Here is a 57,671-nt window from a genome sequence, read left to right as displayed (position 1 = left end):
GCGCGTTAGCGGAATTTGCGGAAGAAGGCCCGGATATCGGGAATCAGCAGATCCGGCGCATCCATCGCCGCAAAATGGGTGCCGCGGTCAAATTCCGTCCATTGCACGATATTCGCGTTATCGCGTTCGGCAAAACGCTTGATCGATTTGAAATCATCGCCGAAGACGGCCACGCCCGTCGGCGTCGTATTCGGTCCCTGCGGCTCGCCATGGTTATGCGCATTCTCATAATACAAGCGCGCGGACGATTCCGCCGTATTCGTCAGCCAATACAGCGTGACATTGGTCAGGAAGGCGCCGCGGTCGATAAAATCCACATGGTCGCCGAAGCCGCAAAATAAGTCCGCGATCCAAGCAAGCTGCCCTGACGGCGAATCCGTAAGCCCATAGGAGAGCGTTTGCGGCCGCGTGGATTGGATGGAATTAAAGCCCGCGCGTTCTAGGAAGTTGGCCAGGAATTGCAGCTTCTGCCCGTCTTCCGCCGACAGGTCCGCCATCTCCGCCGGATCGCCGGAAGGGAAAGAAAACAACTGCAGCACATGGATGGCCCGAAGACCTTCCGGCTTCCGCATGCCGAGTTCCCTGGACACCAGCGCGCCGCAATCGCTGCCATGCGCGCCGTATTCCGTATAACCCAAACGTTTCATCAAGACATCCCAAGCGCCGGCGATGCGAGCGATATCCCAACCCGCCTCCAGCTCCGGACCTGAGAACCCGAATCCGGGCACGGAAGGAATGACGAGGTGGAAGGCTTGAGCCGGGTCGCCGCCGTAACGGCGCGGATCGCTGAGCGGACCGATCAGTTCCAGGAACTCGACGATCGAGCTGGGCCATCCATGGGTAAGCAGCAGCGGGAAGGCGTCAGGTTCAGGCGAACGCACATGCAGGAAATGAATGTCGGCGCCGTCGATCGTCGTCGCGAATTGCGGGTACTCGTTCAGGCGGGCTTCGAATGCGCGCCAATCGTATTCGTTCTGCCAATAGGCCGCCAATTCCTGCACATAGTCGAGCGAAACCCCGTATTTCCAGCCGGCTCCGTCCAATGCCTGCGGCCAGCGGGTCCGAGACAACCGCGACCGAAGATCATCGAGCTCGGCCTGCGGTACGGAGATGCGGAACGGACGAATGTCTGTGCTTGCCTCGGATGCGATCGGTTTTGCGTTTGTCATGGGAATTTCCTCCTTGGAATGGGTACGTTTGTGTTGCTTACATACCCAGAATAAACCATGCACCCTGACAGCATTATGTCAGGGTGCATGGGGGAGGAAAGATTTTTCCGGCTAATATAAACCTTACGTGTCATAACTGACCAGATATGGCTGCAGCGCCGTCTGATAGTAGCCGATGCTGTACTCGACCAGCCGCCCCTCGACGTCATGCGTGCGGCGCAGCCGTACGAGCAAAGGCGTCCCCGCGGATAGACCGAGCAGCCTGGCCGTCTCGGCCGAGGCCGTGCCGACCGAGAACGCATCGCGGAAGTTGTCCAGCGCGATCCCCTGCTCCTCCAGCAAATCGTACAACGACTCGAAGGGCAATTCGCCCGCCGCCTGCTCCATCTTGGACAATACGGCATCTGCCAAGTAGTGCAGGATGTGAATATACGGACGGTCGTTCAGCACGTACAGCCGCTCGATGCGGATCGCCTCCGGCCCCAGCAGGCCGTGCAGCTCCGTTCCCGGCTCCAGCCGCTCGCGGGCCGTCGCGAGCAGCCGCTTCTCCAAACGATGCCCCTCCTCCACCAGCAGCTCGGTGAATCGCTTGCCTTTGGATAGGCGGGTGATCGACATGTTGGTGAGGACGATGGTGCCGATGCCGCTTTTCTTCTCGACGTAGCCTTCCTCCGCCAGCTCGCGGATCGCGTTGCGCACCGTCATCTTGCTGACGTTGAACTCCTTCTCCAGCTGCGGCTCCGGGGGGATATGGCCGCCCAGCGGATAGACCCCGTGCAGAATGCGGTCCTTGACGATCTTCTTGACCTGCAGATACAGCGGGCCTTTCTTGCGCGTGATGGTCATTCCTGCTCCCCTTTCTCCGGTCCCCGTCTCACCGCTCCACGTCGCCGGCCGCGCGGGACATCGCCTTCGCGACCTCGGCTTCCGACGCCATCGGCGTATCGCCGTGCACCGTGTGCGCCAGCACCGCCGCGGCCGTCGCATAATCGACCGCGTATTGCGGCGCGTCGCCGCGCAGGACGGTATGGATGATGCCGCTTGCATACGCATCGCCAGCGCCGACCCGATCGTATACCGAGAAGGTCGACGGCTGTGCGAACCAAAAAGCCCCTTCCGTATACAAATAGCCGGTCAGCGTATGGGTATTGTCGCCATTCACCTGCCGATGCGTGCCGGCGATCGTGCCGATCCCGTACTGCTTCGCCGCTTGCGGGATAAGCTCGCGCAGCTGCGCCAGCCGGTCCGTGCCGCCGCTCGGCATGCCGAGCGTCAGCAGCGCGTCCTTCTCGTTCATGAAGACGATATCCGCCAGTTCCAGCATCTCGCGATAGTGCGGCGCCGCCAGCGCATAACCGCCGTCGCCCCATAACGAAGGACGGTAGTTGCAGTCGAAGATTACCGTGCCGCGGCGGCTCTTGACCGCGCGGGCCAGCTGCTGGATCTGCGTGCGCGCCAGCTCGTTCATCGCCAGCGCGATGCCGCAGAAATGCACCGCGTCCACCGAATCGGCGATCCGCTCCCAGTCTTCCGGGGCGCGGGGCACGGTGTTGAAGCTGCTGCCGAGCCGGTCCGTGTAGGTCACCTTGCCGGGACGGATCCCGAAGCCGCGCTCCAGGAAATACATCCCGATATACCGGCCGCTCCGGTTCACGAACGTCGTCTGGATACCCAGCTTGCGCAGGTATGCGAGCGCGGCGTCGCCGAGCGGATTGTCCGGCAGCGTGCTGGCCAGATACGTTTCATGGCCGAAACGCGCGAGCGCCGAGGCGACGTTGACCCCCGTCCCCGAGAAGGAATACGCGAGGCTGCTGCTTTGGGACAACGTCGAGAAGCCAGGCGTCTCCAGGCGCATCATCACTTCGCCGAACGCGGCGATCCTAGACATGGCGATCGACCAGCGCTTTCAGCTCGCCGAGCAGCGTCCGTACATCCTCCACGCGCGTATCGCCGCTCGCCGAATCCACGATCGACGAATAGACATGCGGGATCACCTGCGGAACGCCCGCATCCAGCGCGATCTCGAGAATCCGGCCGAAGTTGTCCAGGTCGATGCCGCCGGTCGGCTCCAGCGCGAAGCCCTCCTCGCCGCAAGCCTTGGCAACGGCGCGGTATTCTTCCTCCAGCTTCAGTCCCTGCATCGGGAAGTATTTCAGCGCGTGACCGCCCATGTCCCGCACGAGCGCGATCGCGGCTTTGACCGGGACGACGGCTTTATCCTCGGCGGCCGCGCTGAACACGCCCGTCGAGACGTTCACGTAACCCGGTCGGCCGCAAGGCGACACGAGCGCGTTGATCCAGCTCTCGCGGCTGCCCAGATTCGCGCCGGTGGCGCCGACGGCCGGGAAGATCTGGTTGATGTGATTGCCCGCGTACGACTTGGCGATCTCGGCCACGACCGCGCCTTGGCGGTTGTCTCCCGCGCCGAGACCGATCGAGACCGCGTCCTCGATGGCCGCGCCGTATTGCTCCATGGCTGCCGCCGCCGTCCGGGCATCGGGATACGCCTTGGACAGCACGCCGATCACGACATGGCCTTCCGCCGCTTCGTAGATCGCGCGCGCATTGTCGATGCTGCCCGCCAGCACGTTAAGCGCTGCTCTGTGCTTGTACAGCCGGTTATAGATGCCTGCCATTAGCGTTCACCTCCGATAATGTCTTGGATCCGCGCGATGATCACGCGCAGATCGTCGCCTTGAAACGAACGCGGATCGAGGTCGAAGTACCCCTGCGCCAAACCGTAGTCCCGCGTATAGACCGCAATATCGCCGCCGCGAAGCCTGTCGTTCAAGGCCCGCGCCGACAAGCCTGCCGCTGCTTCGTCGATCTTGACGCGTCCGCGGTAGATCGCCCGTCCGGCCTCGTCCTGCACGAGGGAGACGCTCACGCCGGGCAGCGCGTTCAGCGCGTCGAGCGCCGCCAGCGCCGCGCGCTCTTCCCCGCTCTTGTCCGCTTTCGCGAAATACTCGTCCAGCGCCTGCAGCAGCCCGAAGATCGACTCCTTGCCCACCTTCATGCTGCGGCCGATGCCATGCAGCTGCGTCTTCACCCAGTCGACATAAGCGGCTTTGCCTGCCACGATGCCGGAGGTCGGGCCCTCGATCGCCTTCGAACCGCTGAAGATGACCAGGTCCGAGCACGCCGTATACTTGCGCAGATCCTCCTCGGCCGCGGCGTCGACGATGAGCGGCACGCCGCGGCGCCGCGCTACTTCCCAGGCATCCTCGACCTTGATCATGTTCTTCTGGACGCAATGATGCGACTGCACGAACAGGATCGCCGCCGTGCGCGCGTTGATCGCCAGCTCGAGATGCTCCTTGCGCCCTTCGTTGGCGTAGCCGACCTCGACGAGCTTGCCGCCGCCCAGCGCGACCATCGTCTCCACCGGAGCGCCGTATTGGACGTTATGTCCTTTGAACAGGATAATCTCGTTCTGCTCGGGCAGCTCTTGATGAAGCTTGAGACTCGCCCGCTCGTCGCCGCGCGTGACGACGGCCGCCACGGTCATGGCGATCCCGCTGGAGGCGGAGTTGACGATAACCGCGTCCTCGGCATGCAGCAGCTTCGCCGCGTACGCGCCGGATTTGTCTACCAGATCGGCCATCTCCACGTAGCTTTGGCCGCCCGTCTTCATCGCCGCCATGACGCCTTCGGTCGGCGCCGAGACGCCGAGGATGCTCATCCGGCCGCTGGCGTTGACGACGCGCTTCAATCCGTATTTAGCATGCAAAGTATGATCCATCGATTACCGCTCCCTTGGCTTGAATATAAGTATCCGCCGTTCGCGTTTCCCCTTCGGAATCGATCAGCTTCCTGCTGCCCCGCACGATATCGAACAGCGTCAGATCGGCCGGTCCGCCGACCTTCAGCCCGCCGAGCTCCGGCCGTCCGAGCCATCCCGCCGCATGGACCGTCACGGCGTCCACGACCTCCCGCAGGCCGTAGCCGAGACAGAGAAACTTGCTCATCACGTCGGCCAGGCTATAGACCGGCCCGTGCAGCCGATTGCTCTCGTAGATGTCCGTGCTGATGGTGTGCAGCGGCAGACCCGCCGCACGGGCCTGCTCCGCCACTCGGAACGAGAAGCTAGCCGACCCGTGGCCGACGTCCAGATGCACGCCGCGCGCGATCGCCTCCGTCAGCGCGGACAGCGGCCGGCCTTGCCCGTCGAATAGATTATTGGCTTTGCCGTTCAGATAATGGGTGACGATATCGCCGCGCGCCAGCAGCCCGATCACCTCGTCGATCGCCGGCGGCCCCGAACCGATATGGACCATCAGGGGCAGTCCCGTCGTCCCGGAGAGCCGGCGCGCGCGCCTCAGCGGCTCGATCCCCTGCTCCTTCACCACGCTGCGGCTGATCCGCGCCTTGAGTCCGACGATGAATGCCGGATACGTTCGCACCGCCTCCCGTACGGCCTTCTCATCGATCCATGCCGGATTCGACAATTCGTCGACCCGCTCCAGGCCGATCCGCGAGACGTTCAGGAAGGCCAGCAGACGAGTGAGCGACCGGCTCCCTGCCGCCTGCAGTTCCCCGATGCGGTCCGCGCCGCAGCTGCCGGCGTCGACGATCGTCGTCACGCCCTGCTTTACGCCGATCTCGTCGATCGCGTCCCCGTAGGGCTTGAGCTCGCGAAAGGCATGCACGTGCATGTCGATCCAGCCGCCGGATACATAGCCGCCTTCGGCGACGACCTCGCCTTCGCCCGTCCCCGGGGGGACGATCGCGGCAACCCTGCCGCCGGCGATGACGATGTCCGCCTCTCGTCCGTCCAACCGTTTCATATTGCGCAATACGATTCCCATGCCGTTGACGGGTCATTCCTTTCTCTGACAGCGCATGTTACGTTGTCCGCTGTTTTTCAATAGCTTAACATATCCTAGCAATTAATTGAACATAACGTTATAATGTTTATACAAATAACAAATTCGCCCCTCGCAACGCGGGCTGACCCGCATCGTCGGATGCAAGCTCCAAGGGCATAAGGAAAGCGCATTCTTGCCCGCATTGGCCGCACTTGCGCCATTGCATCGGCGGAACGGCAATGGGCTCGATACGCCAAGAAGCACTATTTCCGGGAGGTCATCGTGAAATTATCCGTTAAGCCGTCCAGCATGACATCGGGCATCCGCTTCACTTGGAACCGCTTTAAGTCGAAATTGCTCCTGACCTATACGCTGTCTTACATCCTCATATTTTTGGTTCCGCTTTCAGGCGTCACCTTCGTCATCTACCGCAACGCGACGGCCAATCTGCGCGCCGAGATCGAGCAGTCGAACGTCAACCAGCTGAACCAGGTGAGGCTGTCCATCGACACGCAGATGACCAACCTGCTGGAGACCGCCAACAACATCTCGTTCGACGAGCATCTCACCAAGTACATGGTCTCGCATCCGTACTACGGCCGCGACGCCATCGCCTCCCTGGCGCGGTACAAGACCAACAACACGATACTGGAGGAGCTGTTCCTCTACTACCGCGGCGACGACCGGATCTATTCCAATCTGGGAATGACCGATCTCGACCTCGTCTTCGACAAGCTGTTCCGCTTCGAGCACTGGCGGCCGGAGGAGATCAAGCAGGCGCTCAACGATACGGCGTTCAACACCGTCCGGCCGGCCGAAAACGCCATCGTGCGGTCGCGCGGCGAATCCATGCTGGCGATGCTCGTCCCGATCAAGACCAACGATCCCTACCCGTACGGCACCGTGCTCTATCTGATCAAAGAAGCCCAGCTGACCGGCGTCATGGATTCGATCCTGAACGACTTCTCCGGCAGCAGCTATATCTTCTCGGGCACGGGCGAAGTGCTGACGGCCAACTACAGGGGCGACGCCCTGCGCGGACGCGACCTGACGTCGCTGACCGCGCTCGAGCCCGGCATCCACGGCATGGAGCTGGGCGGCGAGCGCTACTCGGTCGTCACGGTCAAGTCCAAGGTCAACGGCTGGACGTACGCCACGGCGATTCCCAGCTACCAGTTCTTCGAGCGGGTCGGCCAGATTCGCACGATCATCCTGCTCGTCTTCGCCTTCACGGCGCTGACGGGCATCGTCGCGGCGATGCTGCTCGCCAGAAGGCAGTACCATCCGATCCGCGACCTGCTGGAGTTCGCTTCGCTGCAAAGCGGCGCCAAGGAAACGCCGAAGAGCCGGAACGAATGGGACTGGATCAAGCAGACGATCCGCGAATACCACGCCCGCATCGACATGCAGGAGCCGTTCGTTCGCAACCAATGCCTCATGCTGCTGTTCAAGCACGGCAAGCCGGACGATCCCGAGATCGAGCGGATGATCGTCCGGTCCGGCCTGGAGCTGCCGGAGCAAGCCCGCTGCTTCGCGGTCATCCTGAGCTTGGACGAACAGAGCGGCGGCGGGCAGTCGTGGGAGGACCAGCAGGCGCTGCGCGCTTGGCTGAGCCGGTTGGAGCTGCCCGAGCTTCGGGCTCGGATCTACGGCGTCGAGTTGTCCGTCACCCATCAGCTTGCTCTCATGGTGACGCTGCTGCCATCGGAGGAGACGGGCGAGGCGAGCCGCGTCGGCCTGATCGTCGACGAGCTGGACGGGCGGTTGGCGGAGCGCCTGCCCAAGCGGCCCAATCTCGGCGTCGGCACCTTGTACGACGACTTGTCCGGGTTGAACCAATCCTTCCTCGAGGCGGCCTCGGCGCTGGAGCAGCGGATGCTGACGGACAGCGGCCGGATCGCTTATTTCGAGGAACTGACGGCGTTATCGGCATCTGCCGTCTCCGGAGAGAGCTTTTGGATTCCCAAGAAGTGGCTGCTCAAGCTGGAGCAGAGCCTCAAGCAGGGCAACGAAGCCACCGCGCTGCAACTGATCGCGAGCATGATGGCGAAGATCAAGGGCGAGACGCTGTCGGTCGGCTTGCTGCGGTGCCTGTGCTTCGACATGCTCAATTCCCTGCTGCGGACCGCCGCCGAGCTCGGCATGGACGAGGTGCGCGGCGATATCTCGTCGCTGCACGCCTTCGAGACGCTCGAGGGACTGGAGAACAGGCTGAGCTCGCTCGCGATGCGGATATGCGGCGCGGCCGCGAATCATCCCGAGACGGCCCAGCCGGCGCTCATGGACGAGATCGTCGCCTACATCGAACAGAACTACGCCGACTACACGCTTAGTTTGGAGCATATCGCCCTCAAATACGATACCTCCACCTCCTATCTCAGCCGCAGCTTCAAAGAGAAGATCGGCTGCAACTTCACGGAGTATATCTGGCAATGCCGGCTCAAGGAAGTGATCCGCCTGCTCCTCCATACCCACGCGCCGCTCAAGGAGATCATCGAGCGCGTCGGTTATCTGGATGCGCCGAACTTCATTCGCAAATTCAAGAAGGAAACCGGCTATACCCCCGGCCAATACCGCAAGCAGCATGGCGCGGGCGCCTCTCTCCCCGAGGCGAAGTAACGCGCCCCCCATGAACGAACGGAGCTGTCCCCGTTATGCGACGGCAGGACGGCTCCCGTTCATTCGCTTCGCTTCAATCCCCGCGATTGCCTAACCTTGTACTGCCCTGAAGCCGTCTAAGCGTCCGCGTTCAAAATATGCGCCAGCAGCTCGTCCAGCGGAACCGTCGCAAGCGCGATCGCCGTATCCGTAACGCCGTAATAGATATGCAGCAGACCGTCCTTCACGACATTGCCGGTCGGGAAGATCACGTTCGGGATCTGGTAGCCGAACTTCTCGTAATACGTCTCCGGCTCCATGATGAAATCGCGCGTCCGGGCGATCACCTTCTCGGGGTTGTCCAAGTCGAGCAGCAGCGCTCCGACCCGGTAGACGATCCGGTCGTCGACGCCGTGATAGAGCACGAGCCAGCCCTTGTCCGTCTTGACCGGCGGCGTCGAACCGCCGATCTTGCGGGATTCCCAGGCCATGTTCTCGGCTTTGGCCAACAGCTTCGGCTTCTCCCAGCGGAGCAGGTCGTCGGAGTACGTGATCCACATGGCCGCTTTCTCCGTCCCGTACGCTTCGCCGACGTATTCCTCCGGCCGCCGCAGCAGGACGTACTTGCCGTTGATTTTCTCCGGGAACAGGATATTGTCGCGGTCGTTGATATCCAACTCGGTCGTATCCGCGACGAACTCCCAATCGACGAGGTTGTCCGACTTGACGATGGAGGAACGGGTCAGCCAATGTCCTTCCCGTTCGCCCCAGCCGTCCGGGTACTTGGGGAACGAGCGCTCCGGCACGCCCGTGTTCGTCGGATAGTAATTCATCGCGCATGGCCGCAGCGCGTAGTTCATGTAGAACGTGCCGTCGATCTTGACGACGCGCGGATCCTGCACGCTGCCATACGGGAAGCCCAGCTCGTCGGGCGTCAGGACCGGTTCGTCCTTCACGTGGGTGAAGCGCACGCCGTCCTCGCTCTCCAGCAGGCCGAGATAGTTCTTGCAGGGGGTGAGCGAACCGGCGGTCCGCTCGATCATATAGAATTTATCCCCGTCGAGGATGACGGCCGGATTGAAGACCGTCGCCTTGCGCCATTCGAATTCGCCGGGTACCACGATCGGGTTGGCGGGGTGTCTCGTGATTTTCATGGAAATGCTTCCTCCTGTGCGGACGCAGCTTCTGCGCCTATGATTTTATGGCCTTCATCGGTCCGGAACGGGAGAACGGCACCGTTCGCCGGCTTCCGGCGGAAAGAAAAACTCTCCGGGCAGCTTGAACCCTCGGAGAGTTTTCGGGCGAGGATAAGGGGGATAAGGACTGGGATCAGTTGCCCTTCCAGCGGTCGTAGGCGGTTTGGTAGATTTCGGCCATGCGGTCGCCGCCCATCTTCTTGATCGTGCCGACGTAGCCGTCCCAGCCGGTCAGCGGCTCGGCGCCGGTCACGAATTTGGCTTCCATCTGACGCACGTACGTATTGAGATCGGACGTCATGGACGTCACCTCCGCCTGCTCCTCCGGCGTCAGGAACAGCACCGGGAACGGGATGCGGGCGCCGCGGTCGAGCAGCTTGGTCTTGGTCTCGTTGGCAACCCAGGCGTCGACGTCGCCAAGCAAGCCCTTGTCGATCTCCGGCAGGTTGATCGTCGGCGCGGGAATACCGTAGTTCGGCGTGATCCTGGAGCGGTATTCCTCGCGGTCGCCGCCGTCCGGCACGGGCAGGTATTCCTTCACGAAGTCGGCTTTGTCCGTGTACTTCCACAGGATGCCTTCCGGGCCTTTGTTGAACATGGTCGCGCCTTCGACGGAGTACGCGTAGTCCACCCAGCGCATGGAAGCTTCGGGGGAAGGATTCGTATTCGAGATGGCGAAAGCTCCGGTATTGATGCCCTTGTTCTTGGCAATCGCCGGCTTATCCACGGAGTCGCTCTTCACCGGGATGAACATCGGGTCGTCGGTGTTGGGCTCCTCGCCCATCATCTGGAAGGCCGTCCAGGCCGAGAACAAGCCGAGCTGGTTGCTGCGCGCCTTGGCCTCGCGCTGCTCGCTCGTTTGCGAGAAGCTCTCGTGATCCAGCAGACCGTCGTTCCAGAGACGGTTCAGGTACGTCAGGTAATCCTTGTAGCCCGCTTCGACCGGGGTATAGTGAACCTTGTCGCTGTCGTCCACGTAGATCTCTTCTTCGTAGATGCCGAAGGCGCCGAGCAGCCAAGTGCGGATATCCCGCAGGCTGTTGCCGGGCGAAGCGGAGGAGAGCGGAATCTCGTCGGGCTTGCCGTTCTTGTTCGGATCCTCGTCCTTGACCCGCTTCAGGTAGGCGTACAGCTCCTCGGTGGTTTCCGGCAGCTTGTCGACCTTGAGCGCTTTCAGGAACTCGCCGTTATACCACAGCGGGTTGCGGTACCAAGGCTGGTTGAACTCGATGACGGGCAGCGCGTAGATATGGCCGTCCGGCGCGGTGATCGATTTGCGGATCTCGGGGTTGTCGTCGAGAATCTTCTTGACGTTGGGCGCGTACCCCTCGATCAGGTCCTCCAAGGGGACGAGAATGCCTTGTTCGCCGTAATTCATCTGCTCCGCCGGCGTCAACCCGGCCGCGTAGAAAATATCGGGATACGTTCCGCTGACGAACACGAGGCTTTTCTTCGTTTCGAAGGCGTCCTTCGGCGCGTTTTGGAACTCCATATGGATGCCCGTCAGCTTCTCCATCTCTTGAAACAGCGGCATCTTGTCCCAATTCTGGATGCCCACGTCAGGTCCCATCACGGTGAGCGTCAGCGGCTCGTTGACCACGGGGAAGCCTTCCTTGTTCACGTTGTCCGCGGCGGCGCCCGGCTTGCCTTCCGTCTCTTTGTCCGCCGAGCTGCAGCCGGACAGTACGCCGGCCAGCATCGCGCCCGCCAGCAGAAGATTCAACCCTCTTCTTCTTGTTTTCATTCCGTGCTCCTCCTTTTGATCACATGCCTTTTATAATAAACGAAGATGACGGGTTCCCTATCAACGAATCTCGAATTGTCAGGCTGCATGCGGCGTGTCATCCGTGTCGGGGAAGGGCCGGGTCTTCGGATATTCATGCTCGTAATCGCCTGCGCGCTTAGCCCTTCACCGATCCGATCATGACGCCCTGCACGAAATAACGCTGCAGGAACGGATAGACGGCGATGATCGGCAGCGTGGACACGATGATGACGGCGTATTTCACGAGCGAGGCGATTTCGGCCTTGGAGGCGGCCAGGCTGGCCGCCTCGCCGCTCAGCACCGCGCCGTTCGTCTCCGCGCCCATCTGCTGGAGCACGAGGATCTGCCGAAGCACCATCTGCAGCGGAAACTTGGACTCTTCGTTCAGATAGATCAGGGCGGTGAAGTAGCTGTTCCAGTGCCCCACGCCGTAGAACAACGCCATGACCGCGATGATCGGGGCCGACAGCGGCAGCACGATGCGGACGAACAGCCGCATATTGGTGCAGCCGTCGATATGCGCCGCCTCCTGCAGCTCCTTCGGGATCGTGGACTGGAAGAACGTCCGGGCCACGATGATGTTCCACACGGAAGCGGAGACCGGCAGGATCAGCGCCCACATCGAATTGATCAGGCCGAGATTCTTCACGACCAGGTATGTCGGCACGAGGCCGCCGCTGAAAAACATCGTGATCAGGATCACGATCATGAAGAACCGGCGGCCGAAGAAGTCGCTCCGGCTGAGCGCGTACGCGGCCGGCAGCGTCACCGCCAAGTTGATCAAGGTTCCGATGATCGTATAGACGATCGTATTGCGGTAGCCCGTCCAAATCTTGGCGTTCCCGAACACGAGCTTGTAGCCTTCGAGCGTCAAGCCTTTCGGGAGCAGCCACATCTCGCCGGAGTTCACGTACTTGGGCGTGCTGATCGAGGCGCTGAGCATGTAGACCAGCGGGTAGAGCACGACGATCAGCGCCGCGGTCAGGAAGAGGTAGATCAGGACAAGAAAGAGCTTGTCCCCTTTGGATTCTTTGATTGCCGATACCATCGAGGCGACCTCCTAGCTACCAGAGACTGTTGTCGCTGGTTTTTTTGGCGATGCGATTGACCGTCAAGAGCAGGATTGCGTTGACCACGGAGTTGAACAAGCCGACTGCCGTGGAGAAGCTGAGCTGATTGCTCAGCAGGCCCGACCTGTAGACGAAGGTCGAGATGACGTCGGACGACTCGATGTTCAGCGAGTTCTGCAGCAGCAGCACCTTCTCGTAGCCGACGCCGAGGATGTTGCCCACGTTCAGGATCAGCAGGATCGAGATCGTCGGGATGATCGTCGGGATATTGATATGCAGCACCCGCTTGAGGCGGCTCGCGCCGTCGACGATCGCCGCTTCGTGCAGCTGCGGATCGACGGCCGACAAGGCGGCCAAGTAGATGATCGTGCCCCAGCCCGCGCTCTGCCATACGCCGGAGAGCACGTAGACCGTCTTGAACCAGCGCGGGTCCTCCAGAAAATGCGCTGGCTGGAGGCCGATCCATTCGATGATGCGGATCAGAATGCCCGAGGACGGGCTCAGGAACGTGATGATCATGCCCGCCATGACGACGATGGAGATAAAATGCGGCGCGTACGTAACCGTTTGCACGCTTCGCTTGAACAGGCCGTTCTTGACTTCGTTGAACGCCAGCGCCAGAATGATCGGCAGCGGAAACCCGATCGCCAATTCATATAAGCTCAGGCTGAATGTGTTCCACAGCAGATCCCAGAAATAATAGGAATTGAAGAACCGTTCGAAATGGTCGAACCCGACCCATTTGCTCCCGGCGATGCCTTTGGAAGGCAGGAAGTTTTTGAAGGCGATCTGAACCCCGTACATCGGCACGTATTGAAATACGATAAAATACAGCATGCACGGCGCGATAAACAGGTACAGCTCCCAATTGCGCAGGATTCTTCTTCGCCCGGAGGCCTTCCCGGTTCCAGGCTGCGTCCGAAGCGTCAGCTCTTGACTTGCTTTCAAAACGTACCGTCTCCTCCCCTTGGCTCAGCTTCCTCCCTCTTGCGAGGGCGGCTGATGATTCTTCAAGCAAGCGCATTCATATTCGGCTTGCCCGTTCATAGGTCACATTGTACGGACTTTCGCGGACGGCCGTATATATGTCGATTATGAATTGTCATGCCAAAAAAGCCCGTCATGCCAGGCATGGCAAGGCTTTCGGCATAGGAGCCGCGGTCCCCGAATCGTCGCTTGTCCGGGCAGAATGTGTCGTATTTTACCTGCCTTCCAGGTTCAAATCATACCTATTGCGCTTTGCCGCGGGTTGCGCGTACGCCGACTCGAAAAAAAACCAGCCGAAGCGCTCCCGCGCCCCGGCTGGCCAATCCATGATCCGCTTATTCTTCTTCAAACAACCGTTCGCCTTTGTGCAGCCGCCAGGCGATCTTGGCCGTATGCGGAAGCTCGCGCGCGGTCGGCGCGTGCGCCGCCAAATACCTGGTGCAGGCGAGCAGCATCGTTTCCTTGGCCCTCTCCGCGAAATCGCCCTCCGCCGCTTGCCAATGGTCGTATTCGGTCACCGCGGCTTCGTACATCTGGAACGTATGGAATTCCGCATCCTCCCGCAGCAGCGCATGGCCGAGCGTGTTCAGCAGCGCGCCCGGCTCGCCGCCGCCGCGAACGTAGTCCATTACCCATTGCGCGGCCGGCCCGACCTGCTGGCGCTGGTCGAGCAGATCAAGCAGCTCTTGCCGGCTCGCCGGAGCGGCGGAACCGGACGGCTTCGGCCGCGCGGCTGCCGGCACGTTCAGGAAGCGGTCGAGATAGACGCTGACGGCGCCGTGAAATATCGCCCGGTGCAGCAGCGGCTCATCCGATTGCAGCAGCCTCTCGTGCACGGCGTGCGCGTACGTGAACGTATGGAGCACCGCGATCCAATCGCCGAAATCGTTTTGCGTATGGAAACGAACGATCCGTTCCGCGGCGGCAAGCGCGACGAACTGCGCCAGCTGCGCCGGAGCCGTTCCCGCGATGAGCAGGTCGCGCAGCAGGGCGATCGTCCGCTCCGGCGCATCGCTCAGCAGCTGCTGCAGCAATTGCGCTTCCATCTCGGCTGACAGCCGCGAATGCGCGGACCCCGCCGGGCGCTTCGCCTGCTGCGCATGCTGCTCCAGCTCGCGGATGGCTTGTTTGACCGGCTCCGCGAGGTTCAGCGGCGCCTGCCACTGGTGCAGCTCCTCGCTACGGGTCGGCCGCGCCATCATCGGCACGAGCGACGTCAAGATCCGTTCCTTTTGCGAGTCCTCCGCCCATGCCAGCGCCTCGAACGCTTTGCTGTGGAAGTCGAACGTATGCCCGCCGTCCAGGTACATATGATCGGTCGCGGCGGCAAGCATCATCTCCGACAGCCGCTTCGTGTCGATGCCTTTCATGATGGCGGTGAGCAGCACCTTCTCGGCCCCCTGCGTATCCCGCACCTCGATGCAGCTTCGGTACCACGCGCTCAACCGTTCGAACGGCACGTCAGCCGACGGCAGCGCCGACAGCAGGTGCCGGGTGCCCCTGCCCGCGCTTCCCCGAGCGACATGGACGAGTCCTTGGTAGAGGGCGAGGATTTTGCCGTTTTTGTCCAGCTTGCCGACGCTTCGCGCCATGGCGGTAAGAATGGTAAGCCCGGCGTTCCAGCCCGTTCCGTACGTCGTGCCGAATTCGATGCCGATACGGGCGACGTGCTGCTCCGGCACGCCCGCCTCGATCAGTCCGACGACCGCTTTCGCGATGACGATGCCGATATTCTGCTCGAGCCCTTCTTGCAGTTTGAGTTTGTACTTGTTCGCGCCTTCCGCTCTTCTGGAGACCGGATTCACCCACACTTCGCCGCCGTCGACCCGCACTTCATGCGACGGAACATCGTCCGCCCACGGGTCGAACGTGCCGCCGCTGCAGATATCAAACCGCGCATGATGCCAATGGCAGGTCAACATCCCGTCGCACAAGCTTCCCATATGAAGCGGAAAGCCTAAGTGCGGGCAGCGGTTGTCCACCGCGTATACTTGGCTTTCATGGTAAAAAACGGCGATGCCGCCTCGTACTACTTTGGCGCCCTCTTGTTTAAGCGCTTCCAAATTACCTGCCGAAATCCAATTTACACTGACGCTCATCGATTCAGCCTCCTTGGTTTTAGCTGCAATCCTTGCGGCAATCATCGTATCCGGTCGAAGCTCTGTGCCTGCCGTATCTCGTTCCATTATAGCTTATTGTTCTTGGGTGGGCCTCATTGCAATCGTTTTATCTGGATGGATCATTTATTTGATCTATCATAATCATAGAAACGCCCGCATTGATCTCCGGCCGAAGAACCCCTAGTATGAGTTTTACCGACATCATTAGGAGGCGATCAACAAAGTCACCCATTAGCCAATATCAGGAAAAGGATTGTAAGTTAGCCCCCCGATGCGGCCGGCGCGCCTGGAGATTTGATTTATTTCGATTCTTTAGTACAATGGTTTTATGACAACCGAAAAAATATTGCACGATGAGCACAGGGCCAGGATATTCAAGGCTTTGGCGGATGAAACGAGATTGGAAATGATAAGGAATCTTTACGCCAAGCAAAACGAGATGAATTGCGGAGAAGTGGGAGACATTCAAGGAATTTCCAAATCGAATACCTCGTATCATTTGCGTACGTTAAGGGAGGCGAAATTGATCAAGGTACGAAAAGACGCGCAAACGAGGTATATGAGCATCGATATAGAGACCTTTCAAACGTACTTACCCGGCTTTCTGGATACGTTGTAAAATTTTTTTGTTCTATAATTCAATATTCGTTGAACTATTGAACTGAAGCAAAGGGTGATGCCTAGGGGTTAAATTGAAAGCTTCTTTTTTTGTTCAGTAGTTCAATATTCGTTGAACTACAAAACTAACAGACAGAGGATGAGTCATTTGGGTAAGCTTACCGCTTTATTATTCATGATCATGTTTTTTATCGGCACGGATACGTTTCTGATCTCGCCGCTAATCCCTACGCTTCAGGAATTGTTCGATATCCCGACCGAAATTTCCGGTTGGATGGTGGGAGCCTATGCTTTGGGTTATGCCATATTCGCCTTGATCGCCGGACCGCTCTCCGATGGATGGGATCGCAAAAAAGTCATGTTTTACGGCATGCTTTGTTTTTCGGTCTCGACCGTTTTATGCGGCTTTGCCACAGGCTTTTGGTCGATGTTGGGATTCCGCTTTTTGGCTGGCATCAGCGCGGCCTTTACATCGCCTCAAGTCTGGGCTTCCATTCCGGTTTTGTTTCCGGCGGCCAAGAACGCCAAAGTACTCGGTATCGTCATGGCAGGCTTAGCTTCCGCCCAAGCGTTCGGGATTCCGATTGGCGGTCTGCTCGCTTCGACGCTTTGGTCATATCCTTTTTATGTCATCGGCGCATGTTCCTTGGCGGTATCGATTTTTATCTATTTCGCTTTGCCTTCGATGAAGCCGAACCACGACCAACGAACCAGGCTGCCGATCTTTAAAAGATATCTCCCGTTGTTGACCAGCAGAATCGCAAGAAGATCTTTCCTCGGTCATTTCTTGTTTAATTGCGGGTTCATGGCTGCCTTTGCGTTCATCGGAAAATCGATGACGGACCGCTTTGCGCTTTCGGTCGATCAGGTCGGGTACGTCATGTTTTTTCTGGGTTTAGGCAATCTGGTAGGAAGCTTTGCCGGTGCTTACGTGATTCAAAAGCTCAATCGTTTCAACACGTTGGCAGGAGGCTTTCTTCTCGCCGCCGCATGTTTTATCGTTTTGCCTTTCATGCCCTCGGTTGCAGCCTTCGATGGCGTATACTTCTTCGTTTTCATGAACATGGGGATTGCATTCCCGTTGATCATGGGGCTTCTGACTTCGCTGAATCCGTCGATTCGCGGCACGATCTCAAGCTTGGGCAATTCGATCATGTATGCGGCGACAACGCTCGGCTCTTGGCTGGCAGGCTTGATTTATGCGAACTTTAACGGTTTTGCCGGTGTCGCCGTATTTGCGGCGCTCTGCTTCGCCGGCGCGTTGTTCTATTTTGTATCAAGCGGGATTTTGACCAGTCAAACGGAAACCGGGAAAAAGCTTGCATCATAAAAACCTAACAATTATCAGAGGTGATATCATTGTCGACTTATTTACTCATTCACGGCGCGTGGCACGGATCTTGGTGTTGGGAGAACATGGTTCCCTTGCTGGAGAACGCCGGTCATCGCGTCATTGCGATTGATTTGCCTGGCCATGGAGAAGACCCAACCCCGGTATCGGACGTAACGCTCGACGCCTATACAAGTCGTGTGGTAGCTGCCATCGATGAACTTGATGAAGAGGTAATTCTGGTCGGACACAGCATGGGCGGGATCGTTGTATCCCAAACAGCCGAGTACCGTCCGAAACGCATTCGATCGCTCGTTTATTTAACCGCATTTCTATTGCAGAATGGCCAAAACATGCTCGTGGTTCCGCCTAACCCTGCTATGCGGGTCTCTGACGATGGCCGTACGATTACCGTTCCCGCGGACAAAGCGAAGGATATATTCTACAATCGTTGCCTGGATGAGGATGCAACCCGGGCAGCATCGCGGTTAAAGGTGCAATCGTTGCGTCCATTCGCGACGCCGCTTAGCCTAACGGAACAAAATTTCGGTCAAGTCCCGCGTTACTATATTGAAGGCGTTCGAGATCATGCCATACCCATCGAGTCGCAGAGGCTCATGCAAGCTGCATCTCCCTGCAAGGAAGTATTCTCGCTGGATACGGACCACTCGCCGTTTTATTCGACTCCCGAACAATTAGGTACCATCTTGATTAACATCGGGGGAAAATGAGCAGCTAAATGCCGTGGCCGCTTTTCTCGCAAGAGAGCGGCCACGGCAATTAGGTTTTATCGGGATTGGCCGTCCATGGCTTCCTCCGCGTTTCATTCTAACGTCTGGTTCCGGTTTCCATGAAATTGACTTGGACTTCTACATTCACGTTCATCGTCGGATAGCTGCGCATCCAGTCTGCTTCCTGCCAATTTTTATTTCGGCTTCTGGCGAAGTCACCTAAGCCCAGCGGATCGATCGCATGTTTTTGAAACGTTTTGACGAGTTCCGATTCTGCTTGGAAGAGCTGTTTTTCGAATCGTTTGTTCAGATTGCGAAGCTCCTCGTCCGATATCAGGTAGCCGTCCGCTTCTCTTATTTTGCAGTTCATCGACAGGCTGATCGCGACAGCGTCATTCTTCATCCGATACTTCACGGAGGACCCGACATTTTCAACGGCCATGTACGCTCCATCGTCAAGCCTCATATCAAAGATCCCTTGATTCATGTCCTGCAGCAGCAGTTTCATGAGCTTCGATTGGTTAAAATCCAGCGATGCCACGTACTTGTCGTTGCGGAATAATGCAGTGCCGGCAACTACGAGACGGCCATGCTGGATTTGAAGAAGAGGCAAGTAGGGGTCGAGCCCTTCTCCTACGAGGGAATACTCGAATTCATGCAGATTTTGACTGGGAAGAGCGCCATTTCGCGTGTTCGAATCAAGCAGATGGTAGATAAATATCCCTTTTTCTTCCTTCTTGCTAAAGTTCTGCTCCAGTAGGGTTTTGCCCTTTCCGTCCACTACCGCCAAGGACATCAAGCGCGAATAAACCGCGTTGCGCAGCAGGACGTCCAACTCCTTCGCGATCCCGCTCGAGGCTTTGTCGCTGCCGAACATTACGACCGAAAGCTTCCCGGTTTGTAAGGGCTTGTCCATTTGCGAACTCATGAATTCCCGGATCCCGGAACTTGTATGTCCTGTTTTCGAGTACATTTCATCCGATACGGTCTCGGGTTTTCCCGCTTGAAATTTGGGAACCGCCAATGTGATCTCGATCTGATCTTTGGATACTTCGTCATACGAGGCAACAATAAACAGGTGAACTCGATCCAGAATTTGTTGTTGTACGCATGCCGTCAATAACAGGATAATCGTCAACATCATGCAAACGGTCCGTTTCACTTCGTCTTCCTCGCCTTCGCTCTGAACATATCGAATAGGAAGAGCGCGGGGATGTAGCCAAAAATAACGCTGATCCCCGACATCCTGATCCAATATTGAACGACGTCGACGCCGATTCGATTCGGAATCGAACAGATTGCAATGAAAACCAAACCTAACAAGATCGGAAGAACGGTCACTTGTCTGATCGGGAACGTAAACTTCATGATCCGGCTGGAGGCCCAGATGCATAAACCAATGACGGGGAACAGTCGCAGCACCGTGGCGGATGCGCCGATAAATTCGAATCGTTCGACGAAAGGAAACTGGATGAAGCCATATTTGGTCAATCCAGGCCATATATCATGCGATAATTGTCCGGATTTGAAGCTTATTGCCCCGAAGATAACTTCCGTAACATAAAGCACGGTTATGGATAACGTCCCCCAATGCGCCCATTTTTGCGATTTTCTCGGCGTTTTAATAAACGGGTAGCAAAATAGGAGCATTTCTATGCCCGTGTACGAGACGGTCAATTCCTTTGCGGCTTTGAAAATATCTTTCGGCGAATGACTCATGGCAGGCAATAAGTTGTTGAAGTGAAAAAACGGGATCATGGCAAAAATCGTTGCAAAAAGAATGGTATTGAGCAGACTGAACATGCTGATGCCAACGATGACGCGAAAACTTCCCGCAATCATATAGTAGGCGATGAGCAGCAAGCTCAGTGCCAGCGACCACGTTTCCAGATCCGGAAACACCCAAACTTGGATGACTTCAATAAACAACCGGACTTGATAGACGCTTACGAACAGAAAATAGACCGAAAAGAGGAGGTTAAGCAGCAGGCCGATCCATTTACCGAACAACAGGATATGGATGTTTATCAGGTCCGTCCGATGACGGTTAAGAATGCGGTACATCATCGCAATGACGATATGGATGCCGAGCGAGCAAAGCAGGACGGCCATCCATGCGTCCTGTCCGGCAAGATGGATCGGCTTGACGGACACGAACAGAAAGTCGATTCCGAACAGCATGGCGTGGATGATGACGAACGTGAGATACGGAGAGACGGTATGGCGTTCTTGAATCTGCGAAGTCAACGTCAATCCCCCCGAACCCGTTATTCGTCAATGTCTTTTTTCAATGTCGACTTTCGTTTATCGTACCTGTCCGGATCCTTGGTTCTAAAGAACGCCGGCCGATGATGAAAAATGGAATACGGCGGACGGATCATCGTATCGGTTAAACTCTTCGGGCGTAATGGATAAAACGGAACCAGATACGGCATGCCGAGAGAAGTAAGGCGCAGCAGATGCGTAACCACGATGATGGCGCACAGGAAAATCCCGAGCAATCCCCACATCTGAGCAAAGAGGATAAACGGAAACCGAAGGATGCGTATGGTATTGCTCATCCGAAAAACAGGCGTCGTAAACGAAGCCATCGCCGACAAGGCCACGATGATGAGCAGGAAGTTGCTGGTCAGCGCAGCTTGAACCGCCGCGGTCCCGAGGACGATGCCTCCGACGATCCCGATCGTTTGCCCGATCTTGGACGGCAATCTCGCTCCCGCTTCCCGCAGCAGCTCGATGGCAAGCTCCATGATGAGGACCTCGACGACGGGAGGGAAAGGGACGTTGATTCGGGAGGCAATGATCGTGGGCAAAAACGTATTCGAGATCCCGTGACCGTGATACGTCAGGACGGCTACGTACATGGCCGAAGCTAATATCGAGAACATCACGGACGTTATGCGAATCATGCGAATAACCGATCCGATGATCCACGGCAAAAAATAATCCTCGTACGAGGTGAAGAAATGCTCGAACGTAACCGGACCGATAAGCGCATTCGGAGATCCGTCAACCAAGATGCAGATTTGACCGAGCGTCAAGCTCCACGTAATGCGATCCGTTCGTTCCGTTCCAAGCAACTGCGGAAAGATCGAGTTCGAGTTGTCCTCGATGATTTGTTGAATGATGGTAATATCCGTCACGGTATCGAACTGCATGTCCCCGACGCGTTGCAGGCAGGTTTGAATATATTGCTCGTTCGCGATCCCCTCGAGGTAACAAATCGCCACTCTCGACTTGGAGAGATCCCCGACTTGGAGTTCTTTTATCCGCAACGAGGCGACCGGGAGCCGCATGCGAATCAGATTCAAGTTCGTGTCCAACGACTCGACGAGCGCTTCTTTCGGACCTTCGACATTGAATTCGATTTCGGGTTTCGATACGACGCGCCCCTTCGACAAAGCGGCGTTCATCAGGATGGTTGCGGGGTTAGAAGGCTGCCCAATCGCCACGTACCCGCGCAGTAATTTGTTTCGAATCGCATTCCAGTCGGATGATCGTTCTTTTTCCGCGATCGGCATCGATTCAAATAGTTCATCGAATGAAAGTCCGGCGTTCTTGCTTACATAATCAAGAATTTGTTCGTTGAGAATATATAAATCCGTAATGGATTTGAAAAAACAAATCGAATAAGGCTTACCATGAATCGATTGATGAAGAAAAACGAAATCCGAGGATTCCCTGAATTCCTCCCACTCCTTGGGGATTGCAGGCATGTAAAATACTTCCTTTTCCTGTAACTTTGTGTATCATTATTCACTGTCAGCCGCTTCTTATACGTTCGCGATTCGGCTTGAAGCTGCTTCGTATATCCCATGACGGCCCCTCTCCTTATTCGAACGCGTACGGGAAATCGAAAGAAGGCAGCGGGTCGTTCGGCGGTGCCGCTCAACCCGCTGCCTTCGCGTCTTTAATCAGAGCCGCAGGACGGTTATTCGTTCTTCATTGAAAACGTCGCCGTTATCGCGAAAGCCGAAGCTTTCATAAAGCCTTTTGGCGGGCGCATTGTCGGCCTTGTAGGAGATCCAGCAGTACGTGGCGGGCCCTGCCGGAAAATGGCGGATGAATGCCAGGACTTCGACCATGGCTTCCCGGCCGTAGCCTCGATTCTGGTAACGCCGGTCAATCATCAGCCGCAGGATGCAATAGCCGTCGTCCGCGATGGACGGTACCTCGTATCCGGTGATGCGATGCGTGATCATCACGAACCCGACCGGTTGTTCATCCGCGTAGATGATAAACGGAAACGGGTGTCCCCCATTGGTCGCAAGGACATAACACGAGGCCACGCTCGATAGATTGGACGCCACGAAGCGGCGCTGCTCCTCGGAAACTTCCAGGTTAAACAAGGCACGCCGGTTGTCCAGCGTGATTTTTCCGAGCGTAATCATACGGTATTGCTCCCTTCCTCGTCGGTCTCCGATATCGGTGCGCGCAGCGGCCGCTTCGCTTACCTAACATACGATTTATCCCAAAAAAGGTATAGACTGACGTTGATTTTTTTTATACACGATTATGTATCCGTGGTTATTTTTGGATCGCCATTTCGGACATGACGAATGAACCGGCGCTTGAGCGTGCCGGTTTTATTTTTTTGTATAGGAGCGGGTGAACGCGAATTGAAGAGCCAATTTGCTGCCATGGACGGCCTTGCCGAAAGTGATTATAATGAGAGTCTAGTAAACTACGATCGCGGAATGGGGAATATAGATGTTACAAAAAGCAACGTTTGCGGGCGGCTGTTTCTGGTGCATGGTCAGTCCGTTCGAGGAACAGCCGGGCATTCACGGCATCCTGTCCGGCTATATGGGCGGCAGCGTGGAGAATCCTACGTACGAGCAAGTGCTTACGGGAGAAACCCGACATCTGGAAGTGGTGCAGATCACGTTTGATCCGGCGGTTTTCCCTTATGAAAAGCTGCTTGAACTATACTGGCCGCAGATCGATCCGACGGACGCCACCGGGCAGGGCAACGATCGCAAAAGCCAATATCGCGCGGCGATTTTATACCATAACGAAGAACAACGTTTGCTGGCGCTGAAGTCCAAAGAAGAGCTTGAACGGAGCGGACGGTTCGATAAACCGATCGTCACGGAGGTCGAAGCGGCTTCCGTCTTTTATCCGGCCGAAGACTATCACCAGGACTATCACCGGAAAAATCCGGCGCACTACGAAGAATCCAGAGAATCCTCCGGCCGCAACGCCATTATCGAGAAATACTGGCAATAAGCGAGCGCGGCATCGAGCGCGCGGTTCATCATGAAGAAAGGCGGCCAACGGAATCGTTGGCCGCCTTTCTTATGCTCTCGGATCGAATCATAGGACAAGCGGAAACGGAGCAAGGCCGGCAAACGATCGATCTGACCGGTTAAAGTTCGAATTTCACGCCGGTCAGTTGTTCGCTTAACGTCCACAGGCGCTCGGCGTCCTCGGCGTTCACTGCCCGTTCGAATACGCCGGGCGTGAACGGCGCGGACGTGATTTCCGCGATGTCCCCGTTCTCGCAATAAACGCCGCCCTTCCCGTCAAGCTGAGGATGGACCGCGCACCAGACGAGAATGGCCGCGCCTTCTTCGATCGTCTTGAATTCATCGCTGTACGCTAACAAGACGCGTTCCCCCTGCTCATTCAACGTACTGAACGCATTCAACTCGTCATCGGTCATATAGCGGCTCAAATTCGTGATGATCGTGCCCGGATGAACGGCAAAGGTCCGTACGCCGTGCGTTTTTCCGCGTTTGTCCATGGCCACGGCAAACAGCGAATTCGCCGTCTTCGATTGCGCGTACGCAGCCCACCTATCATAATCGCGCGCGTGGAAGTTGGGGTCTTCAAAATCAAAGCCGCCGAGCTGGTGCGCGAACGACGATACGGATACGATTCTCGCGCCTTCCGCCTTCTCGAGCGCCGGCCATAGCCGCGCGGTTAGCTGAAAATGGCCCAAATGATTCGTCGCAAGCTGGGATTCAAATCCCCGCGAATCGCGAACCAGCGGAGTCGCCATGATGCCTGCGGAATTGATCAGGATATGCAAAGGCCGGCCGGTAGCGAGGAAACGTTCGGCAAACGCATCGATGGACGCGGGATCCATGAGCTCCAATCGTTCCAGCTCCACGCCCGGAACCGCGTTTAAGGCTGCCTGCGCTTTCTCGGGCGTGCGGGCGGGCACGATAACCGTTGCTCCGGCAGAGGAAAGCGCCTTGACCGCTTCCAGGCCAAGCCCGGCATAGCCGCCCGTAACGATAGCGATCTTGCCGGTCAGGTCCTGGCCGCCCAAGGCTTCCTTGGCGGTCGTTCTAGGCCCGAAGCCCGTTCGAAGCGGAGTTTGAAGCGCGATATGATTCTGAGTCGTCATGTGGTAACCTCCAGGGATGATTGTGCAATAGCACATAACGACTATACATTAGTAAGTACCGCTAAACAACTCAGTATCTTAAAACAATTTAAATTCTTAACATCCATGCAATGCCAGGGAAACGATGAAACGAATCGTAAGCATGCTGCTGCTTAAAATCACCATTCGGATCATTCGTTCATCCGATCGGGCTTACTGCTGCTCGTATCTCGCGCGCGCAACCTCACGCCGGCTGCTCGGCTTCTTCTTCCTCGCTATCCGCCTTCGACTCCTCGCCCTGCCACAGCAGCTGCATTTCCGTGCTGGTCGCGAGCAGCTCGGACAGCGAGCCCTCGGCTTCGACCCGTCCGTCCTTCATCACGAGAATGTGGTCGGCCCGCGCCAGCGCCGCTCGGCGATGGGACACCGCGATGCAGGTCACGTCCCGTTCCCGGAACAGCCGCTCCCACAGCACCTTCTCCGTCTCGACGTCCAGCGCGCTGGACAGATCGTCGAAGAGGAAGACGTCCGACTGCGTCATGAGCATCCGGGCCGTGGCGGCACGCTGAATCTGTCCGCCGGAGAGCATGACGCCGCGGGGACCGACGAACGTCTCGAGCCCGTTATCCAACGTTCGAAGATCCTGCTCCATGACGGCCAAGCGAATGACGCGGTCCATCGCGTCCGGCGGAACCGCGCTGCCTTGCGTAATGTTCTCCCCGAGCGTGTCGCTGAACAGCCGCGGGACTTGGGGCGTATAGGACGTGCGCGGCGGCTGGAAGTAGGCAGCCGGATCTTCGATCAACCGCCCGTTCCACTGGATCGTCCCTTCCGATTTCGGCAGAAGCCCGAGGAGCGTGCGGACGAGCGTCGATTTGCCCGAACCGATCCGGCCGGTCACGACCAGGAACTTGCCGCGCTCCAGCCGGAAGCCGACGTCCCGGATCCCGTTCTCCGAGTTCGGGTACGCATAGGATAAGCCCCGCACCTCCAAGCTTTGCAATCTCTCGTCCGCGCTCGCGGTCGGAGCCTCGGTCTCCGGGGGATCGCCGTACAGGTGGATCTCGCTATGTTCCGCGATGCGGTCTTCCTCGCCCGGACGAAACAGAACCCGCATCCGATCGAGCGCAACGCGCAGCCGTTTGTGCTGGAAGACCATATAGCCGAACAGGGAAACGCTGAACGCGAACGTGCTCAGGTAGGACGTGAAGAGCGCGATATCGCCGACGGTGAAGCGCCCCGCCTTCATCTCCGCGGCGCACATCAGGAGGATGACGCCCATGCAGATGCTGAGCACATGCTGGTTGAGCGATCGCATCCACTGCCTGAACAGGTTATCGCGCAGGGCCGCCTTCCGGCGGCTCTCGTTCAGCTGGAGGAACCGGTTCAGCACGTGGTCCTCCGCCCGCCCGAGCTTCACGGCCTGCACCGCGCCGAACGTCTCCGCGATGAAGCCGGTGATCCGGCCGGTCGCTTCCCGGTTCATCCGGGAATACCGTCTCGCCCGGTTGCCGGAAAGGTTGTTAAACAGCGTGACGACGACGAGCGGGAGAATGGCCACGATCGTGATCTGCCAATTGATGCGGGCCATGATCGCGATGCAGGCGACCGCGTAGATTACGCGGCCCCAGAAATCGACCCAGGACTCCACGTATTCGACCACTTCGTCCACGTCCTCCCGGAAACGGGTCATCGCTTCCCCGGGCGAGGCCGGCAAATTGCGTCCGGGCCAGCGCATGATCCCCGCCAGCATATTGCGGCGCAGAACGGCTTGGAGGTGATAGATGTACGTCACCCATTTGAAAAAAGCGATAAAAAACAGGCCGACTCTGGAGAACCGGATCAACGCGACGACGATCAGCGGCACCGCGAGCCATACGTAATCGTGCGACTGGGTCGTCGCCCGGTCGAAGAACCATTTCATGCCGAGCCCGATGCCGACGGGCATGGCGTGGAAGCCGCCCCATAGCAGGGCATTGACGAGATATAACAGGGGGTTGTAACGAAACAGTTTCCCCATGAATTGCGTGACGGTCATGCTAATTCCTCCTGTCGGTCGGCTCGCAGCAGCCGCGCGTATTCCGATGACGGATCTTGCGCCAGCGCGGCTCGCGGGCCGAACTCGATGATGCGTCCCTGACGCAGCACCATGATTTTGTCGACTTGGTCCAGCGTGGCCAGGCGGTGGGCGATCACGATCCCCGTGCACCGCTCCAGCAGTTGATCGACGGCCGTCTGCAGGGTCGCCTCCGTCGCGGCGTCCAGCCGCGAGGAAGGTTCGTCGAGGATAACGAGGCTCGGCTGGGTCAGGAACACCCGCGTCAGCGCGAACAGCTGCGCTTCCCCCGCGGAGAGCGACGCGCCTCCGGCGGAGAGGCGCGCATCCAGCCCTTCGGGCATCGCCTCGATCCACGGGCGCAGTCCGAGCCGTTCGGTCGTCTCGAGGATCGTTTCGTCCGAGAGCCGCGGATTGAACAGCGTCAGATTATCGCGGAGCGTGCCGTCGAACAGCTGCACGTCCTGCGTGACCATGCCGACCCTGCGATACAGCGACTCCAGGCGCAGGGAACGGATATCCGCCCCGCCTACCCGAATGGCGCCGCTGTCCAAATTATACAGGCGGAGCAGCAGCCGGCTGATGCTCGACTTGCCGCTGCCGGTCCTCCCGATCAGGCCCAGCCGTTCACCCGGCTTCAGCTTGAAGCTGATGTCGTGCAGAATGCGCTGATCCTCGTTGTAACCGAAGTTCACCCGCTCGAACGACACGGACAGCGGACCTTGCGGCAGCTCGTCGCCGTCGCCGTCCGCGATCTCGCTTCGCAGCGAGAGCAGCTCCCGCGCGCGGCGCATGCCGGACTTGGCCTTCTGAAATTCCTGCAATTGATCGCCGAGCTGTTCGATCGGGTCGTTCAGCATCTGGGTGTATTGAAAAAAGAGAAATAGCATGCCGAGCGTGATGTTTCCTTGCAGATACATGCGGACGCTGAGCAGCAGCACGATCGTGACGGTGACCGTGAACATCGCGACCGTGACGTTCCAAGGCATGACCCGGAGCATCCAAGCCTTGCGGCCGGACAGGAATACCGATCGCATCGCCCGATGGTACCGATTCATCAGGCGCGGCACCCCGCCGTTCGCCTGCACGTCTTCGATGCCCGCGATCCGCTCCTCGATCAGGCCGAAGAGGGAGGCGTTCGCTTGGCGCTCCGATTGGGAGGCCTTTACGCCCAGGTCGCGGATTCGGAACATGACGCCGATGGACAGGCAGGTGAAGGCCGTCATCGTCGCGGCGATCGTCCAGTCGTAGACGAACATATAGCCGAGAATGCCCGCGAGCAGGACGAAGCTGCCCACGATCTTGGCGATGAACATCGCGAAGAAGTTCGACATGTTGGTGACGTCTCCGTCGATGCGTTCGATCATCTCGCCCGGCGTCTTGACGTTGTGGAACCGCATATCGAGCCGCAGGACGTGCTTGAGCAGGTTGGCCCGAATCTGGTTGGTGGCCCGCCAGGCGACGTCGTTCCCCAGATAGTCGACCGATACCGTGAACAATTGATTGAGCACGGCCACGGCGAGATACAGCCCCGCCAGCGACAACAGGCCGGAGACGCTTCCCGAGCCGGTCGCCTGGTCGATGAACCGCTGGACGATCTGCGGGTTCAAGAGCTGCAGCGCGGTCGTCGCCAGCAGCAACAGCAGCAGCGCGAGCATCCGCCATTTGACGGGACGCAGGTATTGAAGAAGCCAGGACATGGATTGTTTCGGATCGCGGTTGGATTGCGGTTCGCTTTTTTGTGTTTGCGGCATGGCAGAGGAGAGCCCCTTTCTGAATTAAGCAATCGCGGCGTGACCGTGACCGTGCAGGCGGGGACCTGGAGAAGACAATAAAAAAGCTCCAGGCGCAACCGCCTGGAGCGAAGTACGTAGGGGAAATTAATGCATACGCACGGCAGGGTCAGCCAATAGATACAAGCCTATGAAATTGGATGGGATTGGGGCGATTGGACTTGTCATTTTGGCGACCTCCTTCGGGAATGGTTTCGAATCGAAACTTGATCGAAACTCGAATAAGCAAACTATAGCACGGGCTTGCGAACAGCGTCAACCAGAATCTGGATAGTCAGGTTAAGCATTGCCATGTCCGTCCATGATCGCGCAGGACGGAGCCTTACAAGAGTTCGATATACCCTTCCGTTCCGTGCACGCGAATGCGCTGCCCGTCCTTTATCCGTGTGGTGGCATGCTCCACGCCGACGACCGCCGGCAATCCGTATTCGCGCGCGATGACGGCTCCATGCGTCATCAGTCCGCCGACTTCGGTGACGAGGCCTTTTATGGATAAGAACAACGGTGTCCAGCTAGGGTCCGTGAAGGCGGTGACCAACAGATCTCCCTCCTCCAAATCGGCATCTTCCATCTTCAGGATGACGCGCGCGCGCCCTTCTATGACGCCGGAAGAAACGGGCAGGCCGACGATCGCATCGGGCGGGAGATGATCTCTTTTATACGTGCCTGTAATGATTTCGCCATCGGACGTCATCACGCGCGGCGGCGTCAACTTTTCATAGAACCTGTATTCGTCTTTTCGGCTGCCGATGATCCGGTCATCCAGTTCATTCGTGCGTACGGCCTCGCGAAGCTCTTCGAAGGTGAGGTAATAGATATCTTCCTTATCGCGAATAACGCCCGCTTGCACGAGCCGCTCGGCTTCTCTCAGCAAGGCCTGCTTATAGACGAAGTAGCGGCTGACCATGCCGTACTTGGGATATTCCCGATACCCGATGAAATTCCGGACGAGGTCGATCATGCGTTTCGTTTCACCGGCTTTCGCTTCGCCATCCGGCAGCTGCCTCAATCGCTCCAGTAACGTTCGTTCTTTCTGCGAAGCTTCTGCTCGCCCTTGCTCGAACTTCCGCCGGCTTTCATGCGGCTCGAAGTTTTTGACGTTTGCCAAAATCAGCGGGACCAGCGTCGTCGGTTTCTCGCTCCAGCGCGTTCTCGTCATATCGATTTCCCCGGCACAGCGCATGCCGTATCGGTCGAGATAAGCCTGGATCGCGTCGCGGGCTTGCTGTCCGCCGTCAATCTTCGCCAGTTCATCCAGAAAACGATCGTCTTTTGTTTGCCGTATATAAGCAACGACTTCCGGATAAGGACGAATCGCGTCAGCGACATCCAACAGCGCCAAACCCATTTCCGAGGTAATATTGCCCCGGACGGATTGGGAAAGCGTATCTGCCGCGTTAGTTTCGCCCAGCCACTCGTTCATTTTTTCATTGATCCACGACGTGGCGTTCATGGCCGACATAAACACGCTCGTGCTTCGCGGGTCGAATAAAATCCTTTGCAATTCTTGGATATCGTCCAGAATAAAGTCCATTACCGCCGAACCCGATTTCGTTTGGATGGTTTGTTTTAACGCTTCGATCGAGGCTTGACTGCGCTCGATTAATTCGGCGACGATTGCCGGGTCGTTGTCGAACGAGATCTTCGTGTCCGTAAGGCTTTTGCCGGGCCCCTGCGTCTTTCCGTCATCGGGCAGCGGTTTAACAAAATCTTCCCGTCCGATGATCGTCAGGAACGCGTCCTTGATGAGCGGATCGGATTTGCCCAACGTATCCAAGAACCTGTTTCTGTTGACGGGCGAAGCCAGCATCGGCGTCACGTCAACGAACAACCTGCCGCCGGCTCTGCGCATGGGTGCCCGAGTCGTCATCAGGTAAAAGGACAATCCCAACGGCTTTATGGGATCGGTCATCATTTGTTGATGGCCGACGGATACGTACACGCGGTTTTCTTGATCATTCGCTTCGGGGATCGGAAATAACGTCGTGATCGGCCGGCTCTGGACAATGTAAAAGGTATCCTGCGCCAAACACCACTCGATGTCCTGGGGGCAGCCGAAATGAGCTTCGATCTGTCTGCCGAGGCTTGCCAGCCGTAAAATTTGTTGATCCGTCAGCGTCTGAGCGTTTTGCCGATCGCCTTCGACCTGCCGGGTCTCCGTTCCGCCTTCTTCACGCCCATAGATGGCCAAGTTCTTGGCCGCAATCCGCTTATGGACGATCTCCCCATTCTGTACGCGATAATTATCGGCTGAGACCAGACCCGAGACCAGCGCTTCGCCGAGCCCAAAGCCGGCATCGATCGAAAGCGATTTTCGGTTGGAGGTAATCGGGTCGGCGGTAAATAGAATCCCCGAAGCCTCCGGGAAAACCATTCTTTGCACGATAACGGACAGATAAACCTGCCTGTGGTCGAAGCCTTGCCTCATCCGGTAAATGACCGCGCGATCCGTAAATAGGGACGCCCAGCATTTGCCGATATGCCGCAAGATCGCTTCCTTGCCGACGATATTCAAGTAAGTGTCTTGTTGCCCTGCGAAGGAGGCATGCGGCAAATCCTCGGCCGTCGCGCTGGAACGCACGGCATACGCGTGCTCCTCGCCGTACCGGGCGAGATAGCCGGCAACGGCTTGCTCCACATTGGCAGGCATTTCCGCTTCCTGGATCATTTGTCGAATCTGCCTGCTGATCTCGCCGATCGGCTCGCGATCTTGTGTTTTCAGCGTGCTTAGTCGCTCCAATAGCGCGCGGTAGGCTTCGTTTTGTCCGATGGCTTGTTGGTATCCCGCCGTTGTCACGCAAAATCCTTCCGGTACTTGCAGGCCTTCCATGGTGGATAATTCCCCTAAATTCAGCGCTTTTCCGCCAACGATCATACGCTGCGTGTTGTCCATTTCCTGAAAACCGAGAACCAAAGCACTCATTGAACATCGCTCCTAATCATCAGCTTGTGAAATAAGATTTGACAAGAATCCGCCGGCATGATACATTTAAATTGTAAGATGTAATAATTATGTCTACTACATTTTAGCAGTCGTGAACTGATTGTAACATTGCGTTTGTTTATATGCAATCTCAAGAACCTGGTATCCTTATCCGGGTTCTTTTTTGATGTTCGGGTTTAGTCAAACGTAAAGCCAGAGGCCCCCCTCCACACTATCTTTTCTCCTCTATTTTTGAAACGACGCCAAACCCCAAACCAAAAGTTACCCCGGTCGAGACAAACATAATGATAAATAACCGCGCTTCGGGTGAAATCAGGCTCCCGCCGCCATGACTTGCCAGAATGATTGAAGTAGGTATTACAAAAGCCAGCGCACAGCTTATCGGGTATAAGGGATAGCGGAGGAAGGATTTTATTTTATGCTTGATCAAGACACATAGCAGGAGATAAACGAGCCCGATCGGGATATAAGCTAACACCGACCAAAATACGACCGCATAGATGTCCCCTCCCAGCTTCTGCTTCCAGATTACCCAAAGCGCATGTTTATACATGAGGAAGCCAACCGAGTACGAGAAGACATATACCATCAACAAGCATACATAGTTCACAAACCGCATCGTGTCCGCCACTTCCTCAATAAATTCGTGCCAAATTTGAAGGTTAACTTGTCATGTCAAGTTACATGGATTATAACTCCGCCCTCCTTGGATCAAATAGTGCTAACTTTTGTAGTACCCCTCTACTCCCGTTTAACCGAGCGAAGGCAGCCGATCGATAGGATCGGCTGCCTTCGCAGATTGGATATTCAGTTTTCGCGAGTCAACAGTCGCCAGTATTCCATTTGTCCGCGATTTTTGAGACGAGCTCCTTTTTATGCAGGTAGAGGGTCATAAATCCTGCGGAAGTTCGGACGGTACGATGAGCCCGCTCACGTCGAGGCCCCGCTCATCCCTTGATTTCAGATCCTTCAGAAAATCCGCGAACCCGATCTGCGGCTGCCATCCCAGCACGGCTTTCGCTTCCGACAGATCATGTTGTTCCACCTGATCGGGCAGCGGAATCCCGTATTTCTCGAGCAACGCTCGCGACCCGGGAATCTCTTGTTCGCACCACTCGGGTCCTAGCCGGGCAAAATCGTTTTTCACCGGCTCCGGCATGCCGTGATCGGTGTGTACGATGGTTTTGAACAGCTTGAACGCTCGGCGGTCAGCGGCGGTTAGCGCCATGACGGTGGCAGAAGCAATATCCCGGCGGTCGACGCCGTTGCGCAGCAATCGAGCGCCAAACTCCAAGTAAGGCCGCGGAATAAATTCGTGATACCGCAGCATCGCGATTGAAGCCCCGGTCATCTCCTGATAGGAGCGGCAGAGTTCTTCGCCAATGACTTTGCTTACGCCATAGACGGACCCCCAACCGTAAGCCATCGATGAAGCGTACACGATGGATTGGATTCCCTCCTGGCGGCACGCTTCGAACACATTGTACGTCCCGTCCACGTTGACGGCGAAGATCGTATCATCGCTGACGGGAGGTTGATGCGCGCAATGCCAGGCTGCCAAGTGGATGACGCCATCCATGCCTTTAACCGCGCGTTGCACGTCCGTGACTGTTCGCGAATCGCACCGAACGAACTCCGCTTGTCTTAAATCCGCCGTCATCGTCGGCATGACGTCGGCCATGCGAACGGTATGGCCGGCTTGCAGCAGTGCGCGACATACCGCTTGTCCGCCATTGCCCGATGCTCCGGTTACCAGTACTTTCATTCGACTAGACCTCCATTCGTTCTCGCGCTTAGAGTTGATCGATCCGTCTTACGTCATCGGCGGATAATAATGGACGCGCCGACGCCAAGGCATTCGATGCCGCCTGCTTCGCTGTCTTCGCACCCGGTATCGCCACGGACACGGCCGGATGGTTCAATACAAACCGCAACGCCACCTGCGAAAGGGCGCGATTCTCGTCCGCAAGCGACTTAAGCGCATCGACTTTAGCGAGATCTTGGGCATACCACGCTTCATGCGGCCAAAATTTACGAATATCCCCTTCCGCAAATTCCGTCCCCGCGTGGAATTTCCCCGTCAACAGCCCCATGCGGAGCGGACCGCGTACGACAGCCCCAATCCCCTGCTGCTGCAAATAAGGCAAGACTTCCTGTTCCGTGGAACGGTTCAAGATGCTGTAATCCAATTGCACGGCATCCAGCCCGCCGTCTCGGTTAAAATGCTTGATATAGTCTAAATTCTCGGTGGACACGCCAACCGCTCTTACTTTGCCGTCTTGCTTCAGCCGATCGAAGGCCGCCATGAACGCTTCCGTTTCCTCATGCTTATCCCACCAGAGGTGGCAGAAGTAGACGTCGATGTAATCCGTCCCGAGCCTCTTCAAGCTGTTCTCGAAGGCTTCAATCACTTTATCCGGACGATCATAGACCGCCGCCCCGTTCGGATTCCGATGATGTCCCAATAGTCCGCCTTTGGTCGAGACGACCAGCTTGCTTCGTTTGCCTTGAATCAGCTGGGCAACCAGCTTCTCGCTTCTGCCGTCGCCATAAACATCCGCGGTATCAATGAAAGTAACGCCGCACGCGACCGCTTCTTCCATCGCTCGCAGGGACTGCTTATCGTCAACCGGTCCCCAAGCATCTCCACCGATTGCCCAAGCGCCGAAGCCGATTTCAGCGACCTCGATACCCGTTTTTCCCAAACTTCTGGTATACATCGCGAACCTCCTGTTATGGATGACCTGCTACTAGCATATCGGATATCGAGAGATGCCGATAGTACGCACTTTGACCATAGTTTGTAACCCGAAGGTGACCTTTGTGCAGGAGATTCTTCAGTCGGAGCAGAATTCCACTTGAACATCCCTTTACTTGATTGGAGGAAGCGCATGATGGATCAAGCTGAGCTTTATGAATGTTCGATCGAAAAATCGCTGCGGATCATTGGAGGCAAATGGTCCTTTCTTGTTCTTCGCGAGCTGTTCTTTCATGGCAAGAAACGTTTCAGCGAGCTCAAGGGTTCAATCGACGGCATCAGTTCCAAATCGCTGACGGAAACGCTGCGGCACCTGGAAGAGCATGAAGTCGTGATTCGGGAGGTGTACGCGACGGTCCCGCCTACCGTCGAATACCATTTGAGCCGTAAAGGGGAAGCGTTTAACGGAATTTTGCACGAATTGAAGAAATGGGGCAATGACTGGGCTTAGTCGCTCGATTGCACGTATCGCGCATTCGGTGGCTGATAATTGCATGAATCAATCGTAGAAGCCATTCCTCATGACGGAATGGCTTCTACGATTGGAGATTCAGTTTAAGCGGCTTACTCCTGAGGCATAGCGCTCATGTCCATGTGAGCAATTTCCCACAGATGTCCATTCAAATCTTCGAAGCTTCTGACATACATGAACCCGTGATCCTGGGCTTCCTTGTATTGTTTGCCTCCCGCGGCCAACGCCTTGTCTGCCAGTTCGTTCACATGATCTCTGCTATCGGCGGAGAGTGCGATAATTCCAGCGGCGCTGACGGAAGGATCAGCCACCGGCTTGCTGATGAAAGACCCAAAATACGATTCCATGAGCAGCATAACGAATGTATTGTCATTGATTACCATGCAGGCTGCCTTTTCGTCCGAGAACTGGGCGTTAAACTCGAAGCCGATACTGCCGAAAAATTCCTTCGTCCGATTTAAATCTTTCACCGGCAAGTTTACGTAAGTATGGGTTGATTTGTATGCCATTGCTTGGGTCACCTCATCCAAATTTATGTTTACAGTCGTACTGGTTCAACTGCACGGCTTAAATATACCTCACAAGGAATATTCTTGTAAAGGAATATTCGAAAAAATGATTTCGTTTTACAAATTCTTGTTGATAATCGACAATCGGTCGCTATACTACCAATTAATTGCCGGCTTTTACACAAAAGTCCGCCAATAGTCGGGTTTCGATGCGTTAGGCTATACGTATTTTCTTGTTGCGCTTGAGCAAAAAAACGGGGTAGTTATTCGAAGGCAAATTCGGCCGCAATTCAATCCTTTTTTCTTGCGATACGGGCGCGCGAGCCGCCCATTCAAGCGCAGTGTCCAGATCCGGCACCTCAATGATGAAGAATCCGCCAAGCTGTTCCTTGGTATCGGCAAACGGACCGTCTTGCACCAGACGCCGGCCATCGACCATGCTCAACGTGGTGGCGTTCTGCGGCAGATCCGGGCTGGCGCCGCCTCTCATGATTCCGGCGTCTTTGATTTCCTTCGCGATTTCGACATCCGACAATAACTTTTTCGCCTCGAGGAAGAATGAAAAATGCCTGGCTTACACTTGCGCTGCTCGGAGCGCCAGAAAATCGCGCATCGCAGCGTCCTCGCATAGCTCGATAGCCCGATTGTAAGCCGCCCTGGCCTCTTCGAACCGCTGCATTACCTTGAACAGATGGGCAGCAAGCGCCCAATAGGGCTGATAGTTCTTGACCGCCTCGGCCGGAATGGCCTCGAGCAAGGCGAATCCGCTCGCGGCATCGACGGCCTCGCCAACGGCGGCGGCTTGACCGACCCGCACGCCAAGCGTCGGAGCAAGTCGTACGAGTCCCTCATACAAAATGACAATGTTCTCCCATTCCGTATAGCCGGTCAATAAACGCTGGGTATGGACCGACTGGATTGCGGCCTCGAGCTGGAAGCGTCCGATTCGGCGAGCTTGCGCGGCACGGTTCAAGCATCGCTCCGCTTCTTCGATATTAGCGATAGACCATAGCCCGACGTCCTGCTCGGAAAGCGGAATGTAGGTTCCATTCGGAGCGCGCCGCGCATCGTGACGCGCTTCGCAATACAGCATAAGCGCCAATAGTCCATGCGCTTCCGGTTCGTCAGGCATCAGTTTCGCCAGAAGCCGGCCCAAGTAGATTGCTTCCGAAGCCAGCCCCTTCCGGCGCGAATCGGCCCCGTTCACATCGTCCCAGCCGCTTCCATAGGCGGCATATACGGCTTCCAATACGGCATCAAGCCGCTGCGGAAGGTCCTTGGCTTCGGGCAGCTCGAAAGCGATCCGCGCATCGCGGATCTTCCCTTTCGCCCGGGTGAGCCGCTGTCCCATCGTGGAAGGCTGTACGACAAACGCGGAAGCGATGCGGGAAGCGTCCAGTCCCAGCACGGTCTGGAGCATAAGCGGCGTTCGTGCCGCGATGTCAATGGCAGGATGCGCGCAGATGAACAGCAGCTTGAGTCTTTCATCGGGAAATACGACGTCGGAATACGCCAGCTCCTCCGCTTCTTCCGTCATCGCGAGCAGGGCCGGCAGCGCTTTGGCCTGCACGCTTGCATGGCGGATACCATCCACCAGCCGTCGGCGCGCCGCGGTGAGCAGCCATGCCTCGGGCTTATCCGGCACGCCGGTACGGGGCCAGGCCTCGAGAGCGGCCAAGAAAGCATCCGAGAGCGCATCCTCTGCCGCGGCCACGTCGCGCGAACGCGCCGCCAGATAGGCGACCAAGCGGGAATACGAGTCTCGCGCGGCTTGTTCAACCGCAAGCTGCGCCTTCATAGCGGCTCCCCCGGATCGTTTCGCGAATTGAATTCGGCCAGACGCTCATGAATCGAAAGTATGCCGTTCATAACCTGACTCTCCTCGCATGATAAGCGATCATGTCCACGGCTTACCTGTAGATATAATCGTTTTTTTTCTCCTTCAGCAGCCTATCGTATTCACCCGCGACATAATCGGTCTGGAGGACTTTCAACGTTCTCGACTCCCCGTCCTCCCAATCTACCACGCCTTCTTCTTGCAATTCGTTAAGATGCGCGTAAACGGTGGCACGCTCGCGCAAGCCGACGAAGTTGCGAATCTCGTCCACGGTCGGATACATCCCGCGCTTGGCGGTATAATTTAGGATCGAACAGGCAATTTCCAGGCTTTTTTGTGATAAACTCATACATGCACCTCCGCAGAGAAAAGAACACCTGTTCCCATTCTAATGCGAAGGAATATGCAAATCAAGTCTTGACTATCCTGTTTAACGCCTGTAAATGTTGTCAATCATCATTCCTGGAGGAACCTATGCCAAAACTACGACCTTTACTCACGCATGCCGATTTCGAAAGAATGCGTATTTTCACGAGAACCATTTCGGTTTGGAAGCAAGGGGAGCTCATTGATTCCGCGATGATCATCCAGTCGCATGACGAAGATACCGTGATCTCCGCCAAGAACGAGCGTTACGAGAAGTCCGCTTATCAGTTCTTCTATGGTTCTCATCTGTAGCGCTCGCTCGGCGGGAAGGAGAACCGCGGTGTCTAAGCTTTCCCGTTCAAGCATGTCCGATTGCATGGGGTGAGCTATTTAGCTGCGAGCCGGATTGCCGAACGCGAAGATCTCATCCGCCGCTTGGCGATACCCGCCCGATCTTCGAAAGGATTCCCCGATCGTTGCCGCAGCGCTCTTGTAAGCGTCATGGCTTAATACCTGCTCCGCGGCTTCGCGCAGCTGCCGGGCAGTCAAGCCTTCCATTTGCACGTGCATGCCCGCTCCCGTCTTGGCGACCTGCCCGGCAATGATCGGCTGATCCGCGCCTTGCGGGATCACGATCAGCGGGACCCCGCAATAGAGCCCTTCGTGGGCGCTGTTCATGCCGCCGTGCGTAATGAATAATTTCGCGGCTTGCAGCACATCCGGTTGCGGCACGTAATTGGATACGATGAAATTGCCGGGTATCTCCCCCAAATCCGCGATCGCGGTTCGATCCCCGACCGACATGACGACCGTATGCTCCGTGTTTCCGAATGCCCCGAAGCAGCGTTGATAGAAAACGATGGCCTGGTTAAACACCGTCCCCAATGAAATGTAAATCGGCGATTTCCCTTGGATTGCGGTTAAGTCGAAGCTTGTTTGCGCGAATCGCGAAGAGATGGACGGCCCGACGAATTTGTACGTGAGGTCGAACGCATCCCCATGGGGTTGAAACTCCCTTGTCGTATAAACGATCGTAAGCGGCGCGGGATTGCAAAACGCTTCGTACGGAGAGCGAATGTCCGCGCCGTATTTTTCCTTCGCCATGGCCGTCAGGCTTTCGTATCGATCTTGGATCGGTTTCGCGATATCCGCGGGAACCGTCGCGAAGAACGCCTCCATCAGCTGATCGAATGACGCTTCGGTCTGCGCGAAAGAAGTACAGGAGCTGACGGCGGGAAGCTTCAGCATCTGAGCAAGCATACGTCCGCAGCCGAACATGGAATCATGAATCATGTAATCAAAATGCTCGCCTTCGATCTGTTCAAGCACGCTCGGGACGACGACATCCGCCGTGAGCAGCAGGCCGTTGATTCTTTCGAGCAGATAATCCCTTCCGCCCGAGATGAAGGCTTGGATAACCCGCTGCCCGTCGAATGTCCGCACCGCGGCTCCCGCCTTCTCCATGCGCGCCCGATAAGCTTCCGCGCAGAAGTACACGACCTCCTCGCCCCGCGAAACAAGCTCCCGCACCACGCCGATCGTTGGATTGATATGTCCTTCGGATCCGCCGTTGATAAATAACACGCGCGCCAATTCTATCGCTCCTCCGGTCGACTATTCACTCCGTATCCCTCGATTCCACTATACTATCCGACGCGCAAATTGCAAAAAAGAGACCCGCAGCAACGGGCTGCGGGTCTAAAGTGTATATTTTAAAGGGGGTCGAGATTTATTATAGGCGTCCTTCATTAAAATGAGATGAAGATTGGATTTCAATCCTGTTACATTTTGCGACTTAGAGAAATCATGCGAATATGAAGGAAGAGATTCTTAGTCCCAAAAATTAAAAACGATATCCCCGACCGTTTTAGGATTCCGATAAAAAACTTGGCCGATTTCTCCCTTACTGAGACTCCCGTTATGCAATTCTTATACAGCTTTATAAAAATTCCGGGATACATGGGGATCTTCAAGAGAAAGAAACTTCCCATTCGCCTGGGTCGCCAACGCGTGACAGAGCGCTTTAAAGCGTGAAACATCGACCTTCGGCAAATCATCGATAAGAAACCCAGTAACTCCGTCCAGCAGCCACACATTGGTCACCCGCCTAAACGCAATCGGAATTGATCTAATATCTCGCGCTGATTCTCGCCTCTTAGCTCGCTTAATCGAGCCGCCAATGTCGGAAGAAGCCAAGCATCGAGTTCGCTTCGGTCCATGGCGGATCGTTTAGCGTATTCGACTAGATACGCTTCGCCGAAGAGCTCGCGAAATTCCCTCTTCTTTAACCATGCCGGCGGATTCGAAGGTAATGCATGCGCGTTAATCAGCATGCACGTTCGAGCAACGTCCGCGAACGGATGTCCGACCAACGCGTTCAGCCAATCAATCATGACGGGCCCGTCGGGGGAAAGAATGATGTTTCCCGGATGAAGATCATAATGACATAACGCATTTCCGTCAGGCAAAGCTTTCAAAAGCGCAAGGACGATCGATTCCTCTTGTTCGCTGATTATCTTGGACATACGAATGGACTTTGACAGTTCAAGCTTTAAATTCGCGTCGATATCGATCCGAACTTGATGTAACTCCTCGTGGATTCGGGCCAGTAGCTCGGCATAATAGGATACGGATAATTTCGTTGAATCTATGGATGAGAGCATCGTTGGCCCTTTGACCTTTTCGTAGATCAGACAAGGCTTCCCCTCATATTCTATCATGCCGGAAAATCGAGGCGTTCTAAGAGGGTACGTGTTAATAATCTCCGCATTACGGGCTTCCTTCGCCGCTTCATGAACGCCGCCGATCGGATCATGCATAATCTTGATTACCTCGGCCATTCCCCATTCATAGACGCTTGCGGTATTACCAATGCCAAGGAGCGGACCGATTTTCATACCTCGTTCCTTTCGCGGCGTTTTCCGCTTGCAACTCTAACGGAGCCGTTGTCATCCATGCGGGTAGTTGTAGTAGTCCTGCGCATGTACCGCTCTAAAGCCTACCGATTCATATAACCCGAGCGCATGGTTGTTTTTCGTTTCGACTTCCAGGTGCACCGAATATCCGGCCGCGCTTTGCTCTTGAATGACCCGTCGCAATGCTTTTTTGCCAATTCCTTTGCCTCGATGTTCCGGCAATATGGCAAAGCCGTATATCCACGCTTGCCCGTCTTCCCGGCTCACCCGGATTTTCCCGACCGTTTCTCCGTGCACGACAATCATGAGCATAGCCGTGTTATCCGCAAAGACCTTGCTTTCCATCGCCCTGGCATCTTCTTCGTCCACGCCGAACGCCGTAACGGTCAAGCGCACGCGCATCTCGTAATCTTCTGCCGTCGCTTGCCGCAGGAGGATATCATTCGCGTCTTCAAGAGGCTGTTCCCGCCACGCCATTTGATGCTCCGAAAATGCATACTCGGCACCTTGTTTATGCAGGAAAGCCTTCGCCGCATCCGATCCGGCAGGTGCGTTCAACAAGATTTTCTTGTAGCCGTTTTGCTCGGCTCTCTCCATGCCTAACCGGAACAATCGCCGGAAATGCCCCTTGCGCCGTTCGCTCGGTTTCACCATGCCGCAGACTTCGACGGTCGAACCAAAAGGATATAAGCCCAAAAACGCGATAAGTTCGCCATGTTCAACATGGAAAAAATCCAGCGTCTCGTCAGATCCGCGTTTTCGAAGCATTTCCCAGTTAAGCTTCAGCCGTAACCGATCGTGAGCTTCGCACGTTTGCTGCAATCGTTCGATCGCTATTAATTGCGGGGTCGTTAACATGTTTTCTCCTTTGGCCTTCGTAGTGATAGACGCAGGGAAATCAAAATAAGGACGCGCCTGCTCTACCCATTTAATTTAACAGAAAAGAAGCCGTCACGCGACGGCTCCTTCATCGTCTTATTTGCAAATAAGAAACGAAAATCCGCGGATGCGGATTTTATCTTGAAGCCGCTACGAGCTGGCGCCCGCGCCGCGATTCACGCGTCCGCCTTCAGGGCTTTCCGTTTCCCGCCGGGCAGCGCCTCGGAGAAATCGATGCTCTCCCTGGCTCTTTGCAGCACGTGCGTGAGCTTGGCGATTTCGCCGTCGCGCTTCTCTACCTGCACCTTCAAGTCCTTGTTTTCCGCTACCAGCCGTTCGATCAGCTGCGTGACTTGCGCGATCACGTCCTGCGTCTGCTCCGGCGCGCTGCGCTTCTCGCGGACCTCTCGCTGCGGCTTGAGTCCTTTGATCTCGGCTTTTTTCTCTTTGACCTGCCTCATTTGTTCGCTAAAGTTCTTGCGCACTTCTTTATTCCACCGGAACCCGCATGCCGCAGGCGTCCGCTGCAAGATGAGGGCGGCAGCCTGAAATCCCTCCAGCTGGGTCCCGTTATTCTCTAAATGCGTGAGTATCGTTTGACCGAGCAGCAGATCTTGTTGTTCCGTCCATTGACTGTCTTGGTTTCTAGTCATGAGTCTCACCTGCCTTCTAATAAAAGTCTTAGCCAATCTGATTTCATATATACTTCCGCCGCGCATTGAATATGCGAAAGAGATTCCAAGACCTTAACGGAGATAAACGCCGGGGCCGTCCCTATTCATGGGGGCAGATCGTCCGCGGCGCGACCCTGCTTCGATAGGGAACTAGACAGCGTGAAAGACCTCTCAAAAAAACAAACGAAATCATAACTTTACGGCATCGCCCCTTCTCGCCTGGTTCACTAAGATTAAGAGGCAATGGTCATCTTCCGCATCGGAAGAGAACGAATTCCTATCCGGCCGTTCGGCGCTTCCCGCGATCGGACCGCCGGAATCCAGCTTAGGAGGGATGAACGAAATGACGAACAAGCAAGCCTACGAAGACACGCTTGCCCGCGTAAATACGCATTCGAGTCCGACGGAGCTCCGCATCACCGATATCCGCTTCACCGACATCGTCGGCGCGCCGTTCCACAGCAGCTTGATCAAGGTCTGCACCAACCAGGGGCTGGTCGGCTTCGGCGAAGTCCGCGACGGAGCGGACAAGGTCTACGCGCAAATCGCCAAGAGCCGGCTGCTGGGCGAGAACCCCTGCCACATCGACAAGCTGTTTCGCCGGATCAAGCAGTTCGGCGGCCATGCCCGTCAAGGGGGCGGCGTGAGCGGACTCGAGATCGCGCTGTGGGATCTCGCCGGCAAGGCCTACGGCGTGCCCGTCTATCAGATGCTGGGCGGCCGATTTCGCGACAAGATCCGCATGTACTGCGATACGGACGTCGTCGACAAGGCGACCGGCACGGCGATGGGCGAAGCGCTGAAGAAACGGATGGACGCCGGCTTCACCTTCCTCAAGATGGACCTCGGCATCGGGCAGCTGATCCATCTCCCCGGGACGCTCAGCGCGCCGCTCGGCTTTCTGGAAGAGATGCGGGAGAAATCCAAGAACCGGTACAACCAGAATTTCGGCGGCATGACGGCCGATCAGATCCGGGACATCGCTAACCGTCATTACGACATCTACAATATCCCGCATCCGTTCACGGGCATCCACGTCACGGAGACGGGACTGGACATGCTCGAACAATACGTGGCGGACGTTCGCGCGGTGATCGGCTACCAGGTGCCGCTCGCCATCGACCATTTCGGCCATATCGGCCTCGAGGATTGCATCAAGCTCGGCCGCCGCATCGATAAATTCAACCTGGCTTGGATGGAAGACATGATTCCGTGGCAGTACACGGAGCAGTACGGGAGGCTGGCGCGCGCGGTAACGACGCCGATCTGCACGGGCGAGGATATTTACCTGAAGGAAAATTTCCGGCCGCTTCTCGAGGCCGGCGGCGTCTCCGTCATCCATCCCGACGTGCTGACGGCGGGCGGCATCCTGGAGACGAAGAAGATCGGCGATATGGCGCAGGATTACGGCGTCGCGATGGCCATCCACATGGCGGAGAGTCCGATCGCCTGCCTGGCGGCCGCGCATGTCGCCGCCGCCACGGAGAACTTCCTTGCGCTCGAATACCACTCCTGCGAGGTCGATTGGTGGGACGACATCGTCATCGGCGCCAAGCTGCCGAAGAAGCTGGTACAGAACGGATTCATCGCGATGACGGACGCGCCGGGCCTCGGGATCGACGACCTGAACGACGAGGTGCTCGCGCAGCATCTGCACCCGGATATGCCGGAGCTGTGGGCGCCGACGGAGCAATGGAACAAGCATTATTCCAATGACCGGCTCTGGAGCTGAGGCCGCGTAGTAGCGAATGCGGCAAACGACGATTGTAGCGGAATCCATTGCCGCTCCCAGCAACTTCGGCTTCCGCGAATGAAGACACTTTCTCACAAGTCGAAAAAGGACCTCAAACTCCATTTGGAATTTGAGGTCCTTTCATCATGGATATACAACAAAAGGCCGTCCCTTCAGCCAACTATCCTGACTGAAAGGACGGCCCGTTGCCTCACCCTGCCGCGGCAGCCTCCATTAATCCGTTGATATAGCCGATGCCATAGAGTCTGCCGAGCAGCTCGTAGCCCGGATTGTCGTTATTCTCGCCGGCCATCGTCGGCACGTGATCCGGCCGCGCGGGTCCGGCATACCCGACCTCGTAATACGTCCTCATCGCTTCGAGCATGTTCGTCTTCCCGTCGTCGTGGAAGGTTTCCTCGAACTTCTCCGGCGTGCCGCGCACGTCCCGAAAATGGACGAAGAACAATTTGTCCTGCTTGGCGAACTCGCGGATGGCCTGCGGTATGTCGTCCCCGGCCGTCGCGAGCGTCCCTTGGCAGAGCGTGATGCCATTGTATGCGCTCGGCACCAGATCGATCGCGCGCTGCAGCGCGGCCGCGCTCCGCAGGATGCGGGAGACGCCACGGATCGGCGTGATCGGCGGGTCGTCCGGATGCAGCGCCAGCCTTACCTTGGCTTCCTCCGCGACCGGCACGATCCGTTCCATGAAATACCGCAGGTTCTCCCACAGCTGTTCCTCCGTCACGATGCCCGCTTCCGTCAGCGGCGCGTCCTTCATCAGGCTGTGATCGTAGCTGGAGACCAGCGCACCGCCCCGCGTATTCGTCGTCGTCGACGTGCGGAACCAGTTGAACTGGGCCATGAAATTGTAGCAGAGCACCGGGATGCCGGCCGCCCCCATGTTGATCAAGAACTTCTGGAAGGTCTCGATCTCTTCCTCGCGTCCCGGCGTGCCGAGCTTGATGTGATTGCTCGGCGGCATCGACTCGATGACCGACAGCGTCAGCCCATGGTCCGCGTACCGCTGCTTCATCCGGATCAGCGGCATCAGGTCCCACGGCTTCTCGGTCTTCTCCTCCCAAGGCAGGCCTCCGACGGCGTAATTCACGTTCATCTGCTTCGCGAGCTGCCACAATTGCGACGGCTGGGAAGAGAAAAATTCCGCAAGCTGCATGAATGCTGCTCCTCTCGTAAGGTATCGTTTGTTATTTAGGAACCGGCTTTCGCCGCCAGGTCCATGCCCATCTTATTGACCTTGTCATAAGCGTCCTCGATGGATTGCTGCCCGTACGTGACGGCCTGCATTTCTTTATTGTAGGTGTCCACCCATTCCGAGAAGCCGGCCGCGGCCGAATAGAACGGCAGCGCCTTCTCGACCGACAGGTCGTAGATTTCTTTGCCCAGCTTGTCCTTCTCCGCCAGCGTCGGCTCCAGGTCCTTGTAGATGTCCGGATTGATCGGAATGCCGCGCGTCAGGCCGAGCGTCTTGCCGGCTTCCTTGTCCGTGATGAACCAGCGCAGGAACCGCTTGGCCTCGTCCTTGTGCTTGGAATTGGCGCTGACGCTCAGGAAGATGGTCGATTGCGCCCAGCCTCCCCCGGAAGGACCGGTCGGCATGTTCACGACGCCCACTTTGCCGGGCATCAGCTGCTCCAATGCGCTTACCGAACCGGTCGTCGCGCCCCGCGTCATGACCACGCCGGATGCCATCGGATCGGCCTGCGGGTCGTTCTCGAGGAAAGCTGCGCCCTTCTCCGCCGGCGGGACGATCTTGGCTTTGCGGAACTCTTCGTACGTCTTGTAGTAGGTCATGAACAAGTCCTTGTCGAGCGTGAATTTCTTGCCGCCATCGGCCATGACCGGGTCTTTGCCCATCGACGTCTGATACAAGTTGAAGCCGCCCCAGTCCGTCGAGTCGCCGATCGGATATTTGCCCTCCGGCAGTTTCGCGCGGGCGTCCCTCGCCCATTGGAAATACTCGTCGTACGTCCAATTCTGCTTCGGAAGCGGGATGCCGTACTGCTCCAGCTCCGTTTTGTTGAACGCGATGCCCTGCGCGTTCTGGCTGAGCGGAATGCCGTATAGTTTGCCGCCGATCTTCAAGTTCTCCACGACATTCGGATCCACGATCCCGCTCAAGTCGATGTCGGACAGATCTTCGAGCTGTCCTCTGGCGACGTACTCCTGAATATAAGCGGCATCCATCTGCAGCACGTCCGGAATCGTCTTGGAAGCCGCCAGCGTCGGCAGCTTCTGCCAATACGCGTCCCACGCCATGAATTCCGGCTTGAAGGTGACGCCCGCGTTCTGCTTCGTATAGAGCGCGAGCGCGTTCTTGGTCGCTTCGTGGCGTTCGTCGGTGCCCCACCACATCATGCCGAGCGTGACCGGATCCGCGGCCTTCGTCTCGCCGCCTTCGTTGGTGCCGGCGACGTTCCCGCTGCCGCCGTCGTTGCCGTTCCCTCCTCCGCCGTTGCTGCAGGCCGTCGCCGCAAGCAGCAGCGTCAAACCCGTCAAAGCCAGAACCGATGGTCTTTTTCTGCGCATAACTCGCAATCCCCTCTCGATTTCGATTCATGATTCGCTACCCTTTCAATCCGGTCGTGGCGATCCCCTCGACGAAGTACTTCTGGGCGAACAGAAAGATGATGACGGAAGGCGTGATGGACAGCAAGGACATCGCGAGCAGCTGCCCCCATTGAATGTCGAACTGGTCGATGAACATGCGCAGCGCGAGCCCCACGGTAAACTTGTCGACGGAGCTGATGTACAGCACCTGCGCGAAGAAATCGTCCCAGCTCCAGATGAAGGTGAAGATCGCGACCGTGACGAGCGCGGGCTTGATCAGCGGCAGGATGATCCGAAAGAAAATGCCGTACACGGACGTGCCGTCGATCTTGGCCGCTTCGTCCAGATCGCGGGGGATGCCGCGGATGAATTGGACGAGCAGGAAGATGAAGAACGCGCCGCCGCCGAAGAAATGCGGCAGCACCAGCGGCACGTAGCTGTCGACCCAGCCGAGCTTGTTGAACAGAATATACTGCGGCACCACCGTCACCTGGCCGGGCAGCATCATCGTCAGCAGCAGGATCGAGAACCAGAGCGCGCGAAGCTTGAACTGCAGCCGGCTGAACCCGTACGCCACGAGCGCCGCCGTGAACACGCCGCCGGCGACGTTGCCGAGCTCCATCAGGAGCGTGTTGCCGAAGAAATGCGCGAAGGTGTAGTCGCCAGAGAAATGCCAGCCCTTGCTGTAGTTCTCCCACATCGGCGTCGAGGGCCAAATCGTGGGCAGCCCGAGCTCGACCGTCTTCTTCAAGGAAGCGCCGACCCACCAGATGACCGGGTAGAGCATCAGGAGGGAGAAGACGGTCAAGAACAAATGGTTGGATAATTTGCCCCGCATCGTGGTCATTTGGCCTTCCCCCCATCCGACTCGTAGAATACCCAGTAGCGCGAAGCCAGGAAATTCAGGACGGTCAGCGCGGCCACGATGCCGAGCAGGATCCAGGCAAGCGCGGACGCGTATCCCATTTGGTAATGCTTGAACGCTTTGTCGTAGAGGAACAGCGCATAGACGTACGTCGAATTGATCGGGCCGCCTTTGGTGATGATGAAGGCCGAGGTGAAGGTCTGGAAGGAGCCGATGACGCCAAGCACCAGGTTGAAGAACATGACGGGCGAGAGCATGGGAAGCGTGATGCGGACGAATTTGCGGAAGCGGCCGGCTCCGTCCACCGAGGCGGATTCGTACAGCTCCTGCGGAATTTGCTTGAGCCCCGCCAGGAAGATGACCATCGTCGAGCCGAACTGCCACGTGTTGAGCAGGATCAGCGTCCCGAGCGACGTATCCGGATTGGTGATCCAGCCGACGCCTTGAATGCCGAACCATGCCAGCACTTGGTTCACGTAACCGTCCAGGCCGAACATGTTGCGCCAAAGCGCGGCCACCGCGATGCTGCCTCCGATCAGCGACGGAAAGTAGATCGCCGTCCGGTAGAGGTTCATCCCCCGAATGTTCTTGGAGAGCGCGATCGCGACCATCAGCGAGAAGAACAGCTTCAGCGGCACCGAGATCAGCACGAAGACGAACGTCACGCTCAGCGATTTGGTGAAGGTCGCGTCATTGGAGAAAATGTTGGCGTAATTGGACGTTCCGGTCCAGACGGGCGCTTCCAGCAGCGAATAGTCCGTGAAGGACAAGTAGAAGGATTGCGCGATGGGCCATAGCGTCAGCAGAAAAAATCCGAGCAGCCACGGGGAAATGAAAAGATAACCGGCTAAATTGGTTTCTCCCTTGTTCTTGCGCTTTCTGCCGGGAGCTCTTACCGCCTCTGCGTAGCCTGCCTGCGATAACGGTTCAGCAGTACCCATGTATCTCCTCCTCAGGGCGTTGTCATGATCGATGCGTGTTTGGATGCTTCTTTACTTTATCGAAAGCGGTTACATGGGGAAAGGCGACGAAATTATGAAATGGTCGGATTATTTTAACAATCTGTCCGTCAGGGGTTTCTTTTCGCTCCGGCCGGCCGGATAGGGGGGAAATAATTATGCGGGCGCCGGAAAAGGCCTTAAGAATGTCGCATCGACAAATGTCCGCCCGTCCCTAACAATAGACTCGAGAGCCGGCCGCATCCGGCCGATGAACGCCGCAAACGCCCACCATACTTTGCGAAAGAGGTGCTCCGCATGAAATTCGACAATCCCGAAGATATCGTCCAGCTTACGCCGCATTGGCAAGGAGAGCGGTTCCCGAACGGCCGCCCGAAGGTGCCCGAGGACGTGCTGCGCCGCATGCGCAAGATCACCTTGGAGGAAGCCTGGGGTCCGCTCTGGAACAGAGGCTACGCCTTTCAATTCGAAGGTGATCTCAAGATCGTCCATCCGGACAACATCATGGTCGGCCGGGCGGTTACGGCCGTCTTGGTCCCCAAACGCCCCGATCTGCACGAGACGCTGCTGAGCTACGGCCATGAGCAGGAAGGCCGCAAAGGCTTCTTCAACCAGTGGGTGATCGATTCGCTCGCGGAGGACGACGTCGCCGTCATCGATATGTTCGACAAGGTCCATCTGGGCACGTACGTGGGCGGCAATCTGTCCACGGCGATATCGACCCGCACCAAGCGGGGAGGCGCGGTCATCTGGGGCGGCATTCGGGACAATCAGCAGGTGGCCGAGATCGAGAACATCAACATTTACTACCGGGGAAGCGACCCGACCGCCATCGCGGACGTCACGATGGTGGGCATGAACGTGCCGACGCGCATCGGCCGGGCGATCTGCCTGCCCGGCGACGTCGTGCTCGGCACCCCTTCCGGCGTCATCTTCATCCCGCCCCACCTCGCGGAGCTCACGGTCGCGCAGGCGGAGAAGTCGCAGGTGCGGGACATCTTCGGCTTCGTCCGCCTCAAGGAAGGCGTCTACTCCACGGCCCAGATCGATGCCGCATGGAATTCGGCCTTGTGGAACGATTTCGTCACCTGGTTCCGCGGCGACCCGTCCGCGAAGGATTATCAGCATCTGGCGTGGGAGAAAGAGCTCGAAGAAGCCGCAAAGTCGGACGACGGCGGCGACCGTCGGCATGACGTGCGGCTGTAACAGCCTTCCCGCAACCAACGAAAAAAGGACTTTGGACGAACGGCCCGGCCGTTTCCAAAGTCCTTTTCGCGCGGCGTTATTTGCCGACGGATTCCCGGTAATCCGTTGGCGACAAGCCGACCTTGCGCTTGAAGATTTGACTGAAATACCGCGGGTCTTGATACCCTACCTGCTCGGCGACCTCGTAATTTTTGTAATGCGTGCTGCACAGCAGCTTCTTGGCGTTCTCGATCCGGATGTGGGTCAAATGCTCGATGAAGGTTCTGCCGGTATTCAGCTTGAAGAGCAGGCTCAAGTAGGTCGGGGTCATATACACCTTCCGCGCCGCGCTTTGCAGCGATACCGCCTGGTATTCCTGCTCCATGTGGTGAATCGTTTTCTTGATGATGCTGCGGTGGCTCTCCTTCTGATCGGGCAGCATGGCGCCTCTCACGCCGACGAAGAAATGGCTGACGTACGCCTTGATCTCCTCCAGCGTCTGCATCTTGACGATCGACATGACCTCGCACTTATTGCAAGCGCTGTCATAATTGGCGCCGGCAAGGAGCTTCTTCTCGGAACCGATCAGCAGCCGGGCCGTCAATTCGTACATCGCCTGAATATCGATCGGTCCTTGCTCGAGCAAGGCTTGATAGAAGGCTTCGACGGCTTCTTCGATATCGGCGTCCGTGTCCGCCGCTTTCAAGGCGTCATGGAGCTCTTTCTCCATGTCCGCCGGGTAGTCGCCGAGCGCCGCGTACGGAGGAAGATCGCCGTAATGGACGATTTTGCCCGTTCCGCGGTAAAATTTGTTTTGCAGCGCGCGGTCGGCCTGCCCGTACGATTGATGGACGTCGCGCAGACGGCTGCAGGGATTGCCGACGCCGACGTTGATCGGCTGGCCGAAGCGCTGGCTGAGCATGCTTTGCACGGCCTCCAAATGCCCGGCGGATACCCACGAGAACAACAGTCCGATCCGGTTCCGGTCGTCCATGAACACGATGCTGCCGCGCATGGCCCGCTGCTGCAAATCATCCCGCATCTCCTCGGCGCGAAGGATGCGCTCGTGCTCGTCGGCGCCGGACGAAGCCGGCTCCAGCAGCGCCAGCGCCGGATACGTAAAGTACGGATTCAAACTCAGGCAGGACAAGCCTTCTTTCACGTTCTCGCTCTTCTGCTTGCGTCCCAGAACAAGATCCTGAAGAAAGCGGTCTCTCATCCACGTCAGGATGACATCGTCTTCATACAGCAGTCCTTCGCGAAGCATAGTCGATTTCCCCTTTATGAAAGGATGGTTGCCGCTAATCCAAATCGATGAGCTTGTACGCATGCATGTGCTCGATGAACGCGGCCTCGGCCGCGTCCGCATCGCCCGAGCGCAGCGCTTCGATGAGCAGGAGATGCCACTCGGCCAGCACCTCGGTCGTATAATGGCGATTGGAGATGGCCATGAACCGCATGACTTTGGTGCGCATATGGTTCCACAGCTCCAGGATGGCGTGATTGTCGCAGCGTTTGTAGAAGAACGCATGGAAATCCATGTCCAGCTCCAGGATGCGCAGCATCTCTTTTTGCTTGTTGGCGACCTCCATCTCGCCGATGACGCGATGAAGGTAACCGTAGTCCTCTTCCGTCAACAACGGCATCGACTGCCGGACGGCGAACCCTTCGATTATCTCGCGGAGGACGAAGATGTCCTTGATTTCCTTGGCGGTGATCGTGGAGACGACCGAGCCTTTGTTCGGAATGCCGGTGATCAGGCCTTCCTGCTTCAACCGCTCCAACGCCTCGCGCACCGGCGCTTGGCTGATCTGGTATTTCCCCGCGATCTCCATGACGATCAGGCGGGCGCCCGGCTGAAGGATGCCGGCGAGAATGTCTTTCTTCAAGTCCGCATACACGTGTTCGCTGATCGAATTGTTCGGATAATCCACCTGACTGCCGCTCATGACGTCACTGCTCCTTTCAACATTATCGATTATCGATAATCGATAATGTTGTGCGTAGCTCTTATTATAGGGGTTGTTCCCGGGGTCCACAACCGTTTTTATTGTAGAAATTTGTCATCCTGATGTTCAGTGAGAAATAAAAGTAATCACAAAAAATAAAGTAATAGACGCTTACCGGCGGCGCGAAACGGGCAGGTTAGCCGCCATGAGTGTAATCTACATCAGTATCTACGGCGCATTTCTTCACGCTGATGGACAATCGCGAAATCATCGCCGTTCGTCTGTTCATCGAGAAGGACGGCTGGATCGCGAACAACATCGAAGATCCGACGTTCGCGTAATAGCATGGAAAAGCATGACCTGCGGTCGGGATGGGTCTTCGAATTAGCGGTTGAAATCAGATTACAAAGGCGAACACTTCGTTTCTCCGACTCCATACCGACCTTCGGTCACCTTATGCAATGCTTTTCGCTCTCTTAAACAAAAACAACGAAAAAGGAGACCTGTCTGCGACTGCGGATAGGTCTCCTTTTTCTTCTGCGGCAAGAGTTACGCGATCCGGGGAACTGATGGCTAAAGCATTAGATTGTGACACATATTACGGAAAACCAAATTGACCTCAAGTCATGAAAATGACGATGGAACACCCCTTTTTATCTCTTCCGATCGTCGTTGCTCAAATGGACACCATTCTTAAAGCAAATGTCCGCCGGACACTTCAATGTCCTGGGCCGTAACCCAGCTGAAATCATCGGACAATACGTTTACAATGACCTTCGAAATATCTTCGGGTTGGCCGATTCTGCCAAATACAGATTGCTCCGCCAGCGGCTTGATGAATTCAGGATATTTATCGAATGCTCCATCGCCAAAATTGCTGTGCGTAGGACCGGGAGAAACGGCGTTGACCCGAATTTGGCGAGGGGCAAGTTCTTTGGCGATGTAGCGAGTCCAGGTGGAGAATGCAGCTTTTAACGAGCCGTAGGCGGAGTATCCCGGGAAGGATTGGTTCTTGGATGAACTCGTCGTATTTACGATGGCTCCGGCATCATTCATGAATCCGATAAGCTGTTGCGTTAAAAAAATCGGACCTTTGAAGTTCGTATTAAGAATATTATCGAAGTATTCTTCGCTCATTTCAGTGAACATCATTGGCCCGCCAATGCCGCCATTATTAACTAAGTAATCAAAAGTCGTTCTGTTCCAAATTTCTTCGAGGCCCTTTTTCACATCCAGAACGAAGCCTTCGAATGCTGAGATTCGAGTCAGATCCAGCTTCAGTGCTAATGCCCGAACTCCCGTATTCTTCTCAATTTCCTTGACGACAGCTTCCGCTCGGTCCTTATAGGAGTTGTATGTGAGAATGACGCTTATTCCGCGCTTGCCAAGCTCAAGGGCCGTCGCTTTTCCAATGCCGTTACTTCCACCTGTTACTAATGCAATTTTCATAAGATCTCTCCTTTTTGTGTTCGTTCTGGATTCCATTTTAGTCGTGTCTGCCGAAATAAAATAGATCTAATCATGCCTTATGATTGCCTAAAAGCACCATAGATCCTTTCGAATAAAGCGGATTATCCTGTATATCTGCCACAAGAAGTGCCTAAAAATGCCGAAATATCTCAGAGTGGTGTTGAGGAAAATGAGGTCGTGTAATAAAATAAGTGTATGAATAATGTCCTCGATGAAATTATCGATCTAATGAAAAGCGCAGGCACTCGGCCGCTTGAAACCGGAGTATCGGGGCTAACTATGATTAAGGGAGACATTCCCGCACATCAACTCGCAGCGCTCTACGAACCGATGATTGGCTTTACGGTTCAAGGAACGAAGATTCTTTCCATCGGGGAGCGCAGCACTGACCTGAAGGGGCCATCCTATTACGTGTTACCGGTACATGTTCCTGCAACGGCGAGCGTACATTCAGACCGTGATGGCCGTCCTTACATGTCCCTTGGTCTTAGGTTGAATCAGCATGTGTTTCAGAGTCTATTAAGAGATCTTCCTGAAAATCTAATCCTGCCTGCTTCTGAGCATTTCGCTGCTTGTGAAATAGACAGTGCATTCATGGAGGCATGGCTGCGCTTATTGCGATTATCGAAAACGCCAAGAGATATTCCGGCTCTTGCACCGGTTTATGAGCGCGAAATCCTTTATCGCGTGCTGATGGGGCCACAAGGATGGCATCTGAGGCAATTTGGCCTGCGGGAAAGCGATTTATCCAAGATTTCCCGCATTGTAACATGGTTTCGCGAAAATTTTATGAGGCCAATAGACATTGGTGAGATGGCGTCGAAATCTGGCATGGCTGTAAATACCTTTCACCGTCAGTTTAAGAGGGCAACTGGTTTAAGTCCTATTCAATTTCAAAAGCAATTAAGGCTTTTGGAGGCTAGAAACCTCATTGCGTTCGAGGGCTATTCCGTTGCCAGTGCCGCCTATCAGGTCGGCTATCAAAGTCCCTCACAGTTTAATCGAGAGTACGCCCGTTTTTTCGGTTCATCTCCAGCTCGGCACACGGAGAAATTAAGACGAATCGAAAGCACGAGGAATTAGATCATTGGCATCTTTTTTGTACAATTCACACCTGTAGAATGCTGTTCACGGTGAGTGATAGCGTACAATAAAAAGAACGCTCCCGCGCTTTCGCTTGGGCTACGTCCTTCTCATTATATTACATATCCAATCACCTATTACGTACGTTAAAAGCTGCCGATCCCCTAACCCAAAATACCGCGTAAAATCCACGATTCCAGCCTAAGACTTAATTTTACCTGAGGGGAAATGCGCTTCGTAGACGAGCAGCGCCCCCTCGTCGTCATCGGGCACCGCGTACAGCCGCAGTCCTTGATCCGCTTCCTCGAGGAACACCGGATTGCGGGTAATGACATGTCCATGCGGCGAAAACGCCGTGACTGGCACCCCGTGCAGCGCCTCCAGCGTATCCAGATCGATCAAGGCCAAGCCTCCCAGCTCGTAAGGCCCGGCATGGCCGCCCGCCGGATGCGGCGGCAGCTCGGAGATCCCGCTCGCGATCATCTTCCCGCCGCCCGCGTATTGGGCATCCTGATAATCCACGAAGTGGCTCGCGTTGTCCTTGGATCGCAGGAGCTCTCCCGCCCGGTTCCATTCATAGAACCTGCGCGAACCCCAGCTGTTCCCGATCAGCGTCCCGTTCCGGCCGTCATGAATCACGCCCCCGATATGATCGCGGACGCGAAACGCCGCCTCCGCGCGCATCGTCTTCGGATCCGCCTTGTACACGATCGATTCGCTATGCGGCCGGTATTCGGCGACCGGCACCCACAGATGCTCCCCGTCGAAATCAATCCCGCCCGGATGGTAGATATCCCCCTCACCCAGCTCCTTGTCCTCTACGAGCCTCCCTCGCCGATCGAAGACGAACAGATGCCCGGTTCCCCGGCCGGGCGAACGGTCATACCCGTTCTGCGGCGTATCGCAGCGAACCGGCCACTCGGTCAGCTCGACCGAGGACAGGTAGAACAGCTCACCGATGCGAACCATTCCTTGCGCGTGATGATTGTTGAATTGCAGATCGATCCTGTCTCGCAGTTCCCATCGCGTGCCGCGCGTAAGTCGCCGGAACGCGGCGATGAGCTGATTATCCATCGTGCTTATGTCCTCCCGAAGCGAAATGCAGGCGTCAACGGTCTGTCGTCGCGCCGACCTGCCTCCATTATAGATCGGGTTCGCGCGTTGTCCAACCGCCCGCCGTCGCCGAAGTATCGATACGTCCGCGATGTTCCCGGCGCTGCCCATAATTGTTCTAGACCAATTTCGAATCGCATTCGGCCGCGCGCGTCCAAGAAATCGCCGTTTTCCTTGTCATGGAGGCCTATCGTCCAGCTATAACCGGAAATTCATCTAGACCAATTAACCGAAGCTTAACCTGCCGTTAGCATTCTTCGCATGTTGATTTATTCCGGACTAACACTCGCGCCTTATGCTGATTACAGGTCGATCATCCTTGGTTGTGGCCACGGCAAAGGAGCAAATGGAACCCGTTATGACAAATCGTTATTCAGATATCTGTACCGTTCTCATCAAGGAAATCGATCAAGGACTCTTTCTTGAAGGCGAGAGATTGCCGACGGAGAGAGAGCTGTGCAGCCGGTTCGGCGTCAGCCGTGAAACGATCCGCAGATCGCTGAAGCAACTGATCGAGCTCGGGCGCATCCACGGCATTCAGGGCTCGGGCTATTACGTCCGCCGGCAGGGCCAGCATATGAAAAGCACCATCAACCGCTTCTCCAGCATCACCGAGCTGATCCGGAACGCCAATCTCACCGAAGGCGATCTGGAGGTTCAAATCTTCAAACGCAAGCCCGACGCGCAGGAGATTCAGCTGCTCGACCTGAGCAGCCAGGACGTCGTATTCGTCATCGACCGGATACGAACGGCCAACCGCGAGCCGGTGGTCTACTCCAAGAACATCCTGCCCCAAAGCATCGTCGGGGCCGATTTTCCGGAGAAATTCGAACCCGGCTCGCTGACGAAATGCTTGCATCAAAAGTACGGCATCGCGATTGCGGAGGCGCTGATGGAAATATGCGCCGTGACGGACGAGGACATGCTCCCATACCGTCTGAAGATGAGCAACTCCCCTCTGCTCAAATTCATTCAAGTCCATTACGACGCCAAGGGGGCGCCGGTGTTTCTCTCGTACGATTTCATGCGCAACGATATGATCCGGTTCTTCGTCAGGCGCACCTGAATGCCGCTTTACGGCTGTATGGCTTTATCGCCGTCGTTTCCGTTGGTCACCACTATTTTTCCTAAGGAGAATGCCACTTGAACAACAAGCCCGCGTTTCAATGGAAATACACCGCCGCCGCCGCTGCCGCGTTGACCCTGCTGCTGTCCGGCTGCGGGCAAGCGACGCAGAATACGGCGAACACCGACAATACGAAGCAAGTAGGCGCCAACCAGGATCCGAATGCCGCCTCCGACATCGACACGGGCGGTACCAAGGTGAACGTCGTCTCGGCGACGGGCGACGTGGAGGTCGTGCCGATCGACGTCATGACGCCGGATTCCTCCGCTCCCGCCCGGGCGAACAACTTCGTCAAAGCTGCCGATATGCTCAATGCCCAGCTGGAGAAGGAAAATTCCAAGCAGCGGGTGAAGGTCAACGCCATCGTCAAGCCGCTGGCAGACGAGGACTTCAAGCAGAATTTCATCTTCGCCTCCAAATCCGGCAATGCCTCCGATATCTATGCCACGACGTTCTCCAACATCGGGTGGATGGCAGACGGCGATTACCTGCTGAATCTGAACGGCATCGAGAAAGATCCGGTATTCGCGAACCAGATCCCCGGCTACTGGGACGCGGTGACCTGGGATAAGAGCATCTGGGGCGTCATTCAGGACACGGAAGCCCGCCCGGTCTATTACTGGAAGCCTGCGCTGAAGAAGCTTGGCTGGACGGACGAGCAGATCGCCTCGCTCCCGGACAAGGCCGAGAAGGGCGAATTCACGATCGACGACATGGACAAAATCGCCAAGGAAGCGGTCGATAAGAAAATCGTTCAGAACGGTTTCGTGCCAACCACCGGCCAGAGCGACTTGGCCCTCCTCTTCTACAGCCACGGCGTGGAAATGTACGACAAGGATAAAGCCGAATACATCCTCGATAAAGCGCATATGACGGATACGCTGAAATGGCTTAAAGGCCTGCTCGATTCCAAAGTCTTGACGACCTCAGCGCTCGGAGCGCCGAAGGACGACAACCTGAAGGCGATGATCAACGGCGAGACGATGTTCATGACCGCCGGCGTCTGGGACGAAGCGAAGTGGAGAACGCGCGGCATGGAGAAGACGCAGGGCAACGTGTCGACGGATTACATCATGCAAAATGTCGGTGCCATGCTGATGCCTCCGACGGAAAAAGGCGGCAAGCCCGTCACCGTATCCGGTCCGTGGACGTACGTCGTCAGCAAGAATACGAAGTATCCGGAGCTGGCCAAACGCTTGCTGACCTATGTAAGCGCACCTGAGCTGCAAAAGGAGCATGACGAACAAAGCTCGCATCTTCCGTTTACGAAGGAAGGCCAGGAGCTGATCAAGGACGATCCATGGCTGAGCGCCAACAGCTACTTGATCAACTACTCCAAATTTATTCCGAACGATCCCGACCAGCCGAAGTTCGGAAAAATTTACACGGACGCCATCAAGAACATCGCCGGCGGCAAAAGCCCCGAAGAAACCGTGAAGTTGATGGAAGAACAAATGAAACTCAATCTCGACAAATTTACGGTAAAGTGACGTGGACCGCATGAACGCGATGCATAACGATACCAAACCGCCATTCCCCCAGCAAAAAGCTGGGGGTTTGCGGGGCAAGCTGAAAGAACATGGCGCTTCGGGCTTGATGCTGAGCCCGTTCTTATTTAATCAATTCGTCCTGTTTGCCTTTACCGCCGTCATTGTCATCCTGATCGCCTTCACCTCCATGGACGCCGCGCTG

Annotated in this window: 51 protein-coding genes and 1 pseudogene (1 of these 52 only partly in view); 13 read left to right on the top strand and 39 right to left on the bottom strand. The window is 56.5% G+C overall.

The annotated features are described in order from the left end of the window. Positions 1–5 precede the first annotated feature (5 nt). The 6 genes from AC50YL_RS25470 to AC50YL_RS25445 all read right to left on the bottom strand — a co-directional run bounded on the left by AC50YL_RS25470 (position 6) and on the right by AC50YL_RS25445 (position 5,977). Positions 6–1,169 carry an epoxide hydrolase family protein gene (locus AC50YL_RS25470; RefSeq protein ID WP_494835670.1) on the bottom strand — a complete coding sequence of 388 codons (1,164 nt, stop codon included), beginning with the start codon at positions 1,167–1,169 and terminating at the stop codon, positions 6–8. Positions 1,170–1,292: 123 nt separating this feature from the next. Further along, positions 1,293–2,015 (bottom strand): GntR family transcriptional regulator, encoded by a 723-nt coding sequence (locus AC50YL_RS25465; RefSeq protein WP_494835669.1) that lies wholly within the window; start codon positions 2,013–2,015, stop codon positions 1,293–1,295. Positions 2,016–2,043: 28 nt separating this feature from the next. After that, positions 2,044–3,057: a sugar kinase gene (locus tag AC50YL_RS25460; protein WP_494835668.1), complete on the bottom strand. Its 1,014-nt coding sequence runs from the start codon at positions 3,055–3,057 to the stop codon at positions 2,044–2,046. After that, on the bottom strand, positions 3,050–3,805 hold the full coding sequence (gene dagF, locus AC50YL_RS25455) for a 2-dehydro-3-deoxy-phosphogluconate aldolase (protein WP_494835667.1): 756 nt from the start codon (positions 3,803–3,805) through the stop codon (positions 3,050–3,052). Before dagF ends, AC50YL_RS25460 begins: the two co-directional genes overlap by 8 nt. Then, positions 3,805–4,911, bottom strand: coding sequence for a DgaE family pyridoxal phosphate-dependent ammonia lyase (locus AC50YL_RS25450; RefSeq protein ID WP_494835666.1), 1,107 nt, complete (start codon positions 4,909–4,911; stop codon positions 3,805–3,807). The genes dagF and AC50YL_RS25450 overlap by 1 nt, the downstream gene beginning before the upstream one ends. Further along, positions 4,889–5,977, bottom strand: coding sequence for an amidohydrolase/deacetylase family metallohydrolase (locus AC50YL_RS25445; RefSeq protein WP_494835664.1), 1,089 nt, complete (start codon positions 5,975–5,977; stop codon positions 4,889–4,891). The genes AC50YL_RS25450 and AC50YL_RS25445 overlap by 23 nt, the downstream gene beginning before the upstream one ends. 282 nt (positions 5,978–6,259) lie before the next feature. Here AC50YL_RS25445 and AC50YL_RS25440 point away from each other — a divergent pair, with 282 nt between their 5' ends. After that, entirely contained in the window at positions 6,260–8,596 is a 2,337-nt protein-coding gene (locus AC50YL_RS25440) for a helix-turn-helix domain-containing protein (protein ID WP_494835662.1), read from the top strand. 116 nt (positions 8,597–8,712) lie between these two features. Here AC50YL_RS25440 and AC50YL_RS25435 read toward each other — a convergent pair whose 3' ends face one another. The 5 genes from AC50YL_RS25435 to AC50YL_RS25415 all read right to left on the bottom strand — a co-directional run bounded on the left by AC50YL_RS25435 (position 8,713) and on the right by AC50YL_RS25415 (position 15,692). Continuing rightward, complete coding sequence (locus tag AC50YL_RS25435) at positions 8,713–9,729, bottom strand: glycoside hydrolase family 130 protein (protein ID WP_494835660.1); 1,017 nt, start codon at positions 9,727–9,729, stop codon at positions 8,713–8,715. Positions 9,730–9,904: 175 nt separating this feature from the next. Continuing rightward, positions 9,905–11,515, bottom strand: a complete 1,611-nt coding sequence (locus tag AC50YL_RS25430) for an extracellular solute-binding protein (protein ID WP_494835659.1) — start codon at positions 11,513–11,515, stop codon at positions 9,905–9,907. A 157-nt stretch (positions 11,516–11,672) separates the two neighbouring features. After that, positions 11,673–12,584 carry a carbohydrate ABC transporter permease gene (locus AC50YL_RS25425; protein WP_494835657.1) on the bottom strand — a complete coding sequence of 304 codons (912 nt, stop codon included), beginning with the start codon at positions 12,582–12,584 and terminating at the stop codon, positions 11,673–11,675. A 16-nt stretch (positions 12,585–12,600) separates the two neighbouring features. Further along, positions 12,601–13,536 (bottom strand): ABC transporter permease, encoded by a 936-nt coding sequence (locus AC50YL_RS25420; RefSeq protein WP_494836015.1) that lies wholly within the window; start codon positions 13,534–13,536, stop codon positions 12,601–12,603. Positions 13,537–13,928: 392 nt separating this feature from the next. Then, a complete protein-coding gene (locus tag AC50YL_RS25415) occupies positions 13,929–15,692 on the bottom strand; it encodes a Rieske (2Fe-2S) protein (RefSeq protein ID WP_494835656.1) in 1,764 nt (587 codons plus the stop codon). A 349-nt stretch (positions 15,693–16,041) separates the two neighbouring features. Here AC50YL_RS25415 and AC50YL_RS25410 point away from each other — a divergent pair, with 349 nt between their 5' ends. From AC50YL_RS25410 to AC50YL_RS25400, 3 genes are all read left to right on the top strand, one after another. Then, positions 16,042–16,332, top strand: a complete 291-nt coding sequence (locus AC50YL_RS25410; protein ID WP_494835655.1) for an ArsR/SmtB family transcription factor — start codon at positions 16,042–16,044, stop codon at positions 16,330–16,332. Between the two features lie 147 nt (positions 16,333–16,479). After that, positions 16,480–17,661, top strand: a complete 1,182-nt coding sequence (locus tag AC50YL_RS25405; protein WP_494835654.1) for an MFS transporter — start codon at positions 16,480–16,482, stop codon at positions 17,659–17,661. 20 nt (positions 17,662–17,681) lie between these two features. Next, positions 17,682–18,392 (top strand): alpha/beta fold hydrolase, encoded by a 711-nt coding sequence (locus AC50YL_RS25400; RefSeq protein ID WP_494835653.1) that lies wholly within the window; start codon positions 17,682–17,684, stop codon positions 18,390–18,392. Positions 18,393–18,489: 97 nt separating this feature from the next. On the opposite strand, the gene AC50YL_RS25395 is transcribed toward AC50YL_RS25400, so the two are convergent. The 4 genes from AC50YL_RS25395 to AC50YL_RS25380 form a co-directional block, all read right to left on the bottom strand. Next, positions 18,490–19,554 carry a Ger(x)C family spore germination protein gene (locus AC50YL_RS25395; RefSeq protein WP_494835652.1) on the bottom strand — a complete coding sequence of 355 codons (1,065 nt, stop codon included), beginning with the start codon at positions 19,552–19,554 and terminating at the stop codon, positions 18,490–18,492. After that, on the bottom strand, positions 19,551–20,639 hold the full coding sequence (locus AC50YL_RS25390) for a GerAB/ArcD/ProY family transporter (RefSeq protein WP_494835651.1): 1,089 nt from the start codon (positions 20,637–20,639) through the stop codon (positions 19,551–19,553). The genes AC50YL_RS25395 and AC50YL_RS25390 overlap by 4 nt, the downstream gene beginning before the upstream one ends. Before the next feature lie 20 nt (positions 20,640–20,659). Then, positions 20,660–22,108, bottom strand: a complete 1,449-nt coding sequence (locus AC50YL_RS25385; RefSeq protein ID WP_494835650.1) for a spore germination protein — start codon at positions 22,106–22,108, stop codon at positions 20,660–20,662. Between the two features lie 198 nt (positions 22,109–22,306). Next, entirely contained in the window at positions 22,307–22,783 is a 477-nt protein-coding gene (locus AC50YL_RS25380) for a GNAT family N-acetyltransferase (protein WP_494835648.1), read from the bottom strand. A 319-nt stretch (positions 22,784–23,102) separates the two neighbouring features. Here AC50YL_RS25380 and msrA point away from each other — a divergent pair, with 319 nt between their 5' ends. Next, on the top strand, positions 23,103–23,621 hold the full coding sequence (gene msrA / locus AC50YL_RS25375) for a peptide-methionine (S)-S-oxide reductase MsrA (protein WP_494835646.1): 519 nt from the start codon (positions 23,103–23,105) through the stop codon (positions 23,619–23,621). 139 nt (positions 23,622–23,760) lie between these two features. Here the strand turns inward: msrA and AC50YL_RS25370 are convergent, their stop codons facing one another. The 7 genes from AC50YL_RS25370 to AC50YL_RS25340 form a co-directional block, all read right to left on the bottom strand. Then, on the bottom strand, positions 23,761–24,747 hold the full coding sequence (locus tag AC50YL_RS25370) for an SDR family NAD(P)-dependent oxidoreductase (protein WP_494835645.1): 987 nt from the start codon (positions 24,745–24,747) through the stop codon (positions 23,761–23,763). Between the two features lie 223 nt (positions 24,748–24,970). Next, positions 24,971–26,764 (bottom strand): ABC transporter ATP-binding protein, encoded by a 1,794-nt coding sequence (locus AC50YL_RS25365; RefSeq protein WP_494835644.1) that lies wholly within the window; start codon positions 26,762–26,764, stop codon positions 24,971–24,973. Then, complete coding sequence (locus AC50YL_RS25360; protein ID WP_494835642.1) at positions 26,761–28,536, bottom strand: ABC transporter ATP-binding protein; 1,776 nt, start codon at positions 28,534–28,536, stop codon at positions 26,761–26,763. The genes AC50YL_RS25365 and AC50YL_RS25360 overlap by 4 nt, the downstream gene beginning before the upstream one ends. Positions 28,537–28,897: 361 nt before the next feature. Further along, positions 28,898–31,498, bottom strand: coding sequence for a phosphoenolpyruvate synthase (gene ppsA / locus AC50YL_RS25355; RefSeq protein WP_494835641.1), 2,601 nt, complete (start codon positions 31,496–31,498; stop codon positions 28,898–28,900). Between the two features lie 232 nt (positions 31,499–31,730). Continuing rightward, on the bottom strand, positions 31,731–32,072 hold the full coding sequence (locus tag AC50YL_RS25350; RefSeq protein ID WP_494835640.1) for a hypothetical protein: 342 nt from the start codon (positions 32,070–32,072) through the stop codon (positions 31,731–31,733). Between the two features lie 336 nt (positions 32,073–32,408). Continuing rightward, the gene (locus tag AC50YL_RS25345; protein WP_494835638.1) at positions 32,409–33,284 is read right to left on the bottom strand and encodes an NAD-dependent epimerase/dehydratase family protein; all 876 of its coding nucleotides are present in this window, start codon (positions 33,282–33,284) and stop codon (positions 32,409–32,411) included. Between the two features lie 28 nt (positions 33,285–33,312). Beyond that, positions 33,313–34,239, bottom strand: a complete 927-nt coding sequence (locus AC50YL_RS25340; RefSeq protein ID WP_494835637.1) for an aldo/keto reductase — start codon at positions 34,237–34,239, stop codon at positions 33,313–33,315. Between the two features lie 174 nt (positions 34,240–34,413). Between AC50YL_RS25340 and AC50YL_RS25335 the strand changes: the two genes are divergently transcribed. Further along, positions 34,414–34,728 carry a winged helix-turn-helix transcriptional regulator gene (locus tag AC50YL_RS25335; RefSeq protein ID WP_494836013.1) on the top strand — a complete coding sequence of 105 codons (315 nt, stop codon included), beginning with the start codon at positions 34,414–34,416 and terminating at the stop codon, positions 34,726–34,728. Positions 34,729–34,841: 113 nt separating this feature from the next. Here AC50YL_RS25335 and AC50YL_RS25330 read toward each other — a convergent pair whose 3' ends face one another. From AC50YL_RS25330 to AC50YL_RS25290, 9 genes are all read right to left on the bottom strand, one after another. Next, positions 34,842–35,258, bottom strand: a complete 417-nt coding sequence (locus AC50YL_RS25330; RefSeq protein ID WP_494835635.1) for a VOC family protein — start codon at positions 35,256–35,258, stop codon at positions 34,842–34,844. A gap of 214 nt (positions 35,259–35,472) precedes the next feature. Beyond that, positions 35,473–35,793, bottom strand: coding sequence for a YciI family protein (locus AC50YL_RS25325; RefSeq protein WP_494835634.1), 321 nt, complete (start codon positions 35,791–35,793; stop codon positions 35,473–35,475). 39 nt (positions 35,794–35,832) lie between these two features. Beyond that, the gene (locus AC50YL_RS25320) at positions 35,833–37,056 is read right to left on the bottom strand and encodes an RNA polymerase sigma factor (RefSeq protein WP_494835632.1); all 1,224 of its coding nucleotides are present in this window, start codon (positions 37,054–37,056) and stop codon (positions 35,833–35,835) included. 112 nt (positions 37,057–37,168) lie between these two features. Continuing rightward, positions 37,169–37,444, bottom strand: coding sequence for a LexA family protein (locus tag AC50YL_RS25315; protein WP_494835631.1), 276 nt, complete (start codon positions 37,442–37,444; stop codon positions 37,169–37,171). A gap of 407 nt (positions 37,445–37,851) precedes the next feature. Further along, positions 37,852–39,054 (bottom strand): macrolide family glycosyltransferase, encoded by a 1,203-nt coding sequence (locus AC50YL_RS25310; protein ID WP_494835629.1) that lies wholly within the window; start codon positions 39,052–39,054, stop codon positions 37,852–37,854. Positions 39,055–39,390: 336 nt separating this feature from the next. Next, positions 39,391–39,555 (bottom strand): hypothetical protein, encoded by a 165-nt coding sequence (locus AC50YL_RS25305; RefSeq protein ID WP_494835628.1) that lies wholly within the window; start codon positions 39,553–39,555, stop codon positions 39,391–39,393. A 5-nt stretch (positions 39,556–39,560) separates the two neighbouring features. After that, complete coding sequence (locus tag AC50YL_RS25300; RefSeq protein ID WP_494835627.1) at positions 39,561–40,358, bottom strand: phosphotransferase family protein; 798 nt, start codon at positions 40,356–40,358, stop codon at positions 39,561–39,563. Positions 40,359–40,409: 51 nt separating this feature from the next. Continuing rightward, complete coding sequence (locus AC50YL_RS25295; RefSeq protein ID WP_494836012.1) at positions 40,410–41,144, bottom strand: GNAT family N-acetyltransferase; 735 nt, start codon at positions 41,142–41,144, stop codon at positions 40,410–40,412. 287 nt (positions 41,145–41,431) lie between these two features. After that, a complete protein-coding gene (locus AC50YL_RS25290; RefSeq protein WP_494835625.1) occupies positions 41,432–41,908 on the bottom strand; it encodes a hypothetical protein in 477 nt (158 codons plus the stop codon). A gap of 364 nt (positions 41,909–42,272) precedes the next feature. On the opposite strand from AC50YL_RS25290, the gene AC50YL_RS25285 reads away from it, so the two are divergent. Next, complete coding sequence (locus AC50YL_RS25285) at positions 42,273–43,661, top strand: mandelate racemase/muconate lactonizing enzyme family protein (protein ID WP_494835624.1); 1,389 nt, start codon at positions 42,273–42,275, stop codon at positions 43,659–43,661. 211 nt (positions 43,662–43,872) lie between these two features. Here AC50YL_RS25285 and AC50YL_RS25280 read toward each other — a convergent pair whose 3' ends face one another. Genes AC50YL_RS25280 through AC50YL_RS25265 form a run of 4 tightly spaced genes read right to left on the bottom strand, consistent with a single transcriptional unit; the run spans position 43,873 to position 48,035 of the window. Beyond that, positions 43,873–44,835: a mannonate dehydratase gene (locus AC50YL_RS25280; RefSeq protein ID WP_494835623.1), complete on the bottom strand. Its 963-nt coding sequence runs from the start codon at positions 44,833–44,835 to the stop codon at positions 43,873–43,875. 35 nt (positions 44,836–44,870) lie between these two features. Then, positions 44,871–46,208, bottom strand: coding sequence for an ABC transporter substrate-binding protein (locus AC50YL_RS25275; RefSeq protein WP_494835622.1), 1,338 nt, complete (start codon positions 46,206–46,208; stop codon positions 44,871–44,873). Between the two features lie 37 nt (positions 46,209–46,245). Continuing rightward, a complete protein-coding gene (locus tag AC50YL_RS25270; RefSeq protein WP_494835620.1) occupies positions 46,246–47,076 on the bottom strand; it encodes a carbohydrate ABC transporter permease in 831 nt (276 codons plus the stop codon). Continuing rightward, positions 47,073–48,035, bottom strand: a complete 963-nt coding sequence (locus AC50YL_RS25265; RefSeq protein WP_494835619.1) for a carbohydrate ABC transporter permease — start codon at positions 48,033–48,035, stop codon at positions 47,073–47,075. The genes AC50YL_RS25270 and AC50YL_RS25265 overlap by 4 nt, the downstream gene beginning before the upstream one ends. Before the next feature lie 315 nt (positions 48,036–48,350). On the opposite strand from AC50YL_RS25265, the gene AC50YL_RS25260 reads away from it, so the two are divergent. Further along, entirely contained in the window at positions 48,351–49,259 is a 909-nt protein-coding gene (locus AC50YL_RS25260) for an RraA family protein (RefSeq protein ID WP_494835618.1), read from the top strand. 76 nt (positions 49,260–49,335) lie between these two features. Here AC50YL_RS25260 and AC50YL_RS25255 read toward each other — a convergent pair whose 3' ends face one another. Further along, positions 49,336–50,505: a helix-turn-helix domain-containing protein gene (locus AC50YL_RS25255; RefSeq protein ID WP_494835617.1), complete on the bottom strand. Its 1,170-nt coding sequence runs from the start codon at positions 50,503–50,505 to the stop codon at positions 49,336–49,338. A gap of 34 nt (positions 50,506–50,539) precedes the next feature. Then, positions 50,540–51,187: a GntR family transcriptional regulator gene (locus tag AC50YL_RS25250; RefSeq protein ID WP_494835616.1), complete on the bottom strand. Its 648-nt coding sequence runs from the start codon at positions 51,185–51,187 to the stop codon at positions 50,540–50,542. A gap of 230 nt (positions 51,188–51,417) precedes the next feature. On the opposite strand from AC50YL_RS25250, the pseudogene AC50YL_RS25245 reads away from it, so the two are divergent. Further along, a pseudogene (locus AC50YL_RS25245) lies at positions 51,418–51,528 on the top strand (acireductone dioxygenase); the annotation flags it as partial. A 352-nt stretch (positions 51,529–51,880) separates the two neighbouring features. Here the strand turns inward: AC50YL_RS25245 and AC50YL_RS25240 are convergent. Then, complete coding sequence (locus AC50YL_RS25240) at positions 51,881–52,636, bottom strand: SDR family NAD(P)-dependent oxidoreductase (protein ID WP_494835615.1); 756 nt, start codon at positions 52,634–52,636, stop codon at positions 51,881–51,883. A 216-nt stretch (positions 52,637–52,852) separates the two neighbouring features. Between AC50YL_RS25240 and AC50YL_RS25235 the strand changes: the two genes are divergently transcribed. Beyond that, a complete protein-coding gene (locus AC50YL_RS25235; RefSeq protein ID WP_494835613.1) occupies positions 52,853–53,740 on the top strand; it encodes an AraC family transcriptional regulator in 888 nt (295 codons plus the stop codon). Between the two features lie 201 nt (positions 53,741–53,941). Here AC50YL_RS25235 and AC50YL_RS25230 read toward each other — a convergent pair whose 3' ends face one another. Beyond that, on the bottom strand, positions 53,942–54,814 hold the full coding sequence (locus AC50YL_RS25230) for a DUF6454 family protein (RefSeq protein WP_494835612.1): 873 nt from the start codon (positions 54,812–54,814) through the stop codon (positions 53,942–53,944). 397 nt (positions 54,815–55,211) lie between these two features. On the opposite strand from AC50YL_RS25230, the gene AC50YL_RS25225 reads away from it, so the two are divergent. The 3 genes from AC50YL_RS25225 to AC50YL_RS25215 form a co-directional block, all read left to right on the top strand. Further along, positions 55,212–55,919 (top strand): GntR family transcriptional regulator, encoded by a 708-nt coding sequence (locus AC50YL_RS25225; protein ID WP_494835611.1) that lies wholly within the window; start codon positions 55,212–55,214, stop codon positions 55,917–55,919. Between the two features lie 77 nt (positions 55,920–55,996). Next, positions 55,997–57,469: an extracellular solute-binding protein gene (locus AC50YL_RS25220; protein WP_494835610.1), complete on the top strand. Its 1,473-nt coding sequence runs from the start codon at positions 55,997–55,999 to the stop codon at positions 57,467–57,469. 10 nt (positions 57,470–57,479) lie between these two features. Next, a protein-coding gene (locus AC50YL_RS25215; RefSeq protein ID WP_494835609.1) for a carbohydrate ABC transporter permease crosses the window boundary here: on the top strand, positions 57,480–57,671 show its beginning. The gene runs 759 nt beyond the window's last position; 192 of the gene's 951 nt are visible here — the first part of the coding sequence; the start codon lies at positions 57,480–57,482; its stop codon lies beyond the right edge, outside the window.

The sequence above is a fragment of the Paenibacillus sp. J22P277 genome, assembly GCF_059383675.1.
The sequence above is the reverse complement of the archived record's forward strand: the minus strand, read 5'-3'. Positions and strand labels throughout refer to the sequence as shown.

Coding starts and splice junctions, on each gene's coding strand:
- AC50YL_RS25470 (WP_494835670.1), bottom strand. CDS start 1,169: ATGACAAACGCAAAACCGATCGCATCCGAGGCAAGCACAGACATTCGT.
- AC50YL_RS25335 (WP_494836013.1), top strand. CDS start 34,414: ATGGATCAAGCTGAGCTTTATGAATGTTCGATCGAAAAATCGCTGCGG.
- AC50YL_RS25250 (WP_494835616.1), bottom strand. CDS start 51,187: ATGAGCGGCAGTCAGGTGGATTATCCGAACAATTCGATCAGCGAACAC.
- ppsA (WP_494835641.1), bottom strand. CDS start 31,498: ATGAGTGCTTTGGTTCTCGGTTTTCAGGAAATGGACAACACGCAGCGT.
- AC50YL_RS25290 (WP_494835625.1), bottom strand. CDS start 41,908: ATGACTAGAAACCAAGACAGTCAATGGACGGAACAACAAGATCTGCTG.
- AC50YL_RS25370 (WP_494835645.1), bottom strand. CDS start 24,747: ATGACGACTCAGAATCATATCGCGCTTCAAACTCCGCTTCGAACGGGC.
- dagF (WP_494835667.1), bottom strand. CDS start 3,805: ATGGCAGGCATCTATAACCGGCTGTACAAGCACAGAGCAGCGCTTAAC.
- AC50YL_RS25360 (WP_494835642.1), bottom strand. CDS start 28,536: ATGCCGCAAACACAAAAAAGCGAACCGCAATCCAACCGCGATCCGAAA.
- AC50YL_RS25345 (WP_494835638.1), bottom strand. CDS start 33,284: ATGAAAGTACTGGTAACCGGAGCATCGGGCAATGGCGGACAAGCGGTA.
- AC50YL_RS25425 (WP_494835657.1), bottom strand. CDS start 12,584: ATGGTATCGGCAATCAAAGAATCCAAAGGGGACAAGCTCTTTCTTGTC.
- AC50YL_RS25300 (WP_494835627.1), bottom strand. CDS start 40,358: ATGAAAATCGGTCCGCTCCTTGGCATTGGTAATACCGCAAGCGTCTAT.
- AC50YL_RS25340 (WP_494835637.1), bottom strand. CDS start 34,239: ATGTATACCAGAAGTTTGGGAAAAACGGGTATCGAGGTCGCTGAAATC.
- AC50YL_RS25460 (WP_494835668.1), bottom strand. CDS start 3,057: ATGTCTAGGATCGCCGCGTTCGGCGAAGTGATGATGCGCCTGGAGACG.
- AC50YL_RS25230 (WP_494835612.1), bottom strand. CDS start 54,814: ATGGATAATCAGCTCATCGCCGCGTTCCGGCGACTTACGCGCGGCACG.
- AC50YL_RS25225 (WP_494835611.1), top strand. CDS start 55,212: ATGACAAATCGTTATTCAGATATCTGTACCGTTCTCATCAAGGAAATC.
- AC50YL_RS25350 (WP_494835640.1), bottom strand. CDS start 32,072: ATGTATAAACATGCGCTTTGGGTAATCTGGAAGCAGAAGCTGGGAGGG.
- msrA (WP_494835646.1), top strand. CDS start 23,103: ATGTTACAAAAAGCAACGTTTGCGGGCGGCTGTTTCTGGTGCATGGTC.
- AC50YL_RS25295 (WP_494836012.1), bottom strand. CDS start 41,144: ATGCTTCGAAAACGCGGATCTGACGAGACGCTGGATTTTTTCCATGTT.
- AC50YL_RS25285 (WP_494835624.1), top strand. CDS start 42,273: ATGACGAACAAGCAAGCCTACGAAGACACGCTTGCCCGCGTAAATACG.
- AC50YL_RS25365 (WP_494835644.1), bottom strand. CDS start 26,764: ATGACCGTCACGCAATTCATGGGGAAACTGTTTCGTTACAACCCCCTG.
- AC50YL_RS25445 (WP_494835664.1), bottom strand. CDS start 5,977: ATGGGAATCGTATTGCGCAATATGAAACGGTTGGACGGACGAGAGGCG.
- AC50YL_RS25280 (WP_494835623.1), bottom strand. CDS start 44,835: ATGCAGCTTGCGGAATTTTTCTCTTCCCAGCCGTCGCAATTGTGGCAG.
- AC50YL_RS25260 (WP_494835618.1), top strand. CDS start 48,351: ATGAAATTCGACAATCCCGAAGATATCGTCCAGCTTACGCCGCATTGG.
- AC50YL_RS25430 (WP_494835659.1), bottom strand. CDS start 11,515: ATGAAAACAAGAAGAAGAGGGTTGAATCTTCTGCTGGCGGGCGCGATG.
- AC50YL_RS25240 (WP_494835615.1), bottom strand. CDS start 52,636: ATGAAAATTGCATTAGTAACAGGTGGAAGTAACGGCATTGGAAAAGCG.
- AC50YL_RS25435 (WP_494835660.1), bottom strand. CDS start 9,729: ATGAAAATCACGAGACACCCCGCCAACCCGATCGTGGTACCCGGCGAA.
- AC50YL_RS25275 (WP_494835622.1), bottom strand. CDS start 46,208: ATGCGCAGAAAAAGACCATCGGTTCTGGCTTTGACGGGTTTGACGCTG.
- AC50YL_RS25380 (WP_494835648.1), bottom strand. CDS start 22,783: ATGATTACGCTCGGAAAAATCACGCTGGACAACCGGCGTGCCTTGTTT.
- AC50YL_RS25270 (WP_494835620.1), bottom strand. CDS start 47,076: ATGACCACGATGCGGGGCAAATTATCCAACCATTTGTTCTTGACCGTC.
- AC50YL_RS25320 (WP_494835632.1), bottom strand. CDS start 37,056: ATGAAGGCGCAGCTTGCGGTTGAACAAGCCGCGCGAGACTCGTATTCC.
- AC50YL_RS25315 (WP_494835631.1), bottom strand. CDS start 37,444: ATGAGTTTATCACAAAAAAGCCTGGAAATTGCCTGTTCGATCCTAAAT.
- AC50YL_RS25450 (WP_494835666.1), bottom strand. CDS start 4,911: ATGGATCATACTTTGCATGCTAAATACGGATTGAAGCGCGTCGTCAAC.
- AC50YL_RS25330 (WP_494835635.1), bottom strand. CDS start 35,258: ATGGCATACAAATCAACCCATACTTACGTAAACTTGCCGGTGAAAGAT.
- AC50YL_RS25465 (WP_494835669.1), bottom strand. CDS start 2,015: ATGACCATCACGCGCAAGAAAGGCCCGCTGTATCTGCAGGTCAAGAAG.
- AC50YL_RS25255 (WP_494835617.1), bottom strand. CDS start 50,505: ATGCTTCGCGAAGGACTGCTGTATGAAGACGATGTCATCCTGACGTGG.
- AC50YL_RS25410 (WP_494835655.1), top strand. CDS start 16,042: ATGACAACCGAAAAAATATTGCACGATGAGCACAGGGCCAGGATATTC.
- AC50YL_RS25235 (WP_494835613.1), top strand. CDS start 52,853: ATGAATAATGTCCTCGATGAAATTATCGATCTAATGAAAAGCGCAGGC.
- AC50YL_RS25415 (WP_494835656.1), bottom strand. CDS start 15,692: ATGAGCGTCAGTGTAAATTGGATTTCGGCAGGTAATTTGGAAGCGCTT.
- AC50YL_RS25265 (WP_494835619.1), bottom strand. CDS start 48,035: ATGGGTACTGCTGAACCGTTATCGCAGGCAGGCTACGCAGAGGCGGTA.
- AC50YL_RS25385 (WP_494835650.1), bottom strand. CDS start 22,108: ATGCCTGCAATCCCCAAGGAGTGGGAGGAATTCAGGGAATCCTCGGAT.